Raw genomic sequence first — 49,444 nt, forward strand, 5'->3', positions numbered from 1 at the left:
CCGGCTTCGGCCGTGCCGCCGAGCACCGGCGTGGTGTCGTTGGTCGCCTCCGTCGTGTCCAGCGTCGGCACGGCCGGCGCCTCGGTGTCCAGCGTGAACCCGCCGCTGCCCGTGCTGCGGTTGCCTGCCGCGTCGAGGCTGGCCAGCTCCACCGTCTTGGCGCCGTCGGTGCCCAGCGCGAAGCTGCCTTCCGCCGGCGTGGCCGCGCCCGTGTCCAACGTCCAATTACCGCTGGCGTCGGCCGTGACCTCGAAGGTCGCGCCGCCCACCGTCACGCGCACCGTGCTGCCGGCCTCAGCCGTGCCGCCGAGCACCGGCGTGGTGTCGTTGGTCGCGACCGTGGTGCCCAGCGTGGGCGCCGCGGGCGCCACGGTATCGACCAGCACGCCGTCGGCGCTGACGCCGTCCAGCGTCAGCACCGCGTCGTGGCCGACGCCATCCTGGATGCTGCCGCCGGTGCCCAGCACGATCGCGCTGCCCAGCGCGATGCCGTCCAGATCCTCGTCGCCCGCGCCCACGGTGAAGGTGAAGGTCACCGTGCTGCCGGCGGTGGCGTCGTAGGTGAAGGACTTGGCAACGGCGCTGCCGCTGCCGGTCCGGAACGTGGCCTCGATCGTGGGCGTGCCCGCTACCGTCACGTCCTCGTCGAAGGTCACCGTCAGCGTGATGACGTCGCCCGTGACGTAGTAGCCGCCGGGCCGGGCCGAGGGCAGCACCTCCACGGCCGTGACCGTCGGCGCTGCCGTGTCCACCTTGAAGCCGGAGTTCCAGCCAAACCAGTTCGGGTCGACGACCACCGCGTTGCCGGCCTTGTCGCGGCCGGCCGTGGCGCCGCTGCCGGGGTCGAAGGACTCGATGGTGACGCCGTCGCCGTCCGTGTCGCCGTCCTGGACCACGTAGCTGAACGTAATGCGCCCCGTCCCGCTGCCTTCGACATAAGTGGCCTGGCGCATGACGCCGCCCACGTCGATGCCAAGCCTCGCGTTCGAGCCGACGTAGAGGTGGTCGAAGAAGTCCACGTAGAACGTCAGGGTGTCGCCTGCGCGGGAGACGTCGGCGCCGGACTTGGCGAAGTAGCTCAGGAACGGCGCCACGTGGTCCACGCTGTAGGTGGACTCGTTGTCGCCGATGACCGCGGTGTCGAGCGCGTTGCCCGCGGCGTCCTGGATGTCGCGCGGGCTGCCGGCGGCGGCGAAGCCCAGCGTGACCGAGCCCTCGTCCATGAGCGCCAGGTCGCCGCCGGAGACGGTCACGTCCCAGGCGTTGCCGCCGGCGGACACCACGCCGGTGACGGTGCCGGTGGTGCCGCTGACGCTGAAGTCGTCGGTGCCCACGTTGCCCACGGGACCGTCGAAGGTCACGCGCCACACCAGCTCGGTGGCGTTGGTCACGCCGCCGCTGTTGGCGCTGAGGCGGACGATGGACAGCACCTTCGGCGCCGTCGTGTCGAGCGTGAACGTGCCGCTGCCGCCGGTGGCGTTGCCCGCGGCGTCGGTGCTGGTGAGGGTGACGGTCTTGCCCGTGCCGTCCGCGCCCAGGTCCAGCGTGCCGGTGTGGGCGTCGCTGGCGGTGTCCACCGTCCACTGGCCGGAGCCGTTGGCCAGGGTGGTGTAGACCGCGCCGCCGACCTCGACCTTGACGACGCTGCCGGCCTCGGCCTGGCCGCGCAGCACGGGCGTGGCGCTGTTGGTGAGCGTGGTGCCCAGCGTGGGCGCGTCGGGCGCCACCGCATCGACCACCACGGCCGAGGTGTCGCCCACGCCATTGAGCGTGGTGTCGAGCGCGTTGCCCGCCTGGTCCTGGGTGCCGCTGCCGGCGTCGAAGGAGGTGACGCTGATGCCGCCGGCCCCGATGTCGCCGTCCACGACGGTGTAGGCGAAGACGGCGTCGGTGGTGCCGGAGCCGCCGACGTAGACGGCCTCGCGTGCGACGCCGCCGATGTCCAGCACCAGCTTGGCGCCGGTGCCGATCACGACCTTCTCGCTGAAGCTCACGGTGAAGCTCAGCGTGTCGCCGGCGACGTAGCTGCCCGCGGCCGGCACGTCCACGGCGGTGATGGCCGGCTCCGTGGTGTCGAGCACGTAGTCCCGCTCGAACTCGGCGCTCTCATTGCCGGCGGCGTCCACCACCTTGGCCTTCAGCGTGCCGCTGCCGGCGAGGGTGGCGTTGTCCAGCGTCCAGGCCCGTCCGCTGGCGTCGACGGTGGCCTCGTCCCAATGGGCGCCGTCGTCCAGCGACACGAACACCTTCTCGCCGTCGGCCAGCGCGGCCGTGAGGGTGCCGCTGATGCTCTGGCTGGCCGTGTTCGTGACCAGGTCGGTGCCGTCGGGACCGGTGTCGCTGGACAGGGCCACCGAGCCGATCGCGCTGGCCGGGTCGCTGGTGTCCACCGTCACGGCGTAGGCGGAAGACGCACCGCTGACCGCACCCATGCCGGTGTCCACGGCCTTGGCCGTGAACAGGTGCTGGCCATCGGCCAGCGGCGTGCTGCTGTAGTCGCTGTAGGCCCAGCTCCAGTTGCCGCTGCTGGCGGCGACGGTGGTGCCGACCTTCTCGCCGTCGAGGTACACCCAGACGGTGCTGCCGGCCGGCGCGGTGCCGCTGAGCGTGGGCAGGGTCTCGCTGGTGATGCCGTCGCTGCCGGAGCTGCCGCTGTCCAGGGAGATGCCCGTGATCTCCGGCGCGGCGACGTCGGCGGGGTGCAGGCTCGCGGTCACCGCCTCGTAGGTCGTGGTGCCGTCGTTGATCGTCACCGAGAACACGCGCGGGCCGTCCACCACCGTGGGCACCGCGTACATCAGGTTGCCGACGACGTCCTGCATCTCCTGGGCGCGGACGGCGTAGAGCGCATTGCCGGTGGCGCCGCTGATCACCTGGTCGAACAGGTTGATGCGCAGGTCGCGCCCGTCCTGCCCGTCGAAGAAGCCGTCCACGGTGCCGATGGCGTCGCCGACGTAGTACACCGTCTCGCCGGCGCCGAGGCTGTAGTCCGCCGAGGCCAGGTCCAGGCCGGCGGTCAGGATGTAGCCGTCGGCGAAACTGAACGAGCCGTCGCGCACGCCTTCGATCTGCTCCACCAGCACGTAGCCCTTGGCGAAGCTCGTGGACGGGTCTTCGCTGAAGTACGTCCAGATGTTGGAGTCCAGGTAGCTGGGCGTGTCGGGCGGCAGCAACTCGTCGTCGCCCTGCAATTCGACGAGCCCCGCGCTGGTGCTGCCGGTGTCGTCGGCCACCGACACGAACAGCTGCTGGACCACCGTGTTGCCCAGGGCATCGATGGCCGTGACCTCCACCTCGTAGGTGTTGTCGCCGTCCGCGCCGCCGGTGTCCAGCGGGTTCTCGTAGTCCGGGGCCTGCACGAAGCGCAGCACGCCGGTGCCCTCATCGATCTTGAAGAAGGCGCGGTCCTCGCCGCCGGTCACCGTGAAGCCGATCTGGCCGTGCAGGCTGCCGAGATCCATCGCGTCCCGGACGCTGGAGACCCAGGTGGTGTTCTCCGCAACCACGGGCGCGGCCATGTTGGCCACCAGCAGGGCCGGGTCCACGATGACGCCGTTGGCCGTGCGGTCGGCGTCGTAGTCGCCGCCGTCCACGAGGCTGAAGGTGATGACGTTCTGGCCGTTGACCTTGGTGGGGGTCAGGGGCGAGAGCCGGTCCCACGTGCCCGTGCGCAGGTTCTTCTTGTAGAGCACCGTCATCAGGCTGGTCGTGTCGACCGACAGCGTGACGTTGGCCGTGCCGCCGTTGCTCAGCCCGCTGACGGTGAAGCCCACCTGTCCCAGCGGCATCGTGACGCCCTTGGCCATGCCCGTCGGCGTGGTCAGGGCGGTCAGGCCGCTGAGCGACAACCCGCTGTCGACGGCCAGGTTGAAGGTGTAGTTGGTCTTGACGACGCTGGCGATGGAGCCGGTGTTGCCCGGGCCCAGCGTGAGCTTGTAGATGGCGCTGGAGTAGTCCGCGCCGTCGCTGACCTGGAACTGGGCCACCGTCACGCCGCCGCTCACCGCAGGCGTGTAGCGCAGCTTGCCCGCGGCGATGTCCGCGGCGCTGATCTCCTGGCCGGCGATGACGGCGACGCCGTCGTACTCCAGCGTGCCGGCGCTCGTCGGCTGCGGGACGTTGACGATCCTGACGAAGGCCAGCGCGTTGCCGTCGGCGTCGCTGAAGCTGCCGAAGTCGCTCGCGCTCAGCGTCACCTCGGTGGTGCCGCTGGTGGTGACGCGGTCGTCGGTGCTGGTGGGCCGGGTGTTGACGGTGTGGAAGTCCAGCACCGTGTCGCTGCTGACGGCCACGCTGGCGTTGCCCGCGCCGTCCACCAGCGCGCCGGCGTCGACGAGCACGTGGTAATGCGTGCCGCCGCGCAGGCTGGCGGTGGGGTTGAGGGTGACGGTGCTGCCCGAGATCGTGACCTGGCTGGCGTCGGTGACGTCGATGACGCGGGTGTCGCTGCCGTCGACGGGGTTGAAGATGCGGATGAAGCCGCTGCCCGCGGCGACCGCCTCGCTGAACTTGAGCACCAGGTCGTCGGCGACGGCCACGCCGGTGGCGCCGTCCAGCGGCGTGGACGCGGCGGCGTCCAGCGCGGGCGCCACGTCGTCGCTGACGGTGATGGTGAAGGCCTGGGCCGTGCTCAGCCCGCCGCCGTCGGTCGTGCGGACGTAGACCTTGTAGCTGCCCGCGGCCAGCGCGCCGGCGCCCACGTGCAGCGTGCCGCCCGAGATCGAGAACTTGCCGTTGTCGGCGTCGTTGCCGCCGCTGCCGGTGGCGAAGGCGTAGGTGAAGCTGCCCGCCCCGTCCGGGTCGGTGGTGGAGAACGTGCCCACCGTGGCGCCGGCCGTGGCCGCGCTCTGGCCCAGCGAGGCGCTGGACAGGCCCAGGGCCGTGGGCGCCTCGTTGACGTTGCCGATGGTGATGCCGACCGTGGCCGAGGCGTCGAGCGTGCTGCCGCCCGTCTCGTCGTACACCCCCACCTCCAGCGTGTAGCTGCCGGCCGCCTCGTGGTCCAGGACGGCGCCGCTGGCCACCTTGATGGTGCCGGTGGCGTCGATGGTGAACAGGCCGGCGCCGGTGCCGCCGGTGATGGACCAGGTCAGGCCGTTGGTGTCGCCGGACACCTGCATGCTGCCCACCACCGTGCCGGCGGGCGAGTTCTCGTCCACCGTGAGGCTGGCCGGTCCGTCGATGGCCGGGGCCACGTCCGTCAGCTCCAGCGCGATGCTGCTGTAGGTGGTGGTGGTGCCGTCGTGGGTGGCGACCTGGATGGCGGCCGCTCCGGTGGCGTTGGCGGTGGCGGTGAAGGTCACCGAGGCCAGCGCGGCGTTGACGGCGGTGGCGCTGCCGCTGATCTGCACCGTGCCCGTGCCGTCGCCGGTGATCACCGCGGCGCCGCCGGTGGTGACGCTCAGCGTGCCGCCGGTGGCCATGAGCGTGGTGGCGAGGCTGTCGCCGTCGGCGTCGCTGACGCGGATCTGGTTGCCGTGGCCGGCGCTCAGCACGATCGAGCCGTTTTCCGCCAGCGTCTGCGTCGCGGCGGGCACGGTGTGCACCGGCGCGTCGTTGGCGCCCGTGACGGTGATCGTCACCGTTGCCGGGTCGCTGCTGGCGCCCTGGGCGTCGGTGGCGCGGTAGGTGAAGGAGACGTTCTCGCTCTGGCCGGCGCGCAGCGCGTCGAAGGCGGTGCCCGGGTTGAAGGTGTAGGTGCCGTTGGCGTTGAAGGTGAGCGTGCCCTTGCCGGCGGGCACGTCCGACACCAGCGAATAGCTCAGCTCGCCGTCACGCACCACCGTCAGCGCGATACCCCAGTCGCCCCAGGGCTGCAGCTGGCGGGTGACGTGGTTGTTGAGGTCCTTGAACGTCAGGCGCAGGCCGTTGCCCGCGGTGTTGACGCCGATGGTGTAGGGCAGGTCGGCGTAGTTGGCGTGGGTCTGGAAGGCCGCCACCATGTCGCCGATGGAGGCGAAGCCGCCGGTGTTGCGGATGACGACGCCGTACTCGGCGTTGGCCTCGCCGTAGAACGACCAGGTGCGCTCCACCCAGTAATCGACGGCGCCGGTTTCCTGGATCTCCGGCAGCGCGTCCGCGTCGGTGGCCGCGGGCACCGAGCCGCCGAGGGTGGTGTTCTCCGCGGTCGTCTTGCTGCTGTCGGCGGCCTGCGGTGCCTGGTTGTGCACCACGTGGTAGACGTTGGTGCCGCCGCTGAGCGTGGTGTCGAGCGCGTTGCCCGCGGCGTCGGTGACGTTGTGGCCGAAGGCGAAGCCCAGGGTCACGTCGCCCGTCATGGTGTCGACGTTGCCGCTCGACACCGTCACGTCGTAGGCGTTGCCACCGGCCGACACGACGCTGGTGACGTTGCCGGTGGTGCCGCTGACCGTGAAGTCGCTCTTGTCCAGGTTGGAGACCGCCTCGCTGAAGGTCAGGCGCCACACCAGGCCGCCGGTGGCGCTGGTGGTGCCGCTGACGTTCGTGGTCTGCCGGGTCACGGAGGTCACCGTGGGCGCGACGTTGTCGGCGACGGTGATGGTCAGCGCCTGGTTGACGTAGTAGCTGCCCGCGTCGGTGGCGCGCACCAGCACGCGGTAGCTGCCCGCGGCCAGCGCGCTGCTGCCCACGCGCAACGTGTTGCCCGAGATCAAGAACTTGCCGTTGTCGGCGTCGTTGGTGCCGTTGCCGGCGGCCAGGCTGAAGGTGTGGGTGTCGCCGGCGTCAGGATCGGTAGCGGCGAGCGTGCCCACCGTGGCACTGGCCGTGGCCGCGCTCTGGTTGATCGAGGTACTGGACAGGCTGACGGCCGTGGGCGCCTCGTTGACGTTGACGAGGTTGATGGTCACCGACGTCGTGCTGTCGGCGGCCGTGTCCGCGTCCTCGTCGTCCAGGTCCACGGTCACCGTGTAGGAGCTGGTGCTTTCGTAGTCCAGGATGGCGCCGTTGGCGACCGTGATGATGCCGCCGGGGATGATGGTGAACAGGCCGCCGCCGCCGCTGAGCGACCAGACCCGGCCATTGGGGTCGCCGGAGGCGACCAGGGTGCCGATCTGCGTGCCGGCAGCCGCGTTCTCGTTGACGGAGAAGGTCCAGCTCGGGCTGACGATGGACGGGTTCACGTCCACGACGCCGATGGTGACCGTGTCGGTATCGCTGCCGCCGCTGCCGTCGCTGGTGCTGACCTGCAGCGTGTTGTTGACGCCGCTCGTGTTGCTGGTGGGCGTGTAGCTCACGCTGGCCAGCGCGGCGTTGACGTTGACCACGCTGCCGCTGATGGTGACGGTGCCGGTGCCGTTGTTGGTGATGGTGGCGCCGCCGCCGGTAGTGACGGAGACGGTGCCGCCCGTGGCGGTGAGCGTGGTGCTGAGGCTGCCGCTGTCGGCGTCGCTGACCTGGATGGCGTTGCTGTTGGCGCTGCTGAACACCAGCGTGGCGTTCTCGTTGACGCTCTGCGTGCCCGGCACGGTGTTGACCGGCGCCTGGTTGTGCGCGACGTGGTAGACGTTGTTGCCGCCGCTGAGCGTGGTGTCGAGCGCGTTGCCCGCGGTGTCGATGACGTCGTGGCCGGCCGCGAAGCTCAGCGTCACGTCGCCGGTCATGGTGTCGAGGTTGCCGCCGCTGGCCGTCACGTCGTAGGTGGTGCCGCTGACCAGCGTCAGGCCCGTGACCGTGCCCGTAGTGCCGCTGAGCGTGAAGTCGGTCTTGTCCAGGTTGGAGACCGCCTCGCCGAAGGTCAGCCGCCACGTCAGGCCGCCGGTGGCGCTGGTGTTGCCGCTGGAGTTGGTGGTCTGGCGTGCCACGGCAGTGACCGTGGGCGCCGAAGTGTCCAGCGTGTACGGCTGCGAATACACGGTGCCGTCGCCGCCGCTGTTGCTCACCTTGACTTTGAGCGAGTTGCTGCCGCCGCTGAGCGTGGCGTTGGTAAGGCTCCAGATCGTGCTGCCCTGGGCAGCCGTGGCCGTGGACCAGGTTGACCCCCCATCGGTGGACACCCGCACCGACTCGCCCGCCGCCAGGGGAGCCGACAGCGAGCCGCTGACGGTCTGCGACGCGGTCTTGGTGATGAAGTCCGTGATGCTGCTGCCGGTGTCGCTCGAAATGGCGACGGATGAAATGGTGGTGGTGGGTTTGGTGACCGGCGCCTGAATATTGGTCAGGTACACGTCGTCAACGTAAACCTGGAAAGATTTATTTGCCGTCAGCGTGAAGGTGCTGATGCCCTGGAATTTGGTATCTGCCGAGACGTCAAAGGTGCCGATGGTCGCGTCGGCGATGGTCTTGGTCGCGGTGGCGCCTCCGGCGGCGGACAGGGTGAAGGTCGTCTCGCCGGTGATGGGGGCCAGTGCCAGGCTGCTCAGGTTGAATACGTTCGGCCCGTTGATGGTGAACGTGATGGACGTCGTCGTCGGATCGGAAATGACGCTGTTCGATCCGTTGATGGGGGAGTAGCCGTTATCGGCGGACTTGTAGACCCCTTCCGTCGAAGTCAGCGTGAGCACGAAGCTTCCTACCGTCTGCGACACGGCGGGCTTGCCGCCGACCGTCAGCGCGTTGAAGCTGCTGTCGAAGTTGAAAGTGGCGTTGGCCAGCAGGCCGCCGTAGCCCTGCGCGCTCAGGGCGGGCGCATCGACGACGCCGGCAGCGGCTTCGAGCGTCCAGTCGCCGCCCTGCAGCACCGAGCCGGTGGGGTCGGTGGAGGCGGCCACGTCGGCCCCGGTGGCGGCCTGCAGGGCCGAGATGAAGCGCTGGCCGTCGGCGTCGGCGGCCACGTCGCAGCCGTAGAGCAGCAAGTCGCCGCCGGCCTTGAGCGCTTGGCCGAGCTGGGCCAGCTCGGCCCGCACCAGGGCGGAGCCCAAGCTGGACTCGGTGACCGTGTCGGTGCCCAGGTGCAGCGTGCCTTGCTCGCCGTGGCTGAGGACGTGGATGGCGTCGTAGCCGCCATGGCCCTGTGCCCAGCGGGCGATCTGGGCCAGGCCGGACGCCTGGCCATCGATTTCCACCACTTCCACGCCGGCACGCACGCCGGCTTCCAGCGCGCGGAAGCCATCGACCGAGGTATCGACGAACACGACTTCCTTGCGTCCGCCGTTGAGCGCCGGGTCCGCCGCGCGCACTTCCACCGGCGCCGGCGTTGCGGGCATCAGCGCCAGCGCGGCTGCGTCAGGCAGCGCATGGGCGGCGTCCGCCTGCGGGCGCACGGCGTCCGCGGCCGTGGCGATGGCCGCGCCGTCGAACATGAAGCGCTGCTCCAGCGCCAGGGGCCGCAGTGCGCCGCGCACAATGCGCGGGGACGAGGGCTTGAGCAACGCCGTGCCGGTGTCCGCGCCCACCGACTCGCTGCCGCCGGATTTCTTTCCCTGGCCACGCACGATTTCCGCCACGGCGACAAAACTGCGGGTCACTTCGCTCCAAACGGTACGGTGGAATTTGTTCATGGCGCGGGGAATCTCCGGAAACGCAACTACGGCTTGGGCTACGTGGAAAAGCCGCCGGCGCTGAGGACCGGCAGCTGCTGCAGGCATCGGCTAGTGCGGATACCTGGAACGGTGGATCACTGCGCCGCCATCACTGCTGACGCACCGGATAGAGGGCGTTGGTGACGACGATGCACGCCGTGACGGCCACGCGGGGGTTGACCACGCTGACCTGCGTCTGGTTCGTGGGCACGTTGTTGAACTGGTTGGTCGTCGGGCCGGCGACGTTGGTGGTCACCGTCGCCGGCGGCAAGGTCACCGCCTTGGCACTGTTGTAGGGATAGAAGGCAGCAGTGCCCAAGCCGATCTTGCCCACCGTGTTGTTCGCGGTGGTGGGCGCGGCGACCGCGCCGGCGGTTTCGGTGGTCAGGGCCGGCACGGCGACGGTACCGTTGGCTTGCAGTGCGACGTTGTGGACGTGCGCCGGCACGTCGGTGGCCTTGAGCGCCACGGTTTCCGCACCGGCGGTATTGCCGAGCGGCAGCGTGCTGGAGGTGCCCACCATCATGCGGCCCTGCAGGTCGGGGAGCTTGAAGTTGGTCCTACCGTCACCGCCGAAGTACGTCCCCAGCAGCGAATACAGCGCCTGGTACTGCGCGATCGGCAGCGTCTGGCCGGCGGCCACGAGCGTGTTTTCCGGGCAGTAGGGGATGGCCATGTAGCACACCTGGCCCAGGTACGGGTCCGCGCCGCAGGCCATCGCGCCCATGGAGGCGCCGCCCAGCACCGCCGCGGCGGCCACGGCGCGCAGCGCCGACTTCATCGAGTTCTGTTTCCGGGACATTTGTTGTTCCTTTTGATGTTCACGGGAAAGGGCGGCACCCCAACTCCAATGCCGCTGAAATGCTTCGGCCCCAGGGGCCGAAGGAAGAAAACCGGGGTGCAGCCCGCGCGGGCAGCAAGAGAACACGCGGCGTCGCCCGCCGTTCACGGCGTGCCCGCCGGCGGCGCCATCAGCACCCGCCCGCTCATGCCGGCGATGAGGTCGCCGAACTTGCCGTCGATGGCCGCGGCCAGCTTCACGGACTGGCTCACCGGGTCCACCCGGGCGCCGATGCGCAGCACCTTGGCCGGATAGGTCTTGCCGGTCTCGTCGATGGCGACCTGGAAGCCGCTGCCCGCCTTGATCCAGGCCAGCCACTTCGACGGCACGATGAACTCCAGCTCCAGCACCGAGTCGTCAAGGATCTCCAGCAGCGCCTGGCCGGCCTGCACGTACTGTTGCTCGCGCACCTTCTGCTCGGCCACGCGGCCGGCAAAGGGCGCGGCCATGCTGCACTTGGACAGCACGGCCTGGTTGGAAGCCACCTCGGCGCGGGCCTTGCCCACCTCGGCCTCGGAGACGTCGAGCTCGACCTTGCCCACCGAGTTGAGCTCGTTGAGCCGCTTGTTGGCGCTCCAGGTCTTGTCGGCGGCCTCCAGCGCGGCGCGCGCCTTGTTGAGCTGCGCCTGCTGCAGCGTGCAGTCGAAGGCCACCAGCATCTGCCCGGCGCTGAAGCGCGCGCCCTCGGCCACCGGCAGCCGGCTGACCTTGGCGCCGATCTCCGCGGCCAGCGTGGTGTAGCGCCGCGGCATGAGCTGGGCGCGGATCTCGCGCTTGTCCAGCGACGGGGCGGCGGCCGCGGGCAGCGGCGCCGCGGCGGGCTTGGCCACGGACACGGCGGGCGCGGCCGGCGGCACGGGTTTGACGGCGTCGGCCGCCAGCGCGGGTACGGCACACAGGCCCCACCCCAGGGCCAACGCCAGGCCGGTCCTGAGACAACTGCTCTTCATGGGGCGCTCCTCGTTCACTGGGCCGCGGGTGCGGCGCCGGGGGCCGCCGCGGGCGCGGCGATGTCCAGCACCTGGGCCTCGTCCCACTGCTTGAGCGAGCTGGCCACCGACTGCGTCAGCTGCGCCAGCGGCACGGCGGCGCTGCCCTCGGGCGTGGGCTCCATGCCCAGTGAGGCCTGCAGCCGCCCGGCCGCGGCATGCGCCTGCGACAGCGCCTGGTAGCGCCGCAGCTGGCTCAGGATGGCCGAGGTCTGGTTGGAGACGCGGTCGAGCTTGGTCTGCGTCTGCGCCTGCTCGCGCCGGGCCACGTGGCTGGCGATCTCGGCGTCCACCTTCCAGATGCTGTCCGCGCGCTCGAACTGCGCCAGCGCGTTGGCGTACTGCAGCCGCGCCACGTGCACCTGGGTGAGCACGGCCATCTGCGTGGCCATGCGGCGCTGCTGCGCCACGGCCACGCCGGCCTCGGCCATGCGCCGCTGCGCCGGCGCCGACAGGATGCCCAGCAGGTTGTACGACAGCTGCAGCCCGGCCTCGCGCCAGGTGTCGTTGATCAGGTAGTCGTCGGTGCTGTGGTGCGGGCCGAAGCTGAAGGACAGCCCGGGGAAGACCTTGAGCATCGTGCGCCGCGTCTCGTCGGCGGCAATGCGGGCGTTGTAGAAGGACTCGCGCAGGTCCGCGTTGCGCGCGATGGCCAGCTCTTCCATCTTCGCCGGCGGGACTTGCAGCCAGCCCCGGCTCAGCGCCTGCGCGGGCTCCGCCACTTGCAGCTTGCGCGCCAGCGGCAGGTTCACCAGCGAGGCCAGCTCGATGGCGGCGGTGGAGAGCTCCTGGTCGATGGCTTCGAGCAGCCGCACGTTCTCCAGCAGCTGGCGCTGGTAGCGCAGCGCCTCCAGCGGGTTGCGCAGCCGCTCGGCCTCGGCCTTGCGCGCGTCCTCCAGCGCCGCGGCGGCGTCGGTCAGCGTGGCGCGCACCTCGTTGCGCAGCTTCTGCGCGCTGGCCGTGCGCCAGAACGCGGTGCGAACGTCCTGCATCAGGATGTGCAGCGCCTTGCGCCGGCGCTCCTCGGCGATGAGCACGCGGTCGGCGTTCTGCTTGGTGGCGTAGTAGCTCTGGCCGAAGTCCAGCAGGCTCCAGGTGAAGCTCAGGTCCGTGGCCCAGGCGGTGCGGGCGCTGGAGATGAAGGGCGGGGCGTCGGAGTACGCGCCGGTGCTGTAGTTGCGGCTGCGGGTGATGAGTTCCTCGTCGCGGTAGCGGTAGCCGGCGTTGGCCACCACCTTGGGCAGCATGTCGTAGTGGCCCGCCTCGAACTGGCCCTGGGCCAGCGACTCTTCCAGCACCCGGGTGCGGCGGTCGAGGTTGTACTTGATGGCGCGCGCCATCGCCTCTTCCAGCGTCAGCGCGCCCGACAGCGGCTCCACGTCGCGCTGGGCCAGCGCGCGGTCCTCGGCGCTGGTGCTCACGACCTCGGCCGTCGTCAGCGGCGTCGGATTCATCGATGCGCAGCCGGACAGCAGCAGCGCCGCCACGATCCCGGCGGGAAGGGCGAACTTGGTGGTAGCAGGCAAGGAAAACTCCCCAATCCAGTCACACGGCGGGCCGGCCGGTACGGCACCCCCCGCAGGTCTTCTTCCAGCGTCCGCACCGGCCACAGACGCCGGACGGCATGAACGCCCAACAGCCGCCCTACCCACCCGGCTTTGTGACCGGGTGGTAACAGTAGGCTACAAACTCACCAAGTTTAGGGGCTTTACCTTCAGGCAACTCTTTTGGGCTGGATTTGGGTTTCGTGAAAAACGGCACGGGCCCCCATGCGCAGTCGGCCTGGCGCCAAGTGCACGCCGGCAGGCACAAGTCCGGCGTGTTTTCCTACAAAGCCCCCCGGTGGCGCCTGACCGACGCGGCCCGGAGCAATACCCAGACTGCGGGGGGTGTTCATCCTGTCCGTTACGGGCGCGGCCCCACCCGGTGCGGTGGCCGTCCCGGTGGCATCGACGACATGAGTTCTCCCCTCAACCTCCTCTGCCGCTGCCTCGCGCTGCTGCCGCTGGCCTGGTCGCTGGGCGTGGGTGCGGCACATGCCGCCACCAGGGGCAAGGCGCCCGCGGCGGCCCGGGTCGCCGCGCAGGCGCAGCAGGCGCCGGCCGCCGCGCCGGGACACAAGTCCACGGCCAAGTCGCAGGCGCAAGCCAAATCGCAGGCGAAGGCCGCCAAATCCACCGGGCGCAAGGCCGAAGCCGCCCGGGCCGCGGGCCGCGGCGCGGCGAGCGCCAAGGCGGAGGGCACGCGCTCCGCCAGCCGCGCGGGTACGCCTGCCAAGACCGCTACGGCGGGCAAGACCGGCAAGCCCAAGGTGGCGGCGGCGCACGCCGCCCCGCCCTCGCCCAAGTCGCGCCTGGACTACTCGGGCCGCAAGCGCGTGGGGCAGGCCTCGTACTACGCGCGCCATTTCGGCGGGCGGAAGATGGCCGACGGCACCCCCATGCGGCTGAACCATCACAACGCGGCGAGCAAGACGCTGCCGTTGGGCACCACGGCCAAGGTGACCAACCTGAAGACTGGCCAGAGCGCGGTGGTGAAGATCCAGGACCGCGGGCCCTACGTGCAGGGCCGCATCGTGGACCTGTCGCCGGCGACGGCACGCGCGGTGGGCATCACGTCACGCGAGGGCGTGGCGCCGGTGGAGGTCACGCCCATCGAGGTGCCGATGCCCGACGGCAGCGTGCGCCAGGGCGAGGCCGCGCACGATCCGCTGGCGAGGCAGCAGATCGCGCGGGCGAAGGACTAGGTTTTCTTCAAGGGCATCGGAGAGGCGGATGGCGCGGCTGCCGCGCCAGGGCCTCGACGGCCCTCAACGGCCGCGCACCAGCGCCAGCACCTTGCCGGCGTCGAGGCCGCGCGCCTTCTCCTGGATCGCCGGCAGGTAGCGCCCTTGAAGGCCCTGGGCCTCGGCGGCGACGCTGGCGTAGGCGTCCTTGAGCATCTGCGCCGACAGGGTGCGCCCGCCGGCGTAGTAGCGCTTGGCGACGTGGCCGAGCGCATAGGTGGAGGCGAAGCTCATGCCCGAGCTGACCGCCTGCTTGCCGAGTCCGCCGAGCATGCCGCCGCCGAGCTTGCCGAGCAGGCCGCCGAGCAGCTTGCGGCCGGCCTGTTCGAGGTACTGCGAGGTCAGGCCGACACCGACGGTGGCGAGGAAATCCTTCACGTGCCCGCTGTCGAGCTGGTAGCCGTGGGCCTGGCCGATGCGGTAGACCAGCTTCATCTGCAGCGGAATGATCGCCATTGTCGAGAGCGTCTCGGGCAGCAGCTCGATGGCGCCGTTGAGGATGGCGGCGTTCAGGATCTCCCGGTCGAGGGCAGCGTCGTCCACGGCCGGCGCCACGGCGCCCGGGGTCGGCGAAGCCGACGGCGCGCCGATCGGTGCCGCCGCGATTTCCTCGGCCTGCGCGGCAAAGCGCTCGGCCGATGCGCCCAGGCCGAGCTGGCTGCGCAGGCTGGACAGGAAGCTCACCTCGGCCGGCGACTGCGCCCCGTCGGCGTCGCAGACGCAAACCGCCATCTCGTAGGCGAGCTGGCGGGCCTCGGCGCTGCCGAGCGCGGCGACCGCGGAGGCCGTGTCCACGCGCTTCATCAGCACGTCCTGGTAGAGCGTGGGCAGGTGCACGCCATGGGCGCGTCCCAGGCCCTCCGCGATGCGCCGGAGCTCCTCGCGCTCGCGGTCATGCTTGTCGCCGTCGGCAAAGGCGGCCAGCACGGCGATGGTGACGATGGCTTGGGTGTCGGCAGGGGTCATGGGACGGGTTGCAGGCGAGTGAGCGAAGCGGGTTCGGTCGCTGCCTGGCGCGAAGGTTCCGCCTGCGGCTGGTGGCTCATGCGCACACCTGACAGGTGATAGGTTGAGACGTGGGAGAGCAGAACGAAATTCGCTTCAAGGGCTTGCTGCGTTTGGTGGGCTGGAATGTGCCCGTTGCAGTTATTCGACCCGCCATCGCGAATACCCGCCTCGCAGCGGAAGCGGGCATTACAGGCCGAGCTGTCTCCTCCCACGATTCTTCGTGGAGCGAAGAATCATGCTGACGCTTTCTGGTGGCAGAGTTACAGCCCTACGCTTGCAGAAACACCCAAGCTCAAGCCCTGGCCCGCGGCTTCATGCGGAAGCTGATGCCCATGCGGTTAATCGCATTCATGGCAGCGACGGTAAGCGTCAGGTCCACCAGATCCTTCTCGCCGAACACGGCTAACGCAGCTGCATAGGCCGCATCGGAGGCGTGTGTTTCGCTTACGCGCGTCACTTCCTCGGACCAAGCCAGCGCAACACGCTCTTGCTCGGAGAACAGGTATTCCGCTTCGCGCCATACTGGAACGAGCACGAGCTTGTCGACGGACATCCCTTCGGCGATAAGGTCGCGGGTGTGGATGTCGATGCAGTGGGCACAGCCGTTGATCTGCGAGACACGGAGAAAAACAAGGTGCGTCAGCAAGCTTGGCAGTCCGGTGCCCTTTGTGACGAAATGGTGCAGGCTGGTCATGGCCTTGCCGCCCTCGGGAGATGCCTGGTACCAAACAGCGCGATCCATGTGTCGAGTTTCCTTGGATGAAAGGGGTTGCGAGGGGGCCGACATGAGTTCCCCAACCAACAAGACGTTTGGAACGATGAAGCTGTGACAGGGCTGCCAGCTTTTCGGGATTGCGCTGTATCCGCACACGCAGAATTCGATCGCCGTCGAACTCGAACAGCTGATCCGTTCCAATCCTCGTGCTAGGGCGGTATGCCCGCTTTCAGCCTTGAAAAGCCGGTCGAAAAGACACGCTGTCCGTCCTCAATTGGCCGAATCCAGACGCCCTTCGCACCAATTTTCAGTTCGACCAAAGCAAATCCGAACCACCCCTCACCACTCCAACTTCCCGCCCACCGCCCCCACCGCCAGCAGCACCCCAAACCCCATCTGCAGTTTGAAAGTGCGAAACAGGATCGCGTTGTAGGCCAGCCCCGGGGCGCAATGGGCGAAGTCGCGCTGCAGCCGCCACGCGGCCGGCGCCAGCAGCAGCAGCAGCAGCAGGGCCCGGGTTTCAGCGGCCCAGACCAGGACCGGCACCAGCGCGAAGGGCCCCAGCAGCAGCAGCGCATGCAGCACGCGCGAGGCCCCCGGGCCGAAGCGCACGGCGAAGGTGCTGCGCCCGACCTGCGCGTCGTGGGCCCGGTCGCGGTGGTTGTTCACCGCCAGCGCCGAGGCCGCGATGCCGCCGTTGGCCGCCGCTGCCAGCACCGTCGGCAGCCCCACGTCCTGCGTCAGCACCCAGTCCGTACCCGCCACGGCCACCAGGCCGAAGAACACGAACACGGTCAGCTCGCCGAAGGGCGTGTAGGCGATGGGCCGCGGGCCGCCCATGTAGGCCAGCGCCGCCAGCAACGAGGCCACGCCGATCGCCAGCACCGGCCAGCCGCGCAAAGCCACCAGTGCCAGCCCCAGCCCGGTGGCCAGCAGCGCCGCCGCCACGATGGCCACGCGCACCTCGCCCACGCTCAGCAGGCCCTGCGCCGTGGCGCGCGGCAGCCCCGTGCGCGTGCCCAGCCGCTCGCCGCCGCGCAGCGTGTAGCCCACGTCGTTCTGCAGGTTCGTGATGAGCTGCATCAGCAGCGCTGCGCCCAGCACCAGCAGCGCCGCGACGAGGTCGATGGCGCCGGTGCGCAGCCAGCCCAGCGCCGCGCCGATGAGCACCGGGCTCACGGCCACCGGCAGGCTGCGCGGGCGCAGCGCCACGGCCCAGGCGTGCGCCGCGCTCACGGGTGCGGCCTCGCGCCGCGCGGCCGTGCGCGCGCGCTCATGCCGACGGCGCGTCCGCGGCGGCCGGCACCTTGTCGTCGCTGCGCTCGTGCGCGCGGCGCATGTAGCCCGTCCACACCAGCGAGCCGTCGGGCTGCGCCACCGGCGCCGAGCAGCTCAGCGTGCACTCGAAGCTCGCGTCGGCGCCCGAGCGCCGCGCCTGCCAGCGCGCCGTCCACGGGGTGCGCTCGGCGGCCGAGCGCTCGATGGAGGTGATGAGCGCGGCCATCTCCGCGGGCTCGACGCGGGAGAACCACAGGTTGATGTTGTCGCGCAGCGCCTCGGCCTCGCAGCCCAGCAGCTCCGACACCTTGGGGCTCATGTACGGGAAGTCGTAGCGCCCGTTGGCGCCGCGGCGGAACTGGAACACCACGAAAGGCAGCTGCGCCGAAAGCTGCTCCAGGATGTGGCCCTGGCGGATGGAGGCCTGGTCCTCGCGGCGCTGGTCCTCGTGGCGCTGCATCAGCCGCGTGAGGTCGCGCACGAAGGTCACCGTGCACTGGCGGCCCTCGTAGACCAGGCTGCTGAGGCTGATGGTGGCGCTGAACACCTCGCCGTCGCGGCGCAGGCAGCTCTGCGTGCGGTCCTCGGCCATGGGCCGCATCTGCGGCGAGTGCTGGTGCAGGCTGCGCGCGCGCACGTGGTGCGCGCGCAGGCTCTCGGGAATGAGCTTCTCCACCGACAGCCCGTCCAGCTCGCCGGTGCCGTAGCCGAAGATGGCCTCGGCGCGGCTGTTGGCCTTGAGCACCAGCCCCTTGTCGTCGACGACGACGATGCCGTCGGGCGAGAGGTGGAAGAAGTGCTCGAACTGCGTGCGGGACCGCTCCAGCGCGTGCATCTGCTCGCCCTGCCCGCGGTTGACCTGCTCCAGCCGGTCCAGCGCCTCGCGCAGCCGGGCGTTGGTCTGGGCCAGGTCCTCGGTCAGCTCCTCCACGCTGAAGGCGTGCTCGAAGGAGCGCGCGGCCCCGAACACCCGCAGGATGCCGTAGCCCAGCACCCCGAAGCCCACGGCGAAGAGGGCGTGCGCCAGCCACCACTGGTGGTTCCACGGCTTGGCCAGCAGGAAGCTCAGCGACGAGAAGGCGAACCAGACGAAGGCCAGCGCGCCGTAGCGCATCAGCGGCGAGCGCAGCCCGCGCCCGGCGTGCACGCCCAGCGCCACGCCGTAGAGCAGGATCGAGCCGATCTCCATCGACATGCGCAGCCACGGCGCGCCGGCCAGCGGGCTATAGGCCACCACGCCCACGGCGACGTTGATGGCCAGGAACAGCCCGAGCCAGCGCAGCCAGCTGCCCACGTCGGCGCGCTGCGCCGGCGCGTCGGGCGCGCGGTTGAAGCGCAGCAGCCCCGCCAGCAGGCAGGCGCTCATGACCACCCGCGAGGCCGGGCCGTACAGGATGAACAACCACAGGTTGTGCCGCGCCATCGGCGTGAAGAAGCCGTGCAGCGAGTACACGATCGTGAAGCCGGCAAAGCCCAGCGTCACCCACTTCAGCATCGCCTCGCCCGAGCGCAGGTAGCAGCGCCAGGCGACGTAGGAGATGAAGGCACCTTCGAGCGTGGCCACGCCGATGGCCACCTGGTGGAAGACATGGTCCTCGAAGCGCAGCGCCGGGTCCTGGAAGTAGTGGACGTAGGCGATGAGCAGCGCCGGCAGCAGGCACAGCCCCAGCTCGAAGGCGCGGCGCACGCCCTCGGCCCAGAAGGCAAAGCGCCTGAAACTGAAGCTCACGTCAGCGGTATGCATGTCGGCTCGTCTCCTCCTCGTTGTGGATCTCTTGGGGCGTCCAGCCCGGCCAGGCCCTCGCGGGCGGCCTGCAGCAGCGCCTCGGTGGCCTGCGCCAGGGCGAGCAGCTGCGCCGGCTCCAGGCGCCCGCCGTCATGGAGATCCGCCTCCAGCCGCTGCGCGGCCTCGCGCAGCGGCGCGGCGAACAAGGTGGCCCCCACGCCGCGCAGCCGGTGCGCCAGGCGGGAGGCCTCCTCGGCATCGCCTGCGTCCGCGCACTCGCGCAGCCGCTGCGGCGTGGGCTCGTGCTCGGCCAGCAGGGTCTGCAGCAGCCGCTGCACCGAGCTGGACCGGCGCAGCCGCTGCCACAGTGCCGCCCAGTCCAGCACCGGCGCCACGCCCGGGACCACGCCCGGCACGGGCGGCGGTGCCGGCAGGGCCGCCGCCGCGGCCGTGGACACGCCGCCGGCGAGCTTCAGGATCACCGCGCACAGCTGGTCCATGTCCACCGGCTTGGTGACGTGGTCGTCCATGCCGGCCTCCAGGCAGCGCTGGCGCTCCTGCGGCAGCGCATAGGCGGTGAGGCCCACGATGGGCAGGGCCGGGCGCAGCGCGCGGCAGCGCCGCGCGGTGTCGTAGCCGTTGAGGCCGGGCATCTGCACGTCGGTGAGGAAGAGGTCGAACTCCTCGCCCGTCTCCAGCACCGTCAGCGCCTCCAGGCCGTTGTCGGTGATGCGGCAGCTCGCGCCCTCCTGCTCCAGCAGCTCGCGCAGCACCCACTGGTTCACGGCGTCGTCCTCCGCGGCCAGGATGCGCAGCCCCTGCAGCCGCCGCCCTTCGGCGCCGAGGCCGGCGGAGCCGGCGTGCTCCTCGGCCGGCGCGCTGGCCTCGTCGAAGGGGATGCGCAGCGTGAAGCACGAGCCGCGGCCGCTCTGGCTGGAGACCTCGATGCTGCCGCCCATCAGGTCCACGATGCGCTTGGCGATGGACAGCCCCAGGCCCGTGCCGCCGAAGCGGCGCGTGGTGGAGGCGTCGGCCTGCACGAAGGGCTGGAACAGCTGCCCCACCTGCTCCGGGCTCATGCCGATGCCGGTGTCGCGCACGGCAAACATCAGCCACACGCGCCCGGGCACGGGCAGCCGGGAGACGGTCAGGCGCACGCTGCCGTGCTCGGTGAACTTGATGGCGTTGCCCAGCAGGTTGACCAGCACCTGCGTCAGCCGTGTCTCGTCGGCCAGCACGCCCTCGGGCAGGTCCGGGCCGCACTCCACGCCGAAGTCCAGCCGCTGCTGCTGCGCGCGCGGCGCCATGAGCCGCATCGCGCGCTGCACGACGGTGGACAGCCGCACCGGGCGCGACTCCAGCTCCAACCGCCCGGCCTCGACCTTGGCCATGTCCAGGATGTCGTTGACCAGCGCCAGCAGCAGCCGGCCGGACTCGTGGATCTGGCGCAGCCACGGCCGCGCCGGCACGGCCTGCGCCTCGCGCAGCGCGATCTGCGACACGCCCAGGATGGCGTTGAGCGGCGTGCGGATCTCGTGGCTCATGTTGGAGAGGAACTCCGTGCGCGAGCGCGCCGCCTGCTCGGTCTGCAGCATGGCCTGGTGCAGCGCCTCGGTGCGCTCCTGCACCAGCGCGGCGAGGTGGTCGCGGTGGCGCGCCAGCTCCAGGTCCACCAGCTTCTCCTCGGTGATGTCCTGGATGTGCCCCACCCACAGGCAGCTGCCGTCGGCCTCCACCACGGGCATGGAGGACTCGCCGCGGTGCCAGCGCCGCCCCTTGCGCGGTAGCACCACCTGCCACTCCGCCTTCCAGGGCGCGAGGGTCTTGCGGGAACGCTCGATGGCCGCCAGCAGCTGCTCGCGGTCCTTGGGCACGATGCGGGAGAAGCCCTGCCCGGCGTCGTCCAGCAGCTCCTGCGTGGTCAGCTCGAAGATCTCCGCCGTGCCCGTGCTGGCGAAGGTGAAGCTCAGCCGGCCCGACGGTGCGCGCTGCAGCTGCCACGCCAGCCCCGGCACCTGCGAGGTGACGTCGGCCAGCAGCTGCGCCTGCTGCCGCAGCAGCCGCCGCGGCTGCAGCAGCAGGTGCCGGTGCACCACGCCCAGCAGCAGGCAGAAGCTCCACAGCTTGAACAGGTGCGCGACGACGCTGAAGAGGCTCTCCGGCGCCGCAGGCGTCGAATGGCTCAGCTCTCCCAGCGCCAGCAGCAGCACGATGGACAGCATGGTGCGGTGCAGCGCGGCGTCCAGCAGATGGCGGCGCTGGTAGATCAGCACGGCCGCGCCGGCGTAGAACGCCACCAGCAGCCATTCGCACACCATTTTGAGCGGCGAAAAGAATGTGCCCGCGATGAACATCGGCCCGAACGCACGGGCCCGCACCAGCGCCACCAGCAATATTGCGGCCAAACCCGGCAATAAAAAGCCCGCCCGCTCGGCGGAGGATTTTCCGGCACAAAAAGGCGCCAGCATCAGCGCCAGTGCCTGCAGCAGCCGGGCACCCAGCCACAATTGCACGGCGGCATCGGGCGGAAAATCGCCCAGGTCCAGCATGTGTTCCTGGAGAACGAGGTGCAGGATATCCAGCACCGACGCCCAGAAGAACCCGGAGGCGACGCACAGGACGAAAGCATGGCGCGTGAGGCCTAAAGCCTGGCTGGCCACCAGAATCACCGCCCCGCCCAGTACCAGCGGCAGCAAGTCCGCCAGGGCATGGAACCACGCCGGATTCCAGGCCTGCACGCCCAGCAGCAGCAGGCCTGCCGCCAGAGGGAATACCCATTGCCGCACCTTCAGCAGCGCGATCGAGCCTCGATCAGCGGACGGGGAAGCGGCGGATGATTTCATTGAGGCCGGCCGCCCCGCGCACGCGCGGCTGCCGTGGATTCACAAATGCGTGAGTGAACACGACGGCCCGTGAATCCTGGACCGTGAAAATTCATCATAGTGCGCCGCCCGCGACCCGGTCCGGGCTCGAAGGCGGGCAAACCGTGAAATATTCCGCACCCGGCCCCACCCCGGGTGCGAAAACTGGCGCAATGCTGGTGGCGGCCCTTATTCCTCGTCTTCCACCACGCGCACCCCGGCGGCGCGGCGGTAGTCGCTGGGCGTCATGCCGAAGCGGGCGCGGAAGGCGTTGGTGAAGGCCGCGGCCGACTGGTAGCCGATGTGCTGGCCGATCTGGTTGAGCTGCTGGCTGGTGTGCAGCAGCCTGAAGCAGGCCTCGCGGTGGCGCTCCTCGCGCAGCCAGGCATAGACGGCCGTGCCGACCAGGCGCCGGAATTCATGGCTCAAATGCCGCTGCGTGGTGCCGATACGGTGCGCAAGGTCGCCCAGCGAGGGCGGACTGGACATTTCCCGCAACAATATGGCCTGGGCCTGGCTCACCAGCCGTTCGCTCCATTGCTGGGTACCCTCGGGCACCGGCGGAATTTCCGGGACGCGCTCGGGCTCGGCGCGCGGACTGCCGGACTGGTGCAGGCGCAAATGCACTCGGACCCGGGCAATGACCTCGGCCGGGTCAAAGGGCTTGGTGATGTAATCGACGGCACCGGCCTCGAAGGCGCTCAATTTGTCGTCGATTTGATGCGAGACCGTGAGGCAGATCAGGGGAATATGCTGCAGCGTGGGATGGGCCTTGAAGAGCCGAATTGTCGCCTGCCCGTCAATGTCGGGCATGTACAGGTCCACCAGAATCAGGTCAGGCGGCTTGGCAGCGGCCTTGGCGAGCCCGTCGCGCCCGTCCAGTGCGGCAAAAACCCGATAATCGTGCTGGCGCAAAATGGCAGCCAGCGATTGAATTTGCTTGGGATCGTCATCGATGAGCAGGATGGACGGGCTGCTGATCATGTTCATGAATTTTGTTCAATTTTCGCCACCAGAAAAAATTCTGCCGGCCATCGCAACCGATGGAATGGTCCAACGGATATGATTTCAATCGAACAGTATAACCACGGGCACCCCAGGTATTCCATGCAATTTTCCGACACGATCTTATTCGTGGCAGGACATGCACGGGTGACGGTGCGGCGCGATGGCTGAGGCGCCGCGCAGGCAGCCGCGCCTGGCCGGATTGCGGCTGCTGGTGGTGGACGACGTGCTGCTCAACTGCGAGTTGGCCAGCCAGATGCTGGCGCTCGAAGGCGCGCACTGCGAGAGCGCCGGAGACGGGCTGGAGGCGCTGCGCATGCTGCGCGCCGCGGCCGGCCCGGACGGCTTCGACGGCGTGTTCCTGGACGTGCAGATGCCGGTGATGGACGGGCTGGAGGCGGTGCGCCGCATCCGCGCCGACCCGGCGCTGGCGCACCTGCCCGTGATCGCCGTGAGCGCCGGCGTGCTGCCGCAGCAGCGCCAGGCCACGCTGGACGCGGGCATGGACGACTTCATCGCCAAGCCCATCCAGCTCAACACGCTGGTCAGCAAGCTGCTGCACCACCTGGCCCTGCGCCGCGGGGCGCCGGGCGCCATGCCGGCCGCGGGGCCCACGGCAGCGCAGGCGGCGGCGAGCCCGGGCGATGCAGCGGCCCGGAGCGCGCCGCCCGCGCGGGAGGCGCTGCCACCGGAAGCCGCGCCGGCCAGCGGCGGGTCCCTGCCGGCCGTGCCGGGCGTGAACGGCGAGCGCGCGGCGTGGCGGCTGCTGGGCAACCGGGTGCTGTTCCTGAGCATGCTGCGCGCGCTGCGCGAGGACCACGCCGAGGCGCCCGCGCGCATCCGCGCCGAACTCGCGCGCGGGGACGTGGGCGACGCCATCAAGCGGCTGCACCGCATGCGCGGCCTGGCCGCCAACCTGTCGGCCGAGACCGTCGCCGCGCAGGCGCTGCGGCTGGAGGACGCCCTGCGCGCCGGCGACGTGGCGGTCCGGGAGCCGGCGCTGCAGGCCCTGGCCGCGGCGCTGGCGGAAGTGCTGGCCGCACTGCCGGCCGAAGTGGAACAGCCCTACGGCGAGCCCGGCCCGGTGGTGGCCGGCAGCGCCCCGGCCGATGCCCACACCATCGGGCGCCTGATGCGTGCGCTGTCCGAGGGCGACATGGGCGCCTTCGGGCTGTACCAGGCGCTGCGCCCGGAGTTGGCCGAGCGGCACGGCCGCGACGCCGTCGCGCACCTGGACGACGCCATGGACCGGCTGCGCTTCGCGCAGGTCATGGAAGTGCTGCGGGGCTGGTATCCGGCGGCCTGAGCGGCGGTTTCCTTTGAATCAGGACGCACTGAGGTCCGAGCGCGTGGACACCGCGGCGGCGGCCGTCTGGTCGTCGAGCACGCTGGTGTCGTGGCGCTCGTAGGTGCCGATGAGGCAGCCGCTGGCGATGGCGTGCTGCTCCAGCACCTGCAGCACGGCGTCGCGGCCGGGCGTGCCGCTCCACTCGGCGCCCGGGCCCAGGGCAAAGAGCTGGAAGGCGTAGCGGTGCACGCCGTGGGCGGGCGGCGGGTCCGGCGGAATCCAGGCCGTGCGCAGGTAGGAGTTGCGGCCGAGCCGGGGCGCGCCGGACTCGTCCTCGCCGCCGTTGAGCGCGCCCTCGGCCAGGTAGCTTTCCTGGGCCGGGATGTCGTAGGCGATGGCGTGCACGAGTGGATGCGGCGTGGGCGAGTCGGCGTCCTCCACCAGCAGCAGCAGCGAGGCGGCGTTGGCGGGCACGCCGCTCCACTGCAGCGGCGGCGACAGGCCCTCGCCGTCGGCGGTGAAGCGCGGGGGCAGCGGCGCGTGGTCCATGAAGGCCAGGCTCGTGACCTGCAGCGCGCCCTGCCCCACGGGCAGCCGCACGCGCACGAAGGCGGTCTGGTCCAGGCCGGCACGCTGGCCGCGCAGCGCGGCGCCGACCACGTCGGGAAGCTTTTCGAGCATGGGCAAGTGACTCCGTAAAGCCCGGTCAGCGGCAAGCGGCGGGCCGGTACCGGAACGATGCGGATGCGGCCCCGGCCGGATGCTGCCGGGAAGCGCCGCAGCCCGGGCCTCAAGCGGCGCCGGGGTCCTTGACCAGCTGCAGGATGCGCTTGAAAGCCGGGTGCTCGCAGCTCGCGGTCCACTCGAAGAGCACCATCTCGGCCGTGACCAGCGTGAGGCCCGCGTCGCGCAGGCGGCGCATGGCCGCGCGCCGGTCTGCCTCGTGCCGGGAGCCGCAGGCCGACCCCACGACCCAGACCCGGTGCCCGTGCTCCGCCAGGCCCAGCGCGGTCTGCAGCAGGCATACGTGGGCCTCGCAACCCGCGACGACCACCTCGGCCGGCGCCGCGCCGGGCGGCCGGGCCTCGTCCAGCAGCGCAGCCAGGCCGTCGGCGCAGGCGTCGAAATGCATCTTGGGCAGCGTGAGGTCGCAAAGCTGGCGCACGGCGGGGTCGTTGGGGCCCAGGCGCGCGGGGTTCTGCTCGGTCCCGATCACCCGGATGCCCAGCGCCCTGGCGGCCCGCGCCACCTGCACGGCGGCCGTGAGCACCTCGCCCGCCCGGTCGATGGCGGGCATCAGCCGCGCCTGGTAGTCCACCAGCACCAGCGTGCTGCGCTGGGCGTTCATCTTCAGCATGGGGGTTGTCCTTTCGACTGGAAGTGCGGGGTCGCCTGCGCGGCCAGCTCGTGGTGCGTGCGGGCGATGGCCTGCGCCAGCCCGTTGAAATCCAGCGCGGGGGAATGTGGCACCTGGGACATGGGTCATTCCTCTTGTTCCCCGTCTGGAACGCCCCCAGGCAGCCCGACCAGCTTCTGGCCCGGGTTGTGACCCCAAGGCAAATGTCCAACAGCCTGTTGGACAAATGACTCGTCGGGCCAGGCCTCAGCCGAAGCCCTCATTGTTCCGCACCGGGCAGCCCAGCCCGCCCCACCGCCACCGCCCTACTCCACCGCCACCCCCGCCACTCGCACGATCCCGCCCCACCGCGCCTGCTCGGCGGCGATGAAGGCGCGCAGCGGCGCCTCGGTCAGCTCCAGCAGCGGGATCTCGCCCAGGGCGATGAAGGCGCTCATCACCTCCGGGTCGGACAGCACCTGGTGCACGGCGGCGCCCAGCCTGCGCACCGCCTTCTCCGGCGTGCCGGCGCGCACGGCGATGCCCGACCAGCTCGCGACCTCCGCGCCGCGCAGCCCGACCTCGGCGACGGTGGGCACCTCCGGCAGCAGGGCCAGGCGCCGGCGCCCAAGCACCGCCAGCGCGCGCAGCCGCCCGCTGTCCAGGTGCGGCCTGAGCGGCAGCAGGTAGTTGACGACCGCGTCCAGCCGGCCGCCGAGCAGGTCCTGCAGCGCCGAGGTCGCGCCCGGGTGAGGGTCCTGCAGCCAGCGTGTCTTCGACTCGCGCGCCAGCAGCACCCCGGCCAGGCACGTGCTCGTGCCCGGCGCGGCGGAACCGACCCGAAGCTCGCCGGGCCGGTGGCGCGCGGCGTCCAGGAAATCCGCCAGCGTGTGCCATGGGCTCGCGGCATCCACGGCCAGCAGCGGGGAGGACTGCAGCAGCCCGTGCACGGGAACGAGGTCGCGCAAGGGGTCGTAGCGCAGGTGCCGGTGCAGCGCCGGATTCACGGCCATCGGCCCGGTGGAGATGTTGAGCAGGGTGTGGCCGTCGGCCGGCCGCCGCAGCACCAGCTCCGTGCCCAGCGCGCCCGCACCGCCGGGATGGTTCTCGACCACCACCGGCTGGCCCAGCCGCTGCCCCAGCGGCCCGGCCAGCGCGCGCGCCACCAAGTCCGACATCCCGCCGGGCGCGAAGGGAACGACCCACGTGACCGGCCGCGCGGCAGACGCCTCGGGCATCCCCTGGAACATCGACATGGCAGACACCCTCGCCAGCAGTGTGCGGATCGCGCTCACCCGGGCTCCCTGGCACAGGCCCGGACGTCCGGTGCGGCTGCTCGCCGCCAAGGTTTTCACGGCCCCGTGCCGTGCATCGCCCGGGTGCGGACCAGCGCCGATCCCGGGGCCGATGCAGCCATCTTCCCGGGGAAAAGCCGAGACGCCTTGCGACCGGTCAAGCGCCCTGCGCACCGCGCCGCCCCGGCATCCCGCTGCATGCACGCCGGCAAGGCGACTAGAGCAAATACCGCGCCTTCGAGACAAAGGACCCACTAACCTGTCAAGCACCCAAGCGAGGGTCCACTAACCGACTTTACTGAATCCGCCATTGCGCGCCGCGCCGATGCGGCGTGCCCGGCCGCACCAGAAGCCATGCACCCACGCCTCGATCCGGCCGGGCTCCCAGGAACGCGCTCGCTGCTGACCTCCCTGGTCCTGGCCTGCCTGCTGCCCGCGGTGCTGGGCGCGACGCTGCTGTTCGGGCACGAGTACCAGGCCGGGCGGGCCAATCTTGATCGCAACACGGTGCAGACCGCCCGTGCGCTGACCCAGGCCGTGGACAACCAGCTGCTCACGGCGCAGGCGATCGGGCAGGTGCTGGCGACCTCGGCCGTGCTGGCCCACGGCGACCTGGCCGCCTTCCACCGGCGCGCCCGCGAGGCGGTGGCTGTGGGGGGCCCGGTCAGCAACGTCGTGCTGATCGATCCGCAGCTGCGGCAGGTGCTCAACACCGCGGTCGACTACGGCGGCCCGCTGCCGGGGCCACCCAATCCGGACAGCGCGCGGCGTGTGTTCGCCGGCGGCCGGGCCGTCATCTCCGACCTGCAGTTCAGCGAGCTGTTCCAGCGTCCGGTGATCGGCGTCGAGGTGCCCGTCGTGCTGGAGGGCCGCACCGCCTACGCGCTGCGCGTCAGCCTGCTGGCGCAGCAGCTCGACGGGCTGCTCAAGGCGCAAGGCCTGCCGCCGGAATGGGTCGCCGGCGTGCTCGACGGCAGCGGCACGATCGTGGCGCGCACGCACGCGGCCGACCAGTTCGTCGGGCACAAGGCGACCGCGCAGCTGCTGCAGGCCATGGTCGCGTCGGCCGCCGGCACCACCGAGGCAGTCACCCGGGAAGGCATCCCGGTGCTGTCGTCCTACAGCTGCTCGCCGGTCACGAAGTGGTGCGTGGCCATCGGCATCCCGCGCCAGGCGCTGCTGGGCGGCCTGGCCCGCACGTTATCCACGCTGGCCGCGGGCGTGGCGCTGCTGCTGGCGCTGGGCTGGGTGCTGGCCCGCCGCGTGGGCAACCGCATCGCGCGCTCGGTGGAGGCGCTGACCGGGCCGGCCACGGCGCTGGGCCGCGGTGACCCCATGGAGCTGCCCGCGCCCGACGTCCGAGAGGCCGCCGACGTGGCCGCGGCCCTGGCCCGCGCGGCCAGCCTGCTGCGCGAGCGCGAGGCGCTCGTGCGCAGCCGCGACGCCGAGCTGGCCGAGGCGCACCGCCAGGCCCGCGAGCAGCTGGAGGAGCTGGTCGAGCAGCGCACGGCCGAGCTGGTGCTGGCCCGGGACGTGGCCGAGGACGCCACGCGGGCCAAGAGCGCCTTCCTGGCCAACATGAGCCACGAGATCCGCACGCCGATGAACGCCATCATCGGCTTCACCCACCTGCTGCTGCGCGACGCCGGCGACGACGAGCAGCGGCACCGGCTGCAGCAGGTGGAGCAGGCCGCGCAGCACCTGCTGCAGGTCCTCAACGACATCCTGGACCTGTCCAAGATCGAGGCCGGCAAGATGACGCTGGAGGAGGTCGAGTTCGGGCTCGACGCCGTCCTCTCCCGCGTCTTCGACCTGGTGCGCGAGCCGGCACAGGCCAAGGAGCTGGAGCTGGTGCTCGACACCGACCAGCTGCCGCAGCGGCTGCGCGGCGACCCGACGCGGCTGTCGCAGGCGCTGCTCAACCTGCTGTCCAACGCGGTGAAGTTCACCGCGCACGGCTGGGTGCGCCTGCGCGCCGAGCAGCTGCAGGAGGAAGGCTCGCAGGTGCTGGTGCGCTTCGAGGTCAGCGACACCGGCGAAGGCATCGCGCCCGAGCGGCTGGGAGCCTTGTTCACCGCGTTCGAGCAGGCCGATGCGTCCGTCTCGCGCCGCCACGGCGGCACCGGGCTGGGCCTGGCGCTGACGCGCCACGTCGTGAAGCTCATGGGCGGCGAGGTGGGCGTGCAAAGCCGCCAGGGCCAGGGCAGCACGTTCTGGTTCACGGCCCGCCTGGGGCGCGCGGCCTCGCAGCCCCAGGCTGCCATGCCCGTGCGCCTGCAGGGCCTGCGCGCGCTGGTGGTGGACGACCTGCCCGAGGCGCGCTCCGTGCTGGTGGAGCGGCTCTGGGGCCTGGGCATGAAGGCCGTGGCCGCGGACAGCGGGCCGGCCGCGCTGCGCCAGGCACAGGATGCCAGCGACGGCGGCGAGTGCTTCGACCTGCTGCTCATCGACTGGCGCATGCCGGGGATGGACGGCATCGCCACGCTGGCGCGGCTGCGCCAGGCGCGCCGCAGCCCGGTGCCCATGAGCATCCTGGTCACGGCCTTCGATGCGCCGCAGCTGCAGGAACGGGCCCGCGCCGCCGGGTTCCAGGCGGTGCTGATCAAGCCCGTCACCGCGTCCGCGCTGCACGACACGCTGGTGCGCCTGCTGCAGCCGGCGCGGCCGGCGCCGGCGGGCCTGCCCGTGCACGGCGGCGAGGCGCTGCTGGCGCTGCGGCAGCGGCATGCCGGCGCGCGGGTGCTGCTGGCGGAAGACAACTTCGTCAACCAGGAGCTGGCGGCGACGCTGCTGCGCGCGGCCGGGCTGCAGGTGGACGTGGCGGTGGACGGCGAGCTCGCCGTGGAGCTGGCGCTGCTGCACCGCTTCGACCTGGTCCTGATGGACATGCAAATGCCGCGCATGGACGGCCTGGCCGCCGCGCGCGCCATACGCGAGCAGCGCGGGCCGGGCGTGCCGATCATCGCCATGACGGCCAACGCCTTCGCGGAGGACCGCGCGGCCTGCCTGGCGGCCGGCATGAACGACTTCCTGACCAAGCCCGTGGTCCCGGAGGCGCTGTACGGGACACTGCGGCGCTGGCTGGCCGGGCCTGAAGCGTCCGCGGAAGCCGGTGCCTGAACGGGACGGCGCCGGACCTGTCCGGCGGTTGGGACGGGTACCCGTAACCCCTGGCTACACTCCCCCGATGCCCGCTCCCAAAGACAAGCAAAAGGCTCCGGGCCTGGATCAGAGCAGTCTCCAGCACCTGCTGGGCTACCAGATCGCCCGGGCCGACGTTCCCACCCGCCGCGCCTTTGCCGAGCACGTCGGCAAGCCGCTGGAGCTGAGCCCGGTGGAGTTCAGCTGCCTGGTGCTGCTGGCCTTCAACCCGGGCGCCACGCCCAAGCAGCTGTCCGAGGCGCTGGCGATGGTGGCGCCGGCCGTGACGGTGCTGCTGGACCGGCTGGAGAAGCGCGGCCTGATCCAGCGCGCTCGCAGCGACAGCGACCGCCGCGCCCAGCTCGTGACGCTCACGCCCGCGGGCGACGAGACCGCGCGCAAGGCGCACGCGCTGTCGCTGGACATGGAGCGCGACGTGCTCAAGGCGCTGAGCGCGGCGGAGCGGGCGATCCTGGTGGAGCTGCTGCAGAAGGTGGCGCGCGGGGCCAGGGCTTAAGGCGCGGTCGGTCACAATCCGCCCCCCGCCGGCGCCCCCCGCGCCGGCCCGGCTCATGCCCCTTGAGTCCGGTCAAGCCCTTCCCGCGGCCGGCTGCGTACCCTGCGCGCCTTCCCGGCGCCGCAGCGCGCCGCGGTCCATGAACCCCGTATCACCCCATGCAGTCCCTTACCCGCAGCCAGCTCATGCACCGCCATCGCGACGACCTGATGGCGCTGATGACCGGCTCCCTCTTCGTCTCCCTGGGCCTGGTGCTCTACCGCCAGGTCGGCCTGCTCACCGGCGGCACCGCGGGCCTGGCCTTTCTCGGCCACTACGCCTCGCAATGGCCCTTCGGCGCCTGGTTCTTCGTCATCAACCTGCCCTTCTACGTGCTCGCCTGGAAGCGCAAGGGCCTGGAGTTCACGCTCAAGACCATCGTTTCCGTGACCACGATCTCGCTGCTCAGCGAGTGGCTGCCGCGCTGGATCGAGATCGCCCGCGTGGACCCGCTCTACGCCTCGGTCATGGGCGGCACGCTCATGGGCTGCGGCATGCTGATCCTGTTCCGCCACAAGTCCAGCCTGGGCGGGCTGGGCATCCTGGCGCTGCTGCTGCAGGAGCGCGGCAAGATCAGCGCGGGCCAGTTCCAGATGGCGGTGGACGCCTGCATCGTGCTCGCCGCGCTGGCCGTGGCGGACTTCCAGCGCGTGGCGCTGTCGGTGCTCGGCGCCGTGATGCTCAACCTGGTGCTGGCCCTCAACCACAAGCCCGGGCGCTACATGGCGGCCTGAGGCACCGCCGCCGCTTCGACGCGACCGGCTTCGCCGGCGGCCCGGGCCGCGTCCGAATCCTTGCCCTCACGCCGGGCCGCGGCACCGCCGCGGTCCTCGCGCTGCCCGCCTTCGACGTCGCGGTAGCTCTGGCTGTAGCGACCCGTGGCCCGGCAATCGCTGAACGAGGGCCCCGCCACCACGCAGCCTGGCGACACGGCGCGCGGCCCGGAAGCGCCGGCCGGCTGCTGCTGCGCCAGCACGGGCGCGCCGGCCAGCAGCACGGCGGCGGCCATCGATGTCAGGACGGAAGGCTTCACGGCGGATCTCCTTGGAAGAGGAAGAGCCGCCCACCATGTCACGCCCGCAGTGGCCGCGACCGCGACGATGTCTAAGCTGCCTCGCCCGGACGCACGCCCAGCACCATCGCGGCCCCCAGCAGCGCCGGCTGCTCCGCGCTGACCAAGTACGTGGGAATGCGCGCCAGGTACGGCGCGAAGCGCCCCTTGGCTTCGAACTTCAGGCGCAGCGGCGAGCGCTCCACCAGGTACGCATGCCCGATGCGCCCCAGGATGCCGCCGCCGAAATACACGCCGCCGCGCGCCCCCAGCGTCAGCGCCAAGCTGCCCGCCACGTTGCCCAGCAGGCCGCAGAAGGTCGCCAGCGCCTCCTCGCACCGGGCGTCCTCGCACGCCAGGGCGCGCCGGCACACCTCGGCGGCGGCAAGCGGCTGCGGTGCCACGCCGTCGAGCCGGGCGATGGCGCGGTACAGGTTCTCCAGGCCCATGCCGGACACGAGCCGCTCGGCCGACACGTGGGCATGCTCCGCCCAGGTGGCGCGCAGGATGTCGGCCTCCCGCTCGCAGGTCGGCGCGATGCTGGCGTGCCCGCCCTCGCCCGCGACGGCCACCCATTCGCCGCTGCGCGAGCGCACCAGCGACGACACGCCCAGCCCCGTGCCCGGCCCCAGCAGCACGCAGGGCGCGGACGCCACCGGCGCCCCGCCGCCCAGGGGCAGCAGGTCCTGCGGCTGGAAGGCCGGCACGGCATAGGCCATCGCCTCCCAGTCGTTGAGCATCAGCAGCCGCTCCAGGCCCAGGCGCCGGCGCGTCGCCTCGTTCGAGAAGTGCCAGTGGTTGTTCGTCATGCGCAACTCGTCGCCCTCGATGGCACAGGCGATGGCGATGGCCGCCTCCACGGGCCGGGCCCCGACGCCGTCCAGGTAAGCCTCCACGGCCGAGGCCAGGTCGGGGTGCCCGCTGGTGGACAGGGTCCGCAATGCAAAGGGCCGGCCCCGCGGGCCCTGCACCAGCGCGAAGCGGGCGTTGGTGCCGCCCACGTCGCCCACGAGGCGGAGCGGCTGCGGATCGGGGGACAGGGCGAGACGACGCTCTTCAGGCGCGGGCTGGTGCATCACGAGGGGTCGCGGCTGGGCGCGGGAACATGAACGGGATGCGAAGCGTATTAATGTTTCATTAATTTATAAACATGGGTTAAACCCGCATCCCGCTTCCAACTCCCTGCTTCCGGGCTGCTACGCCGCGGCGCCCGGCCGCAAGGGCAGCCGGACCACGACGCGCAGCCCGCTGCCGCCGGCGCTGTCCTCCAGCCGCACCTCGCCGGCGTGGCGCTCGACGATCTCCCGGACGATGGCCAGCCCCAGGCCGCAGCCGTCGCCGGTGTTCGTGCCGCGCACGAAGCGCTCGAACACCCGCTCGCGCTCCGCCACGGGGATGCCGGGGCCGTTGTCCTCGACCTCGGCCACGGCCTGCGCGCCCTCGCGCCGCACGCGCACCGTCACCTCCGCGCCGCGGCCGGCGTAGCGGATGGCGTTGTCGATCAGGTTGCTCAGCGCCTCGCGCAGCAGCAGTCCGTTGGCCAGCACCGGCACGGCGGCGGTGTCGCCCTGCTCCATGGCCGGGTCCAGGCCCAGGTCCACGCCGGCCCGCAGCGCGCGCGGCACCAGCTCGGCCGTGAGCTCGCGCGCGAGCTGGCGCAGGTCCACCGGGCTGCGGTCCTGCACCAGCAGCGACTCGGGCTCGGCGCGCGCCAGCGTCAGCAGCTGGTTCACCAAGTGCGCGCTGCGCGTGGCGCTCTGGTGCACGCGCTCCAGCCGGGCGCGCAGCTCGGCGTCGGCGCAGCCCTGCAGCGCCAGCTCGGTCTGGCTCTTCAGGCCCGCCAGCGGTGTGCGCAGCTGGTGCGCGGCGTCGCCGATGAAGCGCTTCTGCGCCGCCACGTTGCGCCGCGCCGCGCCCAGCAGCTCGTTGAGCGCGCGCGCCAGCGACTGCAGCTCGCGCGGCGCCTGCTCGATGTGCAGCGGCGCCAAGTCGGTCGGCGCCCGGTTCTCGACCTCGCGCCGCAGCCGCGCCAGCGGCGCCAGGCCGGCGCGGATGCCGGCCCACACGATCATGGTCATCAGCACGATCAGGGCCGACAGCGGCAGCAGCGTGTCCACCAGGATGCTGCGGGCCAGCTCCTCGCGGTTGGCGCTGCTGCGCGCGACCTGCACCAGCAGCAGCTGTTTCGCGCCGTCGCTGCCGCCATAGGCGAGGTAGAGCGCCGCCACGCGCACGCGCTGCGCCCGGGGTAGCTCCGGCCGGCCTTCGGCGCCGCCCATGGTGCCGTCGTAGAAGTAGGGCACGTTCAGCCGCGGCTGCTCGATGGCCGGCGGCGCTGGCAGGGTGCGGCTGCCCAGGATGAACTGCCCCGGCGGCGTGCTGACCATGTAGTAGAGGCGGTCCTCCGGGTCGGCTTCCAGCACGTCCTGCGCGGCGCGCGGGAAGTCGATCAGCAGGCCGCTCTCCAGCGGCTTGATCTGCCGCGCCAGCGCGCGCGAAGCCTGCGACAGGCTGTCGTCGATGGCCCGGTTGGCGTAGCCGGCGGCCAGCCGGTAGGTGAAGGCGCCGCCGGCCAGCCACAGCACCAGCTGCGGCAGCAGCAGCCACAGCAGCAGCTGGCGCTGCAGCGACAGCCCGCCGGCGCCCAGGCCGTGCAGCAGGCGGGTCAGGACGCGGGGCACCGGCAGGCTTCCGTGCGGCGTGGCGCGCTCAGCCCCGCGCCGCCTCCGAGGTTTCGAGCAGGTAGCCCAGGCCGCGCACGGTGCGGATGTTCAGCCCCGAGCCTTCGAGCTTGCGGCGCAGGCGGTGGATGTAGACCTCGATCGAGTTGCCGGCGCCACCGGCCTCTCCGCCCTCGCCGCTCCAGGCCTGGTTGATCTGCTCCTTGGTCACGACCTGGTCGCGCTGCGTGCTCAGCAGCTCCAGCAGCGTCCACTCGCGCGGGCTGAGCTCCAGCGGCTCGCCGGCCACGCTGGCACGCCGCGCCTGGGGCTCCAGCACCAGGCGGCCCAGCGTGCTGGAGGCGGCCACCCCGGCCGGCGCCGGCTGCGCCGCCTGCGAGCGCCGCAGCAGCACGCGCAGCCGCGCCTCCAGCTCCGGGAAGTCGAAGGGCTTGGTGAGGTAGTCGTCGGCACCGGCGTTGAGCGTCGTGACCCGGCTCTCCAGGTCGTCCAGCGCGGTGAGCACCAGCACCGGGAACTGCGGCTTCGCGGCATGCACGCGCTTGAGCACGCTCAGGCCGTCGAGCATGGGCAGGCCCAGGTCCAGGATCGCCAGGTCGAAGGGCTGCTTGAGCAGCAGGTACTCGGCCACCGCCCCGTTCTCCACGTGTTCCACCTCGAAGCCGGCCTGGCGCAATTGCGCCGAGAGCGCGTCGGCCAGGAGGGCATCGTCTTCAGCCAGCAGGAGTCGCATGGCCGAAGCTTAACGGTGTCTTGATCCCTTAACGCCGCCGCACATCGCGCGCCCCGACAAGGGTGGAGGCAGGGTTTAACCTCATATTAATACCTTAACGCCACATTAATACTTCCTCTCACCGCAGCCGATGCATCGTCGATCGCACCGGCGCTGGCGGCGGAGCGGAACAGGCCTTCGGGCTGCCGCTCCGCACAAGAGAAAACCCCGTGCCGGGCCGCCCGGCGCCTTCAGGAGACAAGACCATGAACCGATTCCGCCCGAAGTCCGCCCGCGTCCTGGCGGCCGTGGCCGCCACCCTCGTGCTGGCCGGCGCCGCCCAGGCCGGCGAGGTGGAGGTGCTGCACTACTGGACCAGCGGCGGCGAGGCCAAGGCCGCCGCGGCGCTGAAGGCCACGCTGCAGGCCAAGGGCCACACCTGGCGCGACTTCGCCGTGGCGGGCGGCGGCGGCGACTCGGCCATGACGGTGCTGAAGTCGCGCGTGGTCTCGGGCAACGCGCCGGCCGCGGCGCAGATCAAGGGACCGTCGCTGCAGGAATGGGCCGCCGAGGGCGTGCTGGCCAACATCGACGACGTCGCCAAGGCCGAGAAGTGGGACAGCCTGCTGCCCAGGCAGATCAGCGACGTCATGAAATACAAGGGCGGCTACATCGCCGCGCCGCTCAACGTGCACCGCGTCAACTGGCTCTACGCCAACCCCGAGGTGCTGAAGAAGGCCGGCGCCAAGGTGCCCGCGACCTGGGACGAGTTCTTCGCCACCGCCGAGGCGCTGAAGAAGGCCGGCGTGATCCCGCTGGCGCACGGCGGCCAGAACTGGCAGGACTTCACCGTGTTCGAGAGCGTGGCACTGGGGCTCGGCGGCGTGGACTTCTACCGCAAGGCGCTGGTGCAGCTCGACCCGGCCGCGCTCAACGGCGCGACCATGGAAAAGGTGCTCGCCACCTTCCGCCGCATCAAGGGCTACACCGACAAGAACGCGCCGGGCCGCGACTGGAACCTGGCCACCGGCATGGTGGTCAAGGGCGAGGCCGGCATGCAGCTCATGGGCGACTGGGCCAAGGGCGAGTTCGTGGCCGCGGGCAAGCAGCCCGGCAAGGACTTCATCTGCGTGGCCGCCCCCGGCAGCGCCGGCGCCTTCACCTTCAACGTGGACTCGCTGGCGATGTTCAAGGTCAAGGGCGACGACAAGGTCAAGGCGCAGAAGGACCTGGCCGCGGCCGTGATGTCGCCGCAGTTCCAGGAGACCTTCAACCTCAACAAGGGCTCCATTCCGGTGCGGCTGAACATGGACCTCACCAAGTTCGACGACTGCGCCAAGGCCTCGGCCAAGGACTTCGCCGCCAGCGCCCAGGGCGGCACGCTGGTGCCCAGCATCGCCCACGGCATGGCCGTGCCGGCGGCGGTGGAAGGCGCGATCAAGGACGTCGTCAGCCAGTTCTGGAACAACGACCGCATGACGCCCAAGGAGGCCATGACGCGCCTCGCGGCGGCAGCCAAGGCCAGTTGAGCCCCGGGCGGCCGCGCGCCGCCCCTTCCCCGGCTCCCCTCCTCCCTCACCCGGCCGCCTCGGCGGCCCACGCAACCCGCGCCCCGCGCGGCGGGTGAGGCCTGCCCACGCCTCGCAAAAGGGACCTCCATGGCCGCTGCCTCGACCCTGCGAACACCCTGGCTGCCCAAGCTCGTCATCGCGCCCGGGTTCGCGCTCGCCTTCATCTTCATCTACGGCTTCATGGCCTGGAACGGCTACTTGTCGCTGACCGCCTCGCGGCTGCTGCCCAACTACGAACTCGTGGGCTTCGACCAGTACGCCGCGCTCTTCGCCAACGAGCGCTTCCGCGTCGCGCTCGCCAACATGGCCTTGTTCGGCACCCTCTTCATCGGCGGCGCCATGGGCCTGGGCCTGCTGCTGGCGATCCTGCTGGACCAGAAGGTGCGGGCCGAGGGCGTGCTGCGCACCGTCTACTTGTACCCGATGGCGATCTCCTTCATCGTCACCGGCACGGCCTGGAAGTGGATGCTAAACCCCGGCCTGGGCCTGGAGCACCTGATGCACCAGTGGGGCTTCGAGGACTTCAGCTTCGGCTGGCTGGTGGACCCGGACAAGGCCCTCTACTGCATCGCCATCGCCGGCGTGTGGCAGGCCGCGGGCTTCGTGATGGCGCTGTTCCTGGCGGCGCTGCGCGGCATCGACGACTCGATCATCAAGGCCGCCCAGGTGGACGGCGCCTCGCTGCCGCGCATCTACCTGCGCATCATCGTGCCCAGCCTGCGCCCGGTGTTCTTCAGCACCCTGATGGTGGTCAGCCACCTCGCCATCAAGAGCTTCGACCTGGTGATGGCGCTCACCGCGGGCGGCCCCGGCTACTCGACCGACCTTCCCGCCACCTTCATGTACGCGATGGCCTTCACGCGCGGCCAGATCGGCCTGGGGGCGGCCAGCGCCACCGTGATGCTGGCGACCGTCGCCGCCATCGTCGTGCCCTACCTCTACTCCGAACTGAGGAGCAAGCGATGACCCGCCCGCTGACCGCCCCGCTGCCGCACGGTGCCGTGTCCGGTGCCCCCGCAACCGCGAAGCCCCGGCGCCTGAAGCTGCACCGCCTCGTGCTGTGGACCGCGCTGGCGCTGTTCGCCGCCTGGTTCCTGGCGCCGCTGTACGTGATGCTGGTGACCTCGCTCAAGGACATGGAGCAGATCCGCACCGGCCACCTGCTGTCGCTGCCCACGAGCCCGAGCCTGGAAGCCTGGTCGCGAGCATGGAGCAGCGCCTGCACCGGCACCGACTGCAACGGCCTGCGGCCCTTCTTCCTCAACTCGGTGCTGCTGGTGGTGCCCGCGGTGCTGATCTCCACCGCCATCGGCGCGCTCAACGGCTACGTGCTGAGCAAGTGGCGCTTTCGCGGCAGCGAGCTGATGTTCGCGCTGATGCTCTTCGGCGTGTTCATGCCGATGCAGGTGGTGCTGCTGCCGATGAGCCAGGTGCTGGGCTGGCTGGGGCTGGCCAGCTCCATCAGCGGGCTGGTGCTGGTGCACGTGCTCGCCGGGCTGCCTTCCACCACCCTGTTCTTCCGCAACTACTACGTCGGGCTGCCCGACGAGCTGGTCAAGGCGGCGATGCTCGACGGCGCCTCGTTCTGGCAGATCTTCCGGCGCATCGTGCTGCCGCTGAGCACGCCGATCCTGGTCGTGACGCTGATCTGGCAGTTCACGCAGATCTGGAACGACTTCCTCTACGGCGTCGTGTTCTCCGGCGCCGACAGCAAGCCCATCACGGTGGGCCTCAACAACCTGGTCAACACCTCCAGCTCGGTCAAGGAATACAACGTGGACATGGCCGCCGCGCTCATTGCCGCGTTGCCGACGCTGCTGGTTTACGTCATCGCAGGCAAATACTTCGTGCGCGGCCTCACGGCCGGCGCCGTGAAAGGCTGAACACCATGGGCGCCCTCTCCATCCGCCAGGTCGAGAAGACCTACGCCGGCAACGTCCGCATCCTCAAGGGCATCGACATCGACATCGAGGCCGGCGAGTTCCTGATCCTGGTCGGCCCCTCGGGCTGCGGCAAGTCCACGCTGCTGAGCATGATCGCCGGGCTGGACACGCCCACGGCCGGCAGCATCCACATCGGCGAGCGCGACGTCACGCACCTGCCCAGCAAGGACCGCGACATCGCGATGGTGTTCCAGAGCTACGCGCTCTATCCGAACATGACGGTGGCGCAGAACGTCGCCTTCGGCCTGGAGATCCGCAAGGTGCCTAGGGCCGAGCGCGAGGCCGCGGTGGATCGCGTGGCGAAGATGCTGCAGATCGGCCACCTGCTGGACCGCAAGCCCGGGCAGCTCTCCGGCGGCCAGCGCCAGCGCGTGGCCATGGGCCGGGCACTGGCGCGCAACCCGAAGCTCTTTCTCTTCGACGAGCCGCTGTCCAACCTCGACGCCAAGCTGCGCGTGGAGATGCGCGCGGAGATCAAGCTGCTGCACCAGCGCACGCGCACCACCACCGTGTACGTCACGCACGACCAGGTCGAGGCCATGACGCTGGGCGACCGCATCGCGGTGATGAAGGACGGCGTGGTGCAGCAGTTCGGCACGCCGGAGGACATCTACACGCGGCCCGTCAACCGCTTCGTGGCCGAGTTCATCGGCTCGCCGGTGATGAACATCGTGGCGGCCTCGCGCGGCGGCATCGGCGCGACGGCGGGCGGCCTGGAGCTGCCCACCACCGACGCTCAGCGCGCGGCGCTACGCGCCGGCGCCGGCGCCGGCGAGCTGCTCTACGGCCTGCGCCCCGAGCACCTGGCGCTGGACCACAGCGGCGTACCCGGCCGCCTGGCCATCATCGAGCCCACCGGCCCCGACACCTACGCCACGGTGGACACGCCGCTGGGCCAGCTCACCGCCCGCGTGCCCGGCGTACTGCACGCCGGCGTCGGCGAGAACGTGCACCTGCGCTGGCAGCCGCAGCACGCGCACCTGTTCGACGCCCGCACCGAGGCCCGCGTGGCCTGAGCCGCGCGCCGCACCGCGGCGCCCGCATCCCCGACCCCGTTCCGTTCCACGCGGCGCCGCAACGCCGCGGGGGCGGCTTCGCCCAGAAGAACTTCCGCGCACGCCGCGCAGGGAAGAGGACGCCCTTCGTCCATCAACAAGAGGAGACCAGCCGATGAACGCTTTCCACCACCCCGCCCTGCGCCGCGCAGGCATCGCGGCCGCGGCCGCCCTGTGCTGCCTGAGCGCGCACGCCCTCACCGAAGTCGCGGGCCTGGAGCTCTACGGCTACACGCGCGGCGGCTTCCAGTCCAGCAGCGGCGACACGCCGCGCGGCGGCTACACCCTGGGCGGCGACGCGCAGAAGTTCCGCCTCGGCAACGAGGGCGACCACGGGCTGGAGTTCGGCATCGGCAAACAGTTCGACATGGGCAACGGCCTGAAGCTCGGGGCGTACTACATGCCCACGATCTGGAACGGCGACCACGGCACGGCCGAGGCCTACGTCAGCTTCTCGGGCCTGCCCTTCGCGCCCGAGGTGCAGTTCTGGGGCGGCCAGCGCCGGCTGCGCCTGCAGGACGTGCACATCGTGGACAAGTTCTTCGCCGACTACGGCGACAACCTGGGCGTGGGCTTCACGGGCTGGAAGCTGGGCCCGGTCAAGCTGGGCGTGGGCCTGTTCACGGGCGACAGCATCGACAACAAGGTGTCCGACCCCAACCGCGCGCGGCGCCTGAACGTCGACGTCTCCGGCCTCGAAACCAACCCCGGCGGCACCCTGCGCCTGACCGGCACCCTGGTGCGCGGCGACTTTGCCTACGGCAAGGACGGCGCGGGCCTGTCGCTGCTGCACAACCAGAACGACTTCCTCACGCCGGGGCTCAAGAACGCGCTGTTCGTGCAGGCCGCGCGCGGCCATGCCGGGCTCAACGGCCAGTTCTTCGGGCTGGACAGCGCCGGCGGCACCAGCCTGATCGTGGGCGCGGGCGGGGTGGTGACGAGCGTGGCCAACCCGCCCGTGCCGAGCCCGGGCCAGAAGAGCTGGCGCGTGATCGACTCGCTGAGCTGGCAGTCCGGCCGCTTCGGCGGGCAGACCATCCTGGCCTACCAGCATTCCAAGGCCGACGGCGGGCCCACCGACGGCCAGGTGAGCAAGGACCTCTCCGTCGGCGGCCGCGTGTCCTATGCGTTCACCGACCATCTCAAGCTCCTGGCCGAGGCGGGCAGCACCAGCCGCGCCATCGACGGGCAGCCCACGCAGCGGCTGCGCAAGCTCACCATCGCGCCGGCGCTGTCGCTGGGCCCCGGCTTCTTCTCCCGGCCCGAGCTGCGCCTCTACGCCACGCGCGTGAAGTGGAACGACGCCGCTGCCGCCGCCAACGCCACCGGCTTCGGTGCCGGCGGTCGCACGTCGAGCACGCTGTTCGGCGTGCAGCTGGAGGCGTGGTGGTGAGCGCCACGTCCTTCGACCTGGTCCTCATCGGCGGCACCGGCGACCTGGCCTGGCGCAAGCTCCTGCCCGCGCTGTTCCAGGCCTGGCGCCACGGCAAGCTGCCCGCGGACGGGCGCATCCTGGCGGTCGGCCGCAACGAGATGGACAGCGCCGGCTACCGCGAATGGCTGCAGCAGCGCTTCCGGGACCTGCCCGGGCCGGCCCGCCCCGGCGCCGAGGCCTTCAAGCGCTTCGCGGCACTGCTGCACTACATCAGCATGGACCTGATGCAGGCCGAGCCTTACCAGCGGCTGCGGCGCTGGCTCAAGGAGCCCCAGGCGGACGAGGGCCGCGAGCGCGCCGCCGGCACCGTGGTGCTGTACCTGGCGACCAGCCCGCATCTCTTCCCGCAGATCTGCGGGCAGCTCTGCGCCGTGGGCCTAAACGGGCCCGAGGTGCGCGTGGTGCTGGAGAAGCCGCTGGGCCATGACCTGGAGAGCGCGCGCGCCATCAACCGCGCCGTGGGAGCGGTGTTCAGCGAGAGCCAGGCGCTGCGCATCGACCACTACCTCGGCAAGTCCGCGGTGCAGAACCTCACGGCGCTGCGCTTCGGCAACGCGCTGTTCGAGCCGCTGTGGCGGCGCGAGAGCATCGCCAGCATCGAGATCACGCTGGCGGAGTCGCTGGGCGTGGGCACGCGCGGCGAGTTCTACGAGCGCACCGGCGCGCTGCGCGACATGGTCCAGAACCACGCGCTGCAGCTGCTGACCATGATCGCCATGGAGCCGCCCTCCACCGCGGACGCCGATGCCATCCGCAACGAGAAGCTCAAGGTGCTGCAGGCGCTGAAGCCCTTCACGCCGGAGAGCGCGCGGCGCGACGTGGTGCGCGGCCAGTACCGCGCCGGCGTGTGCGAGGGCCGCGCCGTGCCGGGCTACGCCGAGGAGGTGAAGGTGCCGGCGCACAGCCGCTGCGAGACCTTCGTGGCGCTGCGCACCGAGGTGTGCAACTGGCGCTGGGCCGGCGTGCCCTTCTACCTGCGCACGGGCAAGCGGCTGGCGGCGGGGACGGCCTACATCGTCGTGAACTTCCGCGCCGTGCCGCACCCGATCTTCCCGGGGCCGCACCCGGCCAACCGGCTGGTGATCAAGCTGCAGCCGGAAGACGGCCTGGAGCTGCACCTGCTCGCGGCCAAGGGCCATTCGGGCGCGGGCGCGTTGGCGCCGGTGAGCCTGGACCTGGACTTCGACAAGGCGTTCGTGGAAGACCGCGTCGGCGCCTACGAGCGGCTGCTGCTGGAGGCCATCCACGGGCGGCTGAACCTGTTCGTGCGCAGCGACGAGCAGGAGGAGGCGTGGCGCTGGGTCGAGCCGGTGCTGCGGGCCTGGCGCGAGGACGACGCCGCCGGCCTGGGACCGCGCCCCTACGCCGCCGGCAGCTGGGGCCCGGCCGCCGCCAGCGCCCTGGTGGCGCGCGACGGGTTCAGCTGGGCGGAGGAGTCGTGAGGCCGCGGCGGCGCGCTCAGGGGCTGTGCCGTTCGAGCACCTGCCGCAACTGCGCCGTCCCGAAAGGATTCACCAGCACCTCGTCCATGCCGGCGTCCAGGCAGCGCCGGCGGTCCTCGGCCACCGCGCTGGCGGTGAGCGCCACGATCGGCACGCGCGGCCAGCCGCGTGCCGCCTCCTGCGCACGGATGCGCCGCGTGGCGGCCAGGCCGTCCAGCGCCGGCATGTGCAGGTCCATCAGCACCATGTCGGGCCGCGCCGCCTCGTAGGCCTGCACCGCCTGCGCACCGTCGGTGGCCTGGTGGGGCTGGGCGCCCAGGGCCTGCAGCATCGCGCAGGCCAGCTCCATGTTGACCTCGTTGTCCTCGGCCACCAGGACGCGCCGGCCGGCCAGGCTTGCTGCCGACGCGGGCGCCACCGGTGCCGCCGGCGCCGGCGGCGCGGCCGGAGGCAGCTCCAGCACGAACCAGAACTCCGAGCCCCGCCCGGGCTCGCTGTCCACGCGCAGCTCCCCGCCGTGCAGGTGCACCAGGCTGCGCACGATCGCCAGGCCCAGGCCGCTGCCGCCGAAGCGCCGCGTGGTGGAGCTGTCGGCCTGCATGAAGGGCTCGAAGATGCGCCGGCGCTCGGCCTCGTCCAGGCCGATGCCCGTGTCGCGCACGGCCACGCGCCAGCGTGCGCCCTCCTGCGCCGACAGGCGCAGCTCCACGCCGCCCGCGGGCGTGAACTTCACGGCGTTGGACAGCAGGTTGTTGAGGACCTGGCTGATGCGCAGCGGATCGCCCAGCAGCCAGGCCTGCGGGGTCGGCGGCTCCACCACCAGCCGCAGTGCCAGGCCCTTGGCGCGCGCCTGGAGCTCGAACAGCAGAACGGCATCGCGCGCCAGCCGCACCAGGTCGAAAGGCATGCGCTCCAGCTCCAGGCGCCCGGCCTCGATGCGGGAGAAGTCCCGCACGTCGTCGATTACGCCCAGCAGCAGCTGGCCCGAGCGCTCGATCAGCTCCGCCTGCTGGCGCTGCGACGGCGGCAGCGGCGCCTGCAGCAGCCGCTGCGCCATGCCCAGCATGCCGTGCAGCGGGGTGCGGATCTCGTGGCTCATGTTGGCCAGGAACTGCGACTTCACGCGGCTGGCCGCCTCGGCGGCCTCGCGCGCGGCGTCAAGCTGCAGCAGCGCGGCGCGGCGCCGGCGCAGCAGGCGGTGGATCCACAGCGCCAGCGCGGCGATCAGCAGGTCCGCCGCCAGCACGCCCGCCCCGACGTGCCGGGCCAGCTCGTGCCAGTCGCGCAGCATGAAGGCCTCGGTCGTGGTGATGCTCACCGCCAGCGGGAAGTCGGCCACGGCGTGCGCCGCCGTCATGCGCGCTCGCGTGTCGGCCGGGTTCATGACCCGCGGCGCGCTGGTGTAGCTGGTGGCGCCCGTGCGGCCCTGCGCCATCGCCTCGGCCAGCGCCAGCATCGATGGCGCCTTGGCATAGGAGCGGCCCAGCGCCTCGGCCTGCACCGGGTAGCGCGCCAGCAGCGTGCCGTCGCGGCGCAGCAGCAGGATGACGTTGTCGGACTCGCTGAGGTTGATCGAGCGGTAGAAGCGCTCGAAGTACTCCAGCTCGACGCCGGCCACGGCCAGGCCGACCATCTGGCCCGACGGCGCGCGCAGCTTGCGCGAGACGAAGAAGGTCCAGCGCCCCGAGACCCGGTTGCGCGACGGCGCGGACACGAACACCTGCAGCGCCGGGTCGGCGGCATGGGCGCGGAAGTAGTCGCGGTCGGACAGGTTCACGTCCGGCGGGGGGAAGGTGCCGCTGCCGTTGAGCGGGCGGCCGTCCATGCCGACGATGGCGATGCCGTCGAGCACCGCCACCTCGTCCACGCGCTCGCGCAGGAACTCGTGCATCGGGCGCGTGCCCAGCGCCGGCAGCAGCCCATCGCGCAGCGCGCCGGCCTGCAGCCGGTCCACCACCCGGGCGAGCACGAAGTCCACCGTGCGGAAGGTCTGCGCTGCGTGCTCGGCCGCCGTGGCGGAGAAGTTGCCCAGGTACAGCCGCCAGGTCTGCAGGCTTTCCTGGCGGCCGAGCCACAGCATCAGTACGGCCGCGGCCGTGAACAGCAGGATGACGAGCGCGCCCCCCAGCAGCACCCAGCCCTCGCGCGCGGCGGCGACGGCGGGCGCCGCATCGCGACGGTTGCGGGAATCGACGGACATCGAGGCAGCGGCAGCGGGTCGTGGCAACGAGCGCGGGGAAGCAATCCCGGCGCCCGCACCGCCGGCGCGGCCCGGTACTTGCCGTGCGGCAGCCATGCGCTACCCGGTCACGCCCGACGGTCGCTATTTCGTGGTGCGCGCCCGCCTGTGGCGCTGTACCGACCCGCGGCTCGATGAAACCGAACGGCTGCGTCTCACGCGCGAGCTGATGTCGGCGCGCAGCGCCGTGCGGCAGGCGCTGCGCGGGCAGGACGCGCCCGCCCTGGCGCAGGCGCGCGCCCGCGTGCATGCCGCCAAGGTGGCGCTGGGCGAACGCGGCCCGGTGTGGTGGAGCGACGGGGCGCCGGACCACAACCGGCGCCTGGTGCGCAACACGCCGTACCGGGGCTGGTACGAGGCGCTGGAAGCCGTGCCGGCGTCATGACGCACGCGCTGCTGCGCTGGCCCGCCGGTGACCTGGCCTGGGCCTGGTTCATGGCCACCGCCTTCAGCGGCCTGCCCTCGACGCTGTACGCGCTGCTGACCGGCAGCGACCCGATGGAAGCCACCCGCGCCGCAGGCGCGATGCTGCTGCCCGCGGCGACTTTTTTCTGGACGCTGTTCGGCGCCGCCGCCGTGGCGCATGGCGGCGTGTCGCTGTTCTGGACGCTGGTCTTCGCCGTGCTGCTGCCACGCCGCCACGCGCTGCCCGGGGCGGTGGCGGGCGCGGCGCTGGTGGCGCTGCTGGACCTGCGCCTGATCGCGCCACTGGCCTTCCCGTCCGTGGCGACGCTGGCGTTCTGGCCCCAGTTCGCCGACCACTTGGCGTGGGGCGCGCTGCTGGGCGGGACGCTGGGGTGGCGGCAGGGGCGGCGGGCCGTGGACTGAAGACGGACGCGGCCGGCATCCCGTCAGCGAGGGCGACGCCCTCTCTACGCCGCCGACGATGAGCGGGTCCCCCGAGCTGATGGCCTCCAGCGACTTCTGTGCGTGGAGCACGCGGCACGGAGAGAAACGTAGCGTCCAGCCGCGTGCGAGGCCGCCGGGCCAGGGGTGCCTGGAGACAGGAGCGGCGCGAGTCTGATGCGACCTTGGATCAACCCGCCCCGGTGGCCGCCAGCTGGTCGTCCCCGCGGCTGGGCACCAGCGAGGGCCGCCCGACGATGAGCGGGTCCACCGAGCCGATGGCCTCCAGCGACTTCTGAGCGTAGGGCAGGCGCTGCAGCAGGTAGCGCATGGCGTTCAGGCGCGCGCGCTTCTTGCAATCCGACTTGATCACCGTCCACGGCGCGTCGGAGGTGTCGCAGTGCAGGAACATCGCTTCCTTGGCGCGGGTGTAGTCGTCCCACTTGTCCAGGGAGGCCATGTCGATCGGGCTGAGCTTCCACTGCTTGAGCGGGTGCGCCTGGCGCTCCTTGAAGCGGCGGCGCTGCTCGGCGCGGCTGACCGAGAACCAGAACTTGAACAGGTGCACGCCCGAGCGCACCAGGTGGCGCTCGAACTCCGGCGCCTGGCGCATGAACTCCTCGTACTCCTGCTCGGAGCAGAAGCCCATCACCCGCTCGACGCCCGATCGGTTGTACCAGCTGCGGTCGAACAGCACGATCTCGCCGCGCGTGGGCAGGTGCTGGATGTAGCGCTGGAAGTACCACTGGCCGCGCTCGGTCTCGCTGGGCTTCTCCAGCGCCACCACGCGCGCGCCGCGCGGGTTGAGGTGCTCCATGAAGCGCTTGATCGTGCCGCCCTTGCCCGCGGCGTCGCGGCCCTCGAACACCACCACCACGCGCTGGCCCGTCTCCTTGACCCAGGCCTGCAGCTTCAGCAGCTCCACCTGCAGCCGGTACTTCTGCTTCTCGTAGCTCTTGCGCGAGAGCAGGTTCTTGTAGGGGTAGCGGCCCTCGCGCCAGCCGGCGGAGAGCTCGGTGTCGGGGTCGATGCTCTCGCGCACGGGCTGGCCACGGTCGAACAGCGCCTGGCGCAGCAGCCGCACCTCGTCGGGCGAGGCGCCGTCGATGAGGGCGCGCAGCTGCTCGTGGCGCACCTGCGGCGCCGAGCCGCCGGTGCGGCCCTCCAGCAGGTCCTGCAGCACCATCGCCTGCACCGTGCTGGCCTCGGAACGGCCGCGCTCGACCATGTCGTGCTCGATGCCGAGCGCGCTGAGCACCGGCGCCGTGTCACCGGCCTCGACGGCGCGCGGCTTGGCCGTGCTGTGCCGGCGCCGCGCACCGTTGGGCTTGGCGGACGGGCGGGCGATGGGGTTGTCCTCCTGAGGCATGCCAATGGCTCCTTGTCGTTGTCATGGGCATGTCATCTTCCGGCCGGGAGGGCCGAAGCGGTTTGAGCCGGATCAAGCCGATCGGCGCCGCCGTGCTGTAGCCAGCCCCGCCAGTGCCACGCCGACCAGCGCCAGCGAGCCGGGCTCGGGCACGGCGCTTGGCACCGGATCCACCGCACCGCCCGCGCCGGAGGCCAGCCCGCCGTCGGACGGCAAGCCCATGCCGCCGCCCGCGGCGCCGGCCAGGCCGCCATCGGGGGAGGACGTCCCGTTGTCCGGCAGGCCGTAGGGGTCGCCCAGGCGCAGGTAGGCGCTCAGGTGCGAGAGGTCCTGGGGCAGGCCGTTGGCGTTGAAGGAAGGGGAAATCCAGCTGCCCATGGCCGAGCCGTCGAACAGCACGTCCTCGAAGTAGTACAGCGCGTAGTTGGTGCTGGACTTCACCACGGCGACCATGTCCAGGCGCATCGGCCCGGACGCCAGGCTGCCGCCGGAGCCCGTCAGCAGCCAGAAGCCGCTGGAGCCCCCGGCACCGGCATCCAGCGAGAAGGCGATGTTTTGCCAGGTGCCGCGGACGTCGTCGCTGCTGCCGACGTTGTCCTTGGCCACCAGCGTCCAGCCGTCGCCCCAGCTCAGGCCCAGGTCGTTGATGCCCTTGCTGTCGTTGCCGCTGACCAGGCCGTAGTAGTCGGTGGCCGCCACGGCGTTGAGCAGGGTGTCGCGGGCGTAGGTGACGTCCGAGGTCGCGCCGATCCAGACGGCGGTGCCGCCCGGCGTCGCCGAGCCACTGCCGCTGCTTCCACCCGTGCTCCCGGCGCTGCCGTTGCCGTTGCCATTGCTGGTGGCGCCACTGTTGCCGTTGCCGGCACTGCTGCTGGAGCTGCTGGAATTGCCACTGGCGGAGCTGCTGTTGCCGTTGCTCCCCGAGCTGCCGTTGCCGCCGCCATTGCTGGTGGTGGCGCTGCTGCTGTTGCCGGCACCGCTGCTGGAGTTGTTGGAGCTGCCACTGGCGGAACTGCTGTTGCCATTGCTCCCCGAGCTGCTGTTGCCGCTGCCCGTCGTGCTGCTGCCGCCGCCATTGGCGGAGCCGCTTTTGCCGCTGTTTCCGGAGTTGCCGTTGCCGGCCGAGCCGCTGCTGCCAGCGTTGCCATTGCCGCTCTTCGAGCCGCGGCTGTCCGTCGCGGTGGGCGTGGTGTTCTTGGCCGCGGCCAAGCCGGGAACGGCCAGACTGGCCAACAACACGGCTTTGACGACGCGTTTGAACTTGGGGCTGCTCACGCTTGCACTACTCCCGATTGCCTAGCACATCAACAACCGGGCAGCAGAGCCGCCGGTACAAATTTTCGCAAAAAGCGATGCCGGGAGTGTGGGTGAGTTAGCAAGGGGGGTGTTTAGGGTCGAGGCGCAGTCAACCCGCCAGACCGTGACTTACTGCTCGAACTTGCCGTTTGCGAGCGGGCATTTCCCCCGGGCGTAGCCTGGGTGCCGCCTGGGAAGTGCCGGGTGCTCAGCCCGGCGCGGGCCTGTGGCAGTGCTGAATCAGGTATGCCGATGGCACGACGGCCCGTGCGCGGGCGCCTGCGTCTTGCGGCGCCCCAGGTGCATCCGCAACTCGTGCACCGAGCGCCCGATGCGCCCATGCCCGGTGTCGAGCACGAGATGGGCGCTGCTGCGGTAGAAGCCGTCGCGCTGGCTGAACAGCTCGCACAGGCGCTGCAGCGGGTCCGCCACCTGCAGCAGCGGCCGACTCAAATCATGGCGCAGCCGCTGGTGCAGCGACTCCGGCGTGGCATGCAGGTACACCACCGTGCCCGCGGCGCGCAGCGCGGCCCGGTTGGCCTCGCGCAGCACCGAGCCGCCGCCAGTCGCCAGCACGCCCGAGCAGACGCGCGCCAGCTCGGTGATGACAGCGTGCTCCACGTCGCGGAAGGCCGCCTCGCCGTGGCGCGCGAAGTACTCGCGGATCGGCACGCCAAGGCGGCGCTCGATCTCGTGGTCACTGTCATGGAAGGGCACGCCCAGCTCGCGCGCCAAGCGCCGGCCAATGGTGGTCTTGCCGGCGCCGGGCATGCCCACCAGGCTCAGAAGGGTCGAAGTCATGAGGAAAACGGCATCAGCCTCGGGCATTGGGCAGGAACGCACCGGGCAGCAAGCAATCGAAGACGTGATTCTCGCCTGCCGCCGTCAGCCGCCCGCCCAAGCCCACCATGGCACGCAGCCACCCAGCGCACCTGCCTGGTGCGGCGATCCTGGCGCTGATCCCGCGGTCCCGCCGCGCGCCGTGTCCGGCCTGCCGCCTGCCAAATTCGCACCCGAACGGCAGTCCTTGAAAATGAACCGTAAAGCCGGTCTATTTCCAAATCCACAGCGCCTTGAATGTTGCAAATCGTGAGTCCGGTATCGGTATCATTTTCCGGGGCATGGCGATGAATTGCGGACTCCGGCTGCTGAATTTATCTGCCGAACAATGACACCCGTTCCAGGGCTTTCAACGCAAGAGGGCTGGACATTGGTTTTCGAGAAATTCATCACGCCGGCGCGATTGATGAAGGGGGATTGAAAGCTCGCTGCAAACTTCGGTGTCAAGCAAAACACGTGAGTTTGGAAACCACGGGGCCGTAGCACAACCCGACACAAACCAAACAAAACCAAGCCGTCAAGCGGGTCCCGTCGCCGCCGAACAACAAGCCATGCCACGCGACGCTGGATTCCACTCCAGACAGCGGGAAACAAGTGTAGGACTTACGCAACGAGCACCATCCGCACCGCCGGGCTGCGCAGCTCGGCTCTTAGATAGTTGGACAGCATCTCGCGTTTGAGCTGATAGAGTGTTTTCCCGACC

The 49,444-nt window shown here is 71.1% G+C and carries 36 protein-coding genes; 14 read left to right on the forward strand and 22 right to left on the reverse strand.

Annotation, left to right across the window (positions count from 1 at the left end; genetic code table 11):
- The 4 genes from H537_RS48435 to H537_RS0139355 form a co-directional block, all read right to left on the reverse strand.
- On the reverse strand, nucleotides 1-9,416 hold a 9,416-nt coding region (locus tag H537_RS48435), incomplete at its 3' end, for a DUF4347 domain-containing protein (RefSeq protein ID WP_169517197.1).
- 130 nt (nucleotides 9,417-9,546) lie between these two features.
- Nucleotides 9,547-10,239 (reverse strand): phage tail protein, encoded by a 693-nt coding sequence (locus H537_RS48440; RefSeq protein ID WP_084151311.1) that lies wholly within the window; start codon nucleotides 10,237-10,239, stop codon nucleotides 9,547-9,549.
- 143 nt (nucleotides 10,240-10,382) lie between these two features.
- Complete coding sequence (locus tag H537_RS48445) at nucleotides 10,383-11,228, reverse strand: efflux RND transporter periplasmic adaptor subunit (RefSeq protein ID WP_084151312.1); 846 nt, start codon at nucleotides 11,226-11,228, stop codon at nucleotides 10,383-10,385.
- 14 nt (nucleotides 11,229-11,242) lie between these two features.
- Nucleotides 11,243-12,793: a TolC family protein gene (locus H537_RS0139355; RefSeq protein WP_064736138.1), complete on the reverse strand. Its 1,551-nt coding sequence runs from the start codon at nucleotides 12,791-12,793 to the stop codon at nucleotides 11,243-11,245.
- A gap of 431 nt (nucleotides 12,794-13,224) precedes the next feature.
- Here H537_RS0139355 and H537_RS54205 point away from each other — a divergent pair, with 431 nt between their 5' ends.
- Nucleotides 13,225-14,013 carry a septal ring lytic transglycosylase RlpA family protein gene (locus H537_RS54205; RefSeq protein ID WP_156902266.1) on the forward strand — a complete coding sequence of 263 codons (789 nt, stop codon included), beginning with the start codon at nucleotides 13,225-13,227 and terminating at the stop codon, nucleotides 14,011-14,013.
- Nucleotides 14,014-14,076: 63 nt separating this feature from the next.
- Here the strand turns inward: H537_RS54205 and H537_RS0139365 are convergent, their stop codons facing one another.
- The 6 genes from H537_RS0139365 to H537_RS48465 form a co-directional block, all read right to left on the reverse strand.
- The gene (locus H537_RS0139365) at nucleotides 14,077-15,018 is read right to left on the reverse strand and encodes a YcjF family protein (protein ID WP_029002214.1); all 942 of its coding nucleotides are present in this window, start codon (nucleotides 15,016-15,018) and stop codon (nucleotides 14,077-14,079) included.
- Between the two features lie 334 nt (nucleotides 15,019-15,352).
- Entirely contained in the window at nucleotides 15,353-15,802 is a 450-nt protein-coding gene (locus H537_RS0139370) for a carboxymuconolactone decarboxylase family protein (RefSeq protein ID WP_029002215.1), read from the reverse strand.
- Between the two features lie 312 nt (nucleotides 15,803-16,114).
- Nucleotides 16,115-17,011, reverse strand: a complete 897-nt coding sequence (gene menA, locus H537_RS0139375; RefSeq protein WP_029002216.1) for a 1,4-dihydroxy-2-naphthoate octaprenyltransferase — start codon at nucleotides 17,009-17,011, stop codon at nucleotides 16,115-16,117.
- Between the two features lie 37 nt (nucleotides 17,012-17,048).
- Nucleotides 17,049-18,797, reverse strand: coding sequence for a PAS domain S-box protein (locus H537_RS50205; RefSeq protein WP_156902267.1), 1,749 nt, complete (start codon nucleotides 18,795-18,797; stop codon nucleotides 17,049-17,051).
- Entirely contained in the window at nucleotides 18,779-21,622 is a 2,844-nt protein-coding gene (locus H537_RS50210) for an MASE3 domain-containing protein (protein ID WP_051244703.1), read from the reverse strand. The genes H537_RS50205 and H537_RS50210 overlap by 19 nt, the downstream gene beginning before the upstream one ends.
- 207 nt (nucleotides 21,623-21,829) lie before the next feature.
- Nucleotides 21,830-22,630, reverse strand: coding sequence for a response regulator transcription factor (locus tag H537_RS48465; protein WP_051244705.1), 801 nt, complete (start codon nucleotides 22,628-22,630; stop codon nucleotides 21,830-21,832).
- Between the two features lie 178 nt (nucleotides 22,631-22,808).
- Between H537_RS48465 and H537_RS0139395 the strand changes: the two genes are divergently transcribed.
- Nucleotides 22,809-23,951: an Hpt domain-containing response regulator gene (locus H537_RS0139395; protein WP_029002218.1), complete on the forward strand. Its 1,143-nt coding sequence runs from the start codon at nucleotides 22,809-22,811 to the stop codon at nucleotides 23,949-23,951.
- An 18-nt stretch (nucleotides 23,952-23,969) separates the two neighbouring features.
- On the opposite strand, the gene H537_RS0139400 is transcribed toward H537_RS0139395, so the two are convergent.
- The 4 genes from H537_RS0139400 to H537_RS48475 all read right to left on the reverse strand — a co-directional run bounded on the left by H537_RS0139400 (nucleotide 23,970) and on the right by H537_RS48475 (nucleotide 26,525).
- A complete protein-coding gene (locus H537_RS0139400; protein WP_029002219.1) occupies nucleotides 23,970-24,614 on the reverse strand; it encodes a YbhB/YbcL family Raf kinase inhibitor-like protein in 645 nt (214 codons plus the stop codon).
- A gap of 109 nt (nucleotides 24,615-24,723) precedes the next feature.
- On the reverse strand, nucleotides 24,724-25,290 hold the full coding sequence (locus tag H537_RS0139405) for an isochorismatase family protein (RefSeq protein WP_029002220.1): 567 nt from the start codon (nucleotides 25,288-25,290) through the stop codon (nucleotides 24,724-24,726).
- Nucleotides 25,284-25,412, reverse strand: coding sequence for a hypothetical protein (locus H537_RS56395; protein WP_259375265.1), 129 nt, complete (start codon nucleotides 25,410-25,412; stop codon nucleotides 25,284-25,286). The genes H537_RS0139405 and H537_RS56395 overlap by 7 nt, the downstream gene beginning before the upstream one ends.
- A 183-nt stretch (nucleotides 25,413-25,595) precedes the next feature.
- Entirely contained in the window at nucleotides 25,596-26,525 is a 930-nt protein-coding gene (locus H537_RS48475; RefSeq protein ID WP_064736139.1) for a tripartite tricarboxylate transporter substrate binding protein, read from the reverse strand.
- Between the two features lie 393 nt (nucleotides 26,526-26,918).
- Between H537_RS48475 and H537_RS55270 the strand changes: the two genes are divergently transcribed.
- From H537_RS55270 to H537_RS0139430, 3 genes are all read left to right on the forward strand, one after another.
- Entirely contained in the window at nucleotides 26,919-29,684 is a 2,766-nt protein-coding gene (locus H537_RS55270; protein WP_051244709.1) for a hybrid sensor histidine kinase/response regulator, read from the forward strand.
- Nucleotides 29,685-29,751: 67 nt separating this feature from the next.
- A complete protein-coding gene (locus H537_RS0139425; RefSeq protein ID WP_029002221.1) occupies nucleotides 29,752-30,222 on the forward strand; it encodes a MarR family winged helix-turn-helix transcriptional regulator in 471 nt (156 codons plus the stop codon).
- Between the two features lie 158 nt (nucleotides 30,223-30,380).
- Nucleotides 30,381-30,995 carry a YitT family protein gene (locus tag H537_RS0139430; RefSeq protein ID WP_029002222.1) on the forward strand — a complete coding sequence of 205 codons (615 nt, stop codon included), beginning with the start codon at nucleotides 30,381-30,383 and terminating at the stop codon, nucleotides 30,993-30,995.
- On the opposite strand, the gene H537_RS0139435 is transcribed toward H537_RS0139430, so the two are convergent.
- The 4 genes from H537_RS0139435 to H537_RS0139450 form a co-directional block, all read right to left on the reverse strand.
- Complete coding sequence (locus H537_RS0139435) at nucleotides 30,980-31,294, reverse strand: hypothetical protein (RefSeq protein WP_156902268.1); 315 nt, start codon at nucleotides 31,292-31,294, stop codon at nucleotides 30,980-30,982. The genes H537_RS0139430 and H537_RS0139435 overlap by 16 nt on opposite strands.
- Nucleotides 31,295-31,365: 71 nt before the next feature.
- Nucleotides 31,366-32,388: a glucokinase gene (glk, locus tag H537_RS48485; RefSeq protein ID WP_051244711.1), complete on the reverse strand. Its 1,023-nt coding sequence runs from the start codon at nucleotides 32,386-32,388 to the stop codon at nucleotides 31,366-31,368.
- Nucleotides 32,389-32,508: 120 nt separating this feature from the next.
- Nucleotides 32,509-33,993 (reverse strand): sensor histidine kinase, encoded by a 1,485-nt coding sequence (locus tag H537_RS0139445; protein WP_156902269.1) that lies wholly within the window; start codon nucleotides 33,991-33,993, stop codon nucleotides 32,509-32,511.
- A gap of 28 nt (nucleotides 33,994-34,021) precedes the next feature.
- Nucleotides 34,022-34,726, reverse strand: coding sequence for a response regulator transcription factor (locus H537_RS0139450; RefSeq protein ID WP_029002225.1), 705 nt, complete (start codon nucleotides 34,724-34,726; stop codon nucleotides 34,022-34,024).
- Nucleotides 34,727-34,971: 245 nt separating this feature from the next.
- Between H537_RS0139450 and H537_RS0139455 the strand changes: the two genes are divergently transcribed.
- From H537_RS0139455 to zwf, 6 genes are all read left to right on the forward strand, one after another.
- Nucleotides 34,972-36,234, forward strand: coding sequence for an ABC transporter substrate-binding protein (locus H537_RS0139455; protein WP_029002226.1), 1,263 nt, complete (start codon nucleotides 34,972-34,974; stop codon nucleotides 36,232-36,234).
- Between the two features lie 129 nt (nucleotides 36,235-36,363).
- A complete protein-coding gene (locus tag H537_RS0139460) occupies nucleotides 36,364-37,242 on the forward strand; it encodes a carbohydrate ABC transporter permease (protein WP_029002227.1) in 879 nt (292 codons plus the stop codon).
- A complete protein-coding gene (locus H537_RS0139465; protein WP_051244715.1) occupies nucleotides 37,239-38,159 on the forward strand; it encodes a carbohydrate ABC transporter permease in 921 nt (306 codons plus the stop codon). The genes H537_RS0139460 and H537_RS0139465 overlap by 4 nt, the downstream gene beginning before the upstream one ends.
- A 5-nt stretch (nucleotides 38,160-38,164) precedes the next feature.
- Nucleotides 38,165-39,235, forward strand: coding sequence for an ABC transporter ATP-binding protein (locus H537_RS48490; RefSeq protein WP_043462293.1), 1,071 nt, complete (start codon nucleotides 38,165-38,167; stop codon nucleotides 39,233-39,235).
- 154 nt (nucleotides 39,236-39,389) lie between these two features.
- Complete coding sequence (locus H537_RS0139485) at nucleotides 39,390-40,667, forward strand: carbohydrate porin (protein WP_084151313.1); 1,278 nt, start codon at nucleotides 39,390-39,392, stop codon at nucleotides 40,665-40,667.
- Nucleotides 40,664-42,151 carry a glucose-6-phosphate dehydrogenase gene (zwf, locus tag H537_RS0139490; protein WP_043462309.1) on the forward strand — a complete coding sequence of 496 codons (1,488 nt, stop codon included), beginning with the start codon at nucleotides 40,664-40,666 and terminating at the stop codon, nucleotides 42,149-42,151. Before H537_RS0139485 ends, zwf begins: the two co-directional genes overlap by 4 nt.
- 16 nt (nucleotides 42,152-42,167) lie before the next feature.
- Here zwf and H537_RS50220 read toward each other — a convergent pair whose 3' ends face one another.
- Nucleotides 42,168-44,351 (reverse strand): hybrid sensor histidine kinase/response regulator, encoded by a 2,184-nt coding sequence (locus tag H537_RS50220; RefSeq protein WP_051244717.1) that lies wholly within the window; start codon nucleotides 44,349-44,351, stop codon nucleotides 42,168-42,170.
- Nucleotides 44,352-44,445: 94 nt separating this feature from the next.
- Between H537_RS50220 and H537_RS0139500 the strand changes: the two genes are divergently transcribed.
- Together H537_RS0139500 and H537_RS48505 are read left to right on the forward strand one after the other, a co-directional pair.
- A complete protein-coding gene (locus tag H537_RS0139500) occupies nucleotides 44,446-44,775 on the forward strand; it encodes a hypothetical protein (protein WP_029002234.1) in 330 nt (109 codons plus the stop codon).
- The gene (locus tag H537_RS48505) at nucleotides 44,772-45,218 is read left to right on the forward strand and encodes a hypothetical protein (protein ID WP_051244719.1); all 447 of its coding nucleotides are present in this window, start codon (nucleotides 44,772-44,774) and stop codon (nucleotides 45,216-45,218) included. The genes H537_RS0139500 and H537_RS48505 overlap by 4 nt, the downstream gene beginning before the upstream one ends.
- 208 nt (nucleotides 45,219-45,426) lie before the next feature.
- On the opposite strand, the gene ppk2 is transcribed toward H537_RS48505, so the two are convergent.
- Together ppk2 and H537_RS54215 are read right to left on the reverse strand one after the other, a co-directional pair.
- Nucleotides 45,427-46,605 carry a polyphosphate kinase 2 gene (gene ppk2, locus H537_RS0139510; protein ID WP_029002235.1) on the reverse strand — a complete coding sequence of 393 codons (1,179 nt, stop codon included), beginning with the start codon at nucleotides 46,603-46,605 and terminating at the stop codon, nucleotides 45,427-45,429.
- 72 nt (nucleotides 46,606-46,677) lie between these two features.
- Nucleotides 46,678-47,304 carry a PEP-CTERM sorting domain-containing protein gene (locus tag H537_RS54215; RefSeq protein ID WP_156902271.1) on the reverse strand — a complete coding sequence of 209 codons (627 nt, stop codon included), beginning with the start codon at nucleotides 47,302-47,304 and terminating at the stop codon, nucleotides 46,678-46,680.
- A 28-nt stretch (nucleotides 47,305-47,332) separates the two neighbouring features.
- Here H537_RS54215 and H537_RS54220 point away from each other — a divergent pair, with 28 nt between their 5' ends.
- Nucleotides 47,333-47,905: a hypothetical protein gene (locus H537_RS54220; RefSeq protein ID WP_156902272.1), complete on the forward strand. Its 573-nt coding sequence runs from the start codon at nucleotides 47,333-47,335 to the stop codon at nucleotides 47,903-47,905.
- Nucleotides 47,906-48,141: 236 nt separating this feature from the next.
- Here H537_RS54220 and H537_RS48515 read toward each other — a convergent pair whose 3' ends face one another.
- Nucleotides 48,142-48,702: a shikimate kinase gene (locus tag H537_RS48515; protein WP_051244722.1), complete on the reverse strand. Its 561-nt coding sequence runs from the start codon at nucleotides 48,700-48,702 to the stop codon at nucleotides 48,142-48,144.
- Between the last annotated feature and the right edge of the window lie 742 nt (nucleotides 48,703-49,444).

It is taken from the genome of Azohydromonas australica DSM 1124, assembly GCF_000430725.1.
GTDB classification, from domain to species: Bacteria; Pseudomonadota; Gammaproteobacteria; order Burkholderiales; family Burkholderiaceae_C; genus Azohydromonas; species Azohydromonas australica.

Excerpts from the sequence above, each read along its gene's own strand:
- H537_RS48440 (WP_084151311.1), bottom strand. The coding sequence starts at position 10,239 with ATGTCCCGGAAACAGAACTCGATGAAGTCGGCGCTGCGCGCCGTGGCC.
- H537_RS48445 (WP_084151312.1), bottom strand. The coding sequence starts at position 11,228 with ATGAAGAGCAGTTGTCTCAGGACCGGCCTGGCGTTGGCCCTGGGGTGG.
- H537_RS54205 (WP_156902266.1), top strand. The coding sequence starts at position 13,225 with ATGAGTTCTCCCCTCAACCTCCTCTGCCGCTGCCTCGCGCTGCTGCCG.
- H537_RS0139365 (WP_029002214.1), bottom strand. The coding sequence starts at position 15,018 with ATGACCCCTGCCGACACCCAAGCCATCGTCACCATCGCCGTGCTGGCC.
- H537_RS0139370 (WP_029002215.1), bottom strand. The coding sequence starts at position 15,802 with ATGGATCGCGCTGTTTGGTACCAGGCATCTCCCGAGGGCGGCAAGGCC.
- H537_RS50205 (WP_156902267.1), bottom strand. The coding sequence starts at position 18,797 with ATGCATACCGCTGACGTGAGCTTCAGTTTCAGGCGCTTTGCCTTCTGG.
- H537_RS50210 (WP_051244703.1), bottom strand. The coding sequence starts at position 21,622 with ATGAAATCATCCGCCGCTTCCCCGTCCGCTGATCGAGGCTCGATCGCG.
- H537_RS48465 (WP_051244705.1), bottom strand. The coding sequence starts at position 22,630 with ATGAACATGATCAGCAGCCCGTCCATCCTGCTCATCGATGACGATCCC.
- H537_RS0139395 (WP_029002218.1), top strand. The coding sequence starts at position 22,809 with ATGGCTGAGGCGCCGCGCAGGCAGCCGCGCCTGGCCGGATTGCGGCTG.
- H537_RS0139400 (WP_029002219.1), bottom strand. The coding sequence starts at position 24,614 with ATGCTCGAAAAGCTTCCCGACGTGGTCGGCGCCGCGCTGCGCGGCCAG.
- H537_RS0139405 (WP_029002220.1), bottom strand. The coding sequence starts at position 25,290 with ATGCTGAAGATGAACGCCCAGCGCAGCACGCTGGTGCTGGTGGACTAC.
- H537_RS56395 (WP_259375265.1), bottom strand. The coding sequence starts at position 25,412 with ATGTCCCAGGTGCCACATTCCCCCGCGCTGGATTTCAACGGGCTGGCG.
- H537_RS48475 (WP_064736139.1), bottom strand. The coding sequence starts at position 26,525 with ATGTCGATGTTCCAGGGGATGCCCGAGGCGTCTGCCGCGCGGCCGGTC.
- H537_RS55270 (WP_051244709.1), top strand. The coding sequence starts at position 26,919 with ATGCACCCACGCCTCGATCCGGCCGGGCTCCCAGGAACGCGCTCGCTG.
- H537_RS0139425 (WP_029002221.1), top strand. The coding sequence starts at position 29,752 with ATGCCCGCTCCCAAAGACAAGCAAAAGGCTCCGGGCCTGGATCAGAGC.
- H537_RS0139430 (WP_029002222.1), top strand. The coding sequence starts at position 30,381 with ATGCAGTCCCTTACCCGCAGCCAGCTCATGCACCGCCATCGCGACGAC.
- glk (WP_051244711.1), bottom strand. The coding sequence starts at position 32,388 with ATGCACCAGCCCGCGCCTGAAGAGCGTCGTCTCGCCCTGTCCCCCGAT.
- H537_RS0139450 (WP_029002225.1), bottom strand. The coding sequence starts at position 34,726 with ATGCGACTCCTGCTGGCTGAAGACGATGCCCTCCTGGCCGACGCGCTC.
- H537_RS0139455 (WP_029002226.1), top strand. The coding sequence starts at position 34,972 with ATGAACCGATTCCGCCCGAAGTCCGCCCGCGTCCTGGCGGCCGTGGCC.
- H537_RS0139460 (WP_029002227.1), top strand. The coding sequence starts at position 36,364 with ATGGCCGCTGCCTCGACCCTGCGAACACCCTGGCTGCCCAAGCTCGTC.
- H537_RS0139465 (WP_051244715.1), top strand. The coding sequence starts at position 37,239 with ATGACCCGCCCGCTGACCGCCCCGCTGCCGCACGGTGCCGTGTCCGGT.
- H537_RS48490 (WP_043462293.1), top strand. The coding sequence starts at position 38,165 with ATGGGCGCCCTCTCCATCCGCCAGGTCGAGAAGACCTACGCCGGCAAC.
- H537_RS0139485 (WP_084151313.1), top strand. The coding sequence starts at position 39,390 with ATGAACGCTTTCCACCACCCCGCCCTGCGCCGCGCAGGCATCGCGGCC.
- H537_RS50220 (WP_051244717.1), bottom strand. The coding sequence starts at position 44,351 with ATGTCCGTCGATTCCCGCAACCGTCGCGATGCGGCGCCCGCCGTCGCC.
- H537_RS0139500 (WP_029002234.1), top strand. The coding sequence starts at position 44,446 with ATGCGCTACCCGGTCACGCCCGACGGTCGCTATTTCGTGGTGCGCGCC.
- H537_RS48505 (WP_051244719.1), top strand. The coding sequence starts at position 44,772 with ATGACGCACGCGCTGCTGCGCTGGCCCGCCGGTGACCTGGCCTGGGCC.
- ppk2 (WP_029002235.1), bottom strand. The coding sequence starts at position 46,605 with ATGCCTCAGGAGGACAACCCCATCGCCCGCCCGTCCGCCAAGCCCAAC.
- H537_RS48515 (WP_051244722.1), bottom strand. The coding sequence starts at position 48,702 with ATGACTTCGACCCTTCTGAGCCTGGTGGGCATGCCCGGCGCCGGCAAG.